Origin of the sequence: Synechococcus sp. CBW1002 (genome assembly GCF_015840915.1) — a bacterium.
Classification (GTDB): Bacteria; Cyanobacteriota; Cyanobacteriia; order PCC-6307; family Cyanobiaceae; genus CBW1002.
This window is the reverse complement of record NZ_CP060398.1, coordinates 1575861-1632533: the sequence shown is the minus strand read 5'-3', so window position 1 is coordinate 1632533 and position 56673 is coordinate 1575861. Positions and strand designations below refer to the sequence as shown.

Genomic DNA, 56673 nt, shown 5'->3' with positions numbered 1-56673 from the left:
TGCTCACCGGGCAGCGATCCGATCGCTTTTATCACGCCATCGCCTTCACCCGCGTGGAGATGGTGACCGCTCCCGCCACCTCGGTCCGCCAGGCCATTGAGCGCGATGCCAGCGTCGGGCTATTGCTGCTGCAGGGCTTGTCCTCCCGCATCCTGCAGACCGAAACCATGATCGAAACCCTCACCCACCGGGACATGTCCTCCCGGCTGGTGAGCTTTCTGCTTGTGCTCTGCCGCGATTTCGGTGTGCCCAGTCAGGAGGGGATCACGATCGACCTGCGCCTCTCCCACCAGGCGATCGCCGAGGCGATCGGCTCCACCCGGGTGACGATCACGAGGCTGCTGGGCGACCTGCGCAACGACGGGCTGGTGCAGGTGGATCGCAAGAAGATCACGGTCTTCGACCCGATCGCCCTGGCCAAACGCTTCAGCTGACCGCCTCCACTCCAACCAGGTCAGCTGAGCAGATTGCGGTAGCGATCCAGCCAGCCCTGCGGCACGGCACCGAAACGCTCTGCCAGACGCTCCACCATCGGTAGATAGTCGCGCGCCATCTCCCGCTGAAAGCCCAGGGGGGGTTCCCGGCCGCCGGCGGCCACGTTGACGGCCGGCGGCAGACGCAGTCGCTCGTTCAAAGGGGGCGCGGCCAGAAAGTCGAACAGGTCGTCGGCGAAGGCTGCAGGATCACTGATGAGCTGTTCGAAAAAGCAGCAGTGCAACTGAGCGGGCTGGAACACCGCCTCGACGGTCTCGATGGTGCGGAGGTAGTTGGAACGGCTCACGGCGCCGGGCATGCGGGCCTGCTCCAGCAGAGCGGCAATGTCGGCCTCACCGTCGAACTGGCCCTTGCGGACCCGGTTGCGGATCGCCGACCAGACCCTCAGCACGGGATCGCGCATCACGAACACCAGCCTCAGCTCCGGTGCCAGACGCTGCATCCGCTCCCACACCGGCCGCTCCAGGGTGGCGTAGGCGGGGGTGATCTCGCCGACCCGCTTGCCCTGGCGACGTCCCTGACCAAACAGGCGGCAATACCAGGCATCACTGCGCGGCAGGAACCAGTAGCGGCCGAACCAGCGGGGATCGCGGGCGAAACGCTTCAGGTCCCAGAACCTGGCGCGTCGCCGCTCATCGGCGTCGAACACGCCGAAGCGGATCTGGGGCTTGTCAAAGTAGTGGAGCTCCTTGACCGGCGTGAGCCACAGATCCGGATGCTGGCTGAGAACCCTGTGCAGCCAGGTGGTGCCGGAACGCTGGGCCCCGATCACCATGAAGTCCGGAACCATCGCGGTGCAAGCCGGGCGGGCCAGACATTAAACGACCCAGAAGCACCGACCGGACCACAGACACCGGAACAGGCCAAGGATCAGACCCGGCGGGACGCCTCCCCAGACTGTCCGCACCGTGTCGGACGACGGGGTCTGTGCTGCAGGATGCAGCCTTCGGATCCCCCGGATCCGAAGGCTGACAGCGGAACGACGGCGTGGTGAGGCAGCGATGACGGGTTGGTTGTTGATCCTGGTCCTGCTGGTGCTGGGCGGCGTGCTCTCCACCCTCGGTGATCGGCTCGGCAGCCGCGTGGGCAAGGCGCGCCTCAGCCTGTTCAACCTGCGACCGCGCCGCACCGCCGTGCTGATCACGGTGCTCACCGGATCGCTGATCAGTGCCATGTCCCTGGGCCTGATGCTTCTGGTGAGCCAAAGGTTGCGGGTGGGCCTGTTCGAACTGGACCAGCTGGAGCAGAGGCTGCAGCAGAGCCGCGACGATCTGGCACGCAGCCGCCGCGACCTGGTCGGTGCCCAGGCCGCCAGCGCCACCGCCCAGCAGGCCAGCCGCCGAGCCCAGGCGGCCACCAAGCGGGTGGAAGGGGAGCGAAAACGGGCCCAGGCCCAGCGGGATGAAGCGGAGAAGCGGCTGCAACAACTGCGGCGCGAACTGCTGCCCCTGCAGCAGCAGCGTGCCCGGCTGGAGGCCGAGCGCGATCGCCTCAGCCGCGATGTGGCTAACCGGGACCAGGAGATCCGCCGCACCGAAACCGAGTTGGCGGCGGTGCAGGAGCAGATCAAGGAAGGGGAGAAGGAACTCCAGGGCCTTGAAACCAAGATCATCGCCCTGCGCCGCGGCGATGTGGTGATCAGCAGCGGCCAGCCCCTGGCCACCGCCAAGGTGACTCTGGAGCGACCGGAACAGGCCCGGGACGTGATCAACACCTTGCTGCAGCAGGCCAACCGGCTCGCGTTCCAGCGGGTGCTGCCGGGGGAGCCGCCGGACCGCCAGATCCTTCTGGTGCCAAGGAACGACATCGCCAAACTGGAGACTCTGCTGGCCCGCCCCGGCTCCTGGGTGGTGAGCCTGCTCTCGGCCGCCAACGTGCTGCGCGGTGAGCAGCAGGTGCTGGCCTTTCCAGACCTGCGGCCGAACCGCCCCGTGGCGCGGGCGGGCGACGTGCTGGCCACCACCAGCCTCGAACCGGAGGTGCACAGCCCCCAGCAGGTCAACAGCCGGCTGAACCTGCTGCTCGCTGCCGCCTACGCCAAGGTGCAGCGCCAGGGTTCGATCACCGATGGCCTGCAGTTCGACGCGGCCCTGCTCAACCAGCTGGCCCGCTCCCTGAGCGAGCGACCGGAAGATCAGGCGGCCCAGCTGGAAGCCGTGGCCGTGCAGGATGCCGACACTCCCGATCCGATCGTGGTGGAGCTCCGCTGGATCCGGCCACGCAACGGACGCCCCTGAACGCCGTGCCATGGCCACCCACGCCTCACCCGAGCCGAGTGATCGAATCCCTCACGGCGATGCACCGCAGCAGCGAGCCGGACTGGCGGGGTTGGATCCGGGCCGCAGCAAGTGCGGCCTGGTGTGCACCGATGCCACGGGGCAGCGGATTGTGGCGGCGGCTGTGCTGACCCCGGAAGCGACCTGGCACCAACTGAACAGCTGGTGCGCCGAGGGGCTGGTGGCTGAGATCGTGCTGGGCAACGGCACCGGCTGCCGGCACTGGCAGACAAGACTCGCGACGATCGCTGCTGTGCATGTGGTGGAGGAGCATGGCAGCACCCTGGCGGCGCGGCAGCGTTTCTGGGAGCTGTTCCCGCCTCGGGGCTGGCGGCGCTGCCTGCCCCGAGGGCTGCGGCAGCCGCCCCGCGACTGGGATGATGTGGTGGCGCAGTTGCTGCTCGAACGGTTCCTGGGTCGAACCCTGCCGCGCTCCTGATCCAGAAGGGGAGGTCCGGCTCCGCGCTGAGCCCGGGATGCCCAGCCCGATTTCAGAGACTGGCGCGCACGGTGAAGGCGTAGTCGCCGCCGGCCTCGAGCTGGTAATCGGCCTGGAGCAGAAAGCGCAGCAGAGCGTCCTGGATCAGGGCGCGGCCCAGGGAGGGCTCCACGTTGAGTTCACCACGATCGAAGGCCCAGCAGAAGGTCCACTGGAACCCGCCGGCGGACACCTCACCCTCCAGCACCCGCTGGCTGAAACTCTGGCGCAGGACCCGCAGCTGGGCGGTGGTGGCGGGCAGGCGGCTCACGAGGGATACATCACGGCGAAGGGCTCACGACAGGCAGATCAAGGCTGACAAAAGCCCATGGCAGACATCAGGCTGCCGCAGCCTGAAGCGAAAAACTGTTCAGGCGGTTGCCGGCCCGCTCGATCCCGAGCCGGCGGATCAGGTCGATGCCGGCCACCACCTCATCGAGCACTGCGGCCAGGCCAGGCTGCTCGTCCGCCGAGAAGCGCCCCAGCACGTGGGACACCGTGCGGGCCCGGCGCTCGACGGGATGCTCCGCTGGAGCGCCGATGCCGATGCGCAGCCGCGGAAACTCCTGAGCGCCGAGGTGCTGGATCGTGCTGCGCAGGCCGTTGTGTCCACCGGCGCTTCCGCTGGCACGCAGGCGCAGACGACCGAAGGGCAGATCCATGTCGTCCACCACCACCAGCATCTGGGAGGGTTTCAGGTCGAACCAGTCGAGGGCTGCACGAATCGAGCGTCCACTGTCGTTCATGAAGGTCTGCGGCATCAGCAGCCGCAGGCGCCGATCGCCATGGCCCACCTCCGCCAGCAAGCCGTGAAGCTTGGCCTGCTGGCGAAACCCGACGCCCTCCTGGCGTGCCAGGCGTTCGAGGGCCATAAAGCCCACGTTGTGACGCGTGTCGACGTATTTGGAACCCGGATTTCCCAAGCCGACCAGCAGCCGCAGGTCCACTCCAGGCAGCGTGGTCTCGGTGGTCACCGGAGGCGTTGGACTCACGGATTGCAGGGAAACATCCCCCGAAAAGGTCTGCCCGAGGCTACGGCGCGGGGGATGGGCAACACCGCTCAGCCCCTCGAGAAGACAGCACAACCTTTCGAAAGGCTTGTGACAAGGAGTGGCAAGGCTTCAGGCCATTGGCGTGGCTGACTCCCCACTGGCCATGGCAGACCCAACCTCTCCACTGGCCGTTGCAGGCGCAGACCCCTCAGGAAGCGCCGGTGACGCCGGGGTCGCAGACGGCTCCGGCTCGGTGGTGATCGCGGAGCGGAACTCCTTCTCAAACTCCTGGGAGGCCGACTGAAAACCCTTGAGCGTCCGACCCAGGGTTTTGCCCAGTTCAGGCAGCCGCTTGGGCCCGAACACCAGCAGGCCAATAGCGGCGATCACCGCCAGTTCGGGCAAGCCGATACCGAAGAAATTCATGCAGGAAATGCGGCTGGGTCAGGAATCAGCCGACGCCGTTCCAGTTGACGGTGATGCCCTCGAGCAGGAGCGACTTGTTGTAGAGCTGCAGGATCACGAGGAGGAAGACCAGGAAGAGGAGCATGAACACCCCCATCACCGGGGTGGTGCCCCAGCCGGGAACGACCTTGCCGTATTCGGAATTCAGGGGTCGCAGCAGATTTCCGAGGGGGGTGCGTTGGGCCATGGAGCTCAGTCCTCTCGATCAAGGAATCGTGACGGGTACTCTAAAGGTCACACCAGGGCCGCCTGCGACAGCTTTCGAGACTCGTATGGAATCCACAGGTTCGCCCGCCCTCTCCATTGCCCTCACCGTGCTGGCAGTGTTACTGGCCCTCACAGGCTTCGGCGTCTACCAGGCCTTCGGGCCGCCCTCGAAGCAACTCACCGATCCCTTCGACGATCACGAGGACTGAACACCGGTTCCCGGAATCGTCACCGGTGTCGCCAGTGCAGTTCTCAGCTCAGCGCCAACCCTGACCTTCAGGCCCGCCGGCGGATTCGCCAGAAGCCGAACTCCCAGGGCCCCAGCACCGCTGCCTGCACCCAAGCTCCCGTTTCCTGCGGCAGCGGCTGAAACAGACCGTCGCCCCGCTCCAGCAGCTGCCAGTCGGGCCCGACATCGAGCCAGCGCCGGCAAGGGCCCAGGTTCTGCACTGTGAGGCGCACCACGCCGAGCTCCGGATCGGGCGCCAAGGCAATCATCTGCAGATCTTCGGCCAGGGCGGGAAAACCGGGTGGCGGATTGGGGGCTCCGGCCGTAGCCGTGGGGCGCCCCCAGAGGGGCTCGCGCAGCCGCAGGGCCTCCGCCGGCACTCCTCCGCGGCGCCAGCCTCCGGCGCAGGGCATCAGCGCCAGCTGCTGGCGTTGCCAGCCGTTGTCGGCGGATGGATCGGGCCATGTGGGGCCCCGCAGCAACGACACCCCCAGCGCCTGCTGGCTGGCCGATACCCCCTGAGGTCCATCGAGGAGCACCGCCATCCCAGGCTCGCCCCCCCCAGCAGCCGAGGCACCGATCGCCGCCAGCCAGCCGATCGCCGCCACTTCCCAGCGGCTGCGCTCGCGGTTGGTCTGGGGCTCGGCTGGACGCTCGATCACGCCGCCGCTGGTGTCGGTGGCCCAGCGAACGGCAGGCCAGGCCAGCGGCACCTCGAGTCGCAGCAGTTCATGGCGCTGGCGCCAGTTCACCGCGAGGCTGAGCTCCAGCCAGGGGCTGCCAGCGCGCAGGCGCCCATCGAGCCGCAGTGGGCTGGTACCGCAGCGGCCCCGCCAGCGGAACGCCGCGCAGAGGGGCCCCCGCTCCAGCCACTGCGGCGGCCCGTCCCAGATCCAGGGCAGGGGATGGTCGCGGTAGTCGGCCGCCAGATCCCAGGCATCCCAGAACTCACCGCGATCGGCATAGCGCCGCCAGGCCAGCGGCGCAGCGAGCTGGGCCGCGCCGCTGGCATCCCAGAGCTGCTCCACACCCGCGGGCCCGACCGCCACACTCAGGAGTCCATTGGAAAGCCGCCAGCGGTCGCTCCCCCGTTCCGGATCGGGCTCCAGCCGTACAGGATCCCGCAGGGCTAGCGCCTCGACACCGGAGGCGACAGGGCGCGGGGCGGGGTCCGGTCCGACCGTGCTTCGCCCCGGTGGCCTTCGCCACAGGGGCAGGGCCGTCACACCTGCCGGAACGGGCAGCTGCACCCACACCCCACCGGACGCGGCCGGCTGGCTGGTGATGGGCTGATCGCCTGCGGGCCCCGGCAGGCTCCACTGGCCCGCAGGCAACCGCACGGTGCAAGAGGCCGCAGCCAGGGGCTGGAGCTGGGCGATCCACCACCTCTGGTCATTCTTCTGTTCGGCCGTGTGGTCGGACGCCTGGTCGTCCCTCTGGCCGGCCGCCGCCGAATCTTGACTCGTTGCTCCAGTGGCCGAGCCAACCGACCCAGCCTCCCCCGCCACTGCAGCCCCCAGCCAGCGCCCCAGAGCCTGATCCCGCTGCCGGCGCGCCCTGCGGCGGGCGCGGCGCCACTGGGGCTCCGCCTGCTCGAACACCTCCGGGATCGAGCTGCCGGGAAGGATGTCGTGAAATTGCTGAAACAGCAGGTCGCGCCAGTCCGGCAGGTCCGTTTCGGCCCCCGCCAGCTGGCTTCGTTCGGTCTGAACTCCGTCTGCCTTGCCACCCTGCAGCAGCGCCTGGGCCAGCTCCGCCTCCCGCAGCAGGCGCTCCAGACTGCGGTTGTGGCGCTTCTGGTCTGGCCGGCTGGTGGGGCAGCCACGGTGCAGCTCCAGGTAGAGCTCGTCGCGCCACACCGGCAGCGTCGGCGCCAACGGCGCCAGATCCGCCAGGTACTGGCGCAGGCTGCCGTGGCGCTGGGGCGCCGCCTCGGGCTGGGCTTGCCAGAGGGCCAGCTGCTCGAGCATCTCGGCGGTGGGGCCGCCGCCGTGGTCACCCACCCCCGGCAGCCACAGGGCGGTCGCGTGGCCACTGGCCTGCTGCCACTCCAGCCGGTAGCGCTCCATCGCCTCCGGATCGCCATCGGTGCCGATCGGCGCCGTCATCAGCGCCAGGACCTCACCACTGCCGCGGCTGCGCCAGCGGAACAGTCGGTGGGGGAAGGGAGTGGAGGCATTCCAGGCGAGCTTGTGGGTGCAGAACCAGCGCACTCCGGTGGCGGCCGCCACCGCCGGCAGACCGGCCCCGAAGCCGAAGCTGTCCGGCAACCAGGAGAGGCTGTGCTCCCACTCGGGGAACGCGGCCTGGCTGTAGTGCTGCCCCTCCTGGAACTGGCGCAGCAGGGAGGCCGTGCTCACCAGCACGCAATCGGTCTCGACCCAGGGACCGTTGAGCGGCTCCCAGCGACCGGCCCGCATGGCGGCGCGGATGCGCTCGAACAGGGCCGGACGGTGCCGCTCCAACCAGGCGTAGAGCGCCGGGGTGGAATGGCCGAAATGCAGCTGCGGGAAGCGCTGCATCAGATCCAGGGCCGAGGCGAAGGTGCGCTCGGCCGCCTGCCAGGTGTCCGCCACGGGCCACAGCCAGGCCAGGTCGAGGTGGGCATGGCCGAGCACATGAAACCCCGGCTGGCCTGGCTCCAGGGAGACTGGGGCGGCAAGCGGCAGGGTCCGCCCCTGGCGCAGCTTCACCAGAGCGGCGGCCGTCTCGGCAAGCAGCCCCTGGGGATCGGCCGGGTCGGTCGGTTCGAGTTCAAGGCGGCTGTGCATCAGGGCGCCGTCGTCGTGGAGGGGGCTGCGCAGCCGCAACTCCAGCTCCAGCGGCTCGCCCTGCCACCAGGAGCGCGGCAGAAGCCAGCGACAGGCGGTGTCGAACAGATCACCGCGGTGCCGGCATGTGCCGTTCACCCACAGCTCGGCGCGATCGGCCCACCAGCGCAGCACCAGACGGGCCTCCGCCGCCCCAGCCAGGTCAACCCAGGCGGAAGGACAGCTCAGGCGCAGCCGCAGCCGCCACCACTGCTGGCCCCGCGGCCAGACGATCAGGCCGCGGGCTGTCCAGTCGGGCCGGGCCTGCGGCGCCCACGGGTGGGCCAGGGCCGGAGCTTCCGAGCCATCGGGCCAGGGGCAGAGCCAGAGGGGCTGAAGCTCCAGGCGCGAACATGACTGAAACGTTTCAATCCGGGGGGATTCCTGTTGCTCAGGGCCCTCGGGCATTTTGGATGGCCGGCCAGGACCCATAGGATGATGCGGCTGCCGCAGGGCCTGCGAGGCACCTCCCGGAGCCTGTCACTCCCTGTCACCCGTTGTCTCCCTCGCCCCTGCCCCAGCAGGTCAGACCATGCTCGCCCTCAAGATCTCGGTTTACTCCGTCGTTTTCTTCTTCATCGGGATCTTCGTGTTCGGTTTCCTGGCGAGCGATCCCAGCCGTACCCCCAGCCGCAAGGACCTCGAGGATTGACCCGAGCCCTGGGGCCGCTCCTCCTGCCGTGACACCAACCGGCCGCCGCGAAGCCTGAGCGGCCAGTCTCCCGTGTCAGGATCTGCCCCGTTTCGCATCACCCAGTGGCGCCCACCCCCCGGCCAGTGCAATGGGCCCGTGGCGCCAGCGGTGCGGTGGTTCTGTGGCTGAGTGCCGGCCTGCCCGCCGCCCTGGCCGCTGAACCAGCAGCGAGCCCGCGGCTGCCCGCCGAGCCTCTGGCACTTCCGGCCGCACCGGTTGGGCAGTCCTCCGAACCATCCACCACCGGCCTGCCTGGCGATCCCGAAGAGTCCTCTGCCGCACGGGATCCTGCCGCCTCCCTGGCTCCCGCCGCCCAGGCAATCGGTGCGCCTCCCGACGCGGCCGCCCCCAGACCCGCTCGCATCGACGGCCCCGCCGGTGCCGAACAGGAGCCTCCCCTCGAGCTGCAGGTAAGCGCCAATGAACAGGGTTACGACTCCCGTCTGAACCGCTTCGTGGCGATCGGCAACGCCAGCGCCCTGATCGCCGGAGGACGGGTGCTCGCCGATCGGATCGAATACGACATCGACGGCCGCACTCTCTACGCGATCGGCAGCGTTCGCTTCCAGCGAGGACAGCAGTATCTGCAGGCCAGCCGGCTGCGATACAACCTGCTGGAGCTGGTCGGCGATCTGGAGGACGTCTACGGCGTTCTCGATCTCGACAGCACCCAGCAGGATCTCGACCTGGAAACGGCGCCGGCTGCACCCTTGCCACCGCCGGAGCCGGTGAGCTGCACGCCCCAGATGCCGCCGCTGCCGGACTGGCATCCCTACCCCTGGGCCGTGACCGCCTGGGGCGGCCAGATGGTGGATGCCAACTTCGGCGACACCTTTGTCTTTCAGGGCAACTGGCGGCCCGAGTACCTGATGGGCCTGGGGCTGCAGCGGCGCCTCCTGGATGGCGGCCCGCTGGCCCTCGAGCTGGACACCAACCTGATGGGCCACCGCGCCGCCCAGCAGCCCGGCGGCGGCTTCAACCAGGCCGTGCCCTTCGCCGATACGCCCTCCCAGAGCTTCGGCGAGATCACAGCCGGCATCGGCCTGCGCTTCTGGCTGCGGCCCTGGCTGAACCTCTACTTCGTGGAAGGGGTGAGCTTCAACACCAGCGTCAGCAACTACGAGAAGACCTTCCGCGAGAACTTCGCCCAGTTCCTCAACTACCTCGCCTTCGAGGCAGAGGCCCTCGTCCATCCCCAATGGTCGGTGGTGGGGCGGATCCATCACCGCTCCGGCGCCTACGGCACCTACAGCGGCGTCAAGGAGGGCAGCAACGCCTACCTGCTGGGCTTCCGCTATCGCTTCGGCCAGCGGGATCCCTCCCGCCAGTTCGCCCGGCTGGATGTGCCGATGCCGCCCTCCCTGGGCTGCCCGGGCAGCGCTCCACCCACTGGCGATCAATCGCCCAGCCTGGCCGAAAGCCTGGAAGACGTGGCCATGGGCCCCACCCAGGTCAAGGATGTGGGCACCAGCGAGCCCGAAGGCCCTCCCTCCACGCCTGTGCGCCGAAAGGCGCCGGCCAATGTCTGGCAGGAGGCACGGCAACGGGAGGCAGAGCGGCGCCAGGTGATCGCCGGGATCGATCAGCGCGTCAGCGAGGTGCAGTTCCAGCAGAGCTTCACGGCGCAGCGGCGCCGCTCCTTCGGCGACACCGACAGCGAGGGCACGACCCAGCTGAGCAACGACTTCGGCGCCGTCCGTCCTCCGCAGCTTCAGGATCTCAACGCACGCAGCAACCGCCAGCTGGTGACCGGCACGATCACGCGCTGGCGCTTCCAGGCCAAGCAGGTGCGCCTGGCCCCCGGCGAACTGCGGGCCGACCGGGCCTCCTTCACCAACGACCCCTACACGCCGGCCCAGAACTGGCTGGATTCCGAGCAGGTGGTGGCCACGCTGCAGCCGAACGGCGACACCCTGATCCGCGCGGGCCGCAACCGGCTGATCCTGGAAGACCGGCTGCCGATCCCGGTGACCCGCGAGACCCGGATCCAGAAGCAGGAGGAGGTGCAGAACCGCTGGGTACTCGGCAACGACGGCGAGGATCGCGACGGCTTCTTCATCGGCTACAAGATCCGGCCGCTGGAGATCGGCACGGACACCACCCTGACACTTCAGCCCCAGTTCCTGGTGCAGCGGGCGATCGAAGGCCGCACCGACAGCTATCCCCTGCCCGGTGAGCCAGCCGGCGCCTCCCCCCAGGAGCAGGGGATCACCGGCGCCGACATGTTCGGCCTCGAGGCCCAGCTCGAAAGCAAGCTGCTCGGCTTCGGGGTGAACGCCAACCTCGACATGTCCACCTTCAACCCGGAGAACATCCCCGACGGCACCCGCAGCTGGGGGGACCTGAGCCGCAAGCTTGACCTGCCGCTGGTGGGGAAAGGAACCCTGCGGCTGTTCGGCGCCTACCGCTACCGCGTCTGGAACGGCTCCCTCGGCGAGCAGGACATCTACAGCGCCTACGGCATCTCCCTGGAGGACAAGGGCAAGCTGCCCGCCTGGGGACAGTTGAGCGGCAACTACTTCTGGCGCTTCGGCGTGGGCCGCTACCAGGCCAATGCCTTCCAGAGCAGCAACCTGCTGGATCTCTGGCGCGGCAACGCCATCGTGGCCATCAACGCCAGCCTGCCCCTCTGGACCGGCCAGGCCCTTCCGCCCGGCCCGCTGGAGGGTCAGGCCAACCCCTACTCCGCCACGCCCGTGGTGCCGGGCGTGCGGCTGAACGCCAACCTGACGGGCACGGTGGCCTACTTCGGCGACGGCACCAACCAGAACACCCTGTCCCTCTCCGGCGGCCCCACGTTCACCCTGGGGCACTTCAGCAAGCCCTTCCTCGATTACACCGTGTTCTCGATCACCGGCGGCGGCACCCTGCGGGAGGGGGTGAGCCCCCTGAGCTTCGATCGGGCCGTGGACCTGGGCACCCTGGGCGTGGGCCTCACCCAGCAGCTGGTGGGTCCGCTGGTGCTCAGTGGCGGCATCGGCCTCAACGTGGACCCAAACTCCGAGTTCTACGGCGATGTCACCGGTTCCTACGTGGAACTGCGCTGGCAGCGGCGGGCCTATGAGATCGGCGTGTTCTACAGCCCCTACGAACAGCTGGGCGGCATCCGGGTGAAGCTGAACGACTTCAATTTCAAGGGCCCCGGCACACCCTTCGTGCCCTTCCATCCAGCCCAGGCCATTCCGCGCAGACCCTTCTGAGCCCGTCCGCACTGCTCGAATCCCGTCTGCACCGCCCCCACGAACCCTGACCCATGGGCTTCGATCCACGCAGCTGGGCCCGCACACCATCTCCGGGCCGTCAGGTCACCTGCAATATCGACTCCCTGCTGGCCGAGAACGAGGCCCTGCGGCAGGAGGTGCTGCAGCTACGCCAGCAGCTCGCCCAGCTCCAGACCCGGGGATTCCGCTCCGGCGTGAAGCCATCCCGCCCGGAGGAGACCACCGGCCCATCACCCCGCATCACGGTGGAGCAGGTGCGGCGCTGGGGCGAGGCCATGGCAGACCATCCCCGCTGGAGCGCGCTGCGCGTCGGGACCTCTCTGCGCCAGCCCGACACCCTGGTGTTCAGCGGCCTGAGGGGCCTGATCGAGGAGCGTCGCCGCCACGGGCAGGCTCCCCGCGCCGATCTGGAGCAGGAGCTCAATCGCCGCTCGCCAGGGCTCGGCACCGAGCTGCGCCAGGCCCTGCGCGGGCCCCAGAGCAAGGCCCGACTGGCGGTGAAGGCTGCCTTCGCGCTTTACAGCGTGCGCGCGCCGGAGTGGCTCAACGAAGCCCCGATGCGGGTGGTGGACGACCTCCTGGATCGGATCACCAGATTGGAGGCCGCCGCGCGCACAGAGCAGCAAGCGCAGCAGCACACGCAGAGGCAGCGGCAGGAGGACAAACAGGAACAGACGCGAAGGCAGAAACAGAACGCGCGGCAGCAGCAAACGCAGACCAAGCAGAAGCAACAGCGGCACCAGGAAGAGCAGAGACAGACGCACAGGCCACCGGCGGAGAACCGGGTCGGCATGGATCGGCAGAGGGCTGAGGCCCTGGATCTGCTGGGGCTGAGGTGGGGTGCCAGCCGCGAAGCGGTGAAGCAGGCCCACCGCCGGCTCGTGAAGACCCATCACCCCGATCGGGGCGGCAACGCCGCGTCCTTCCAGCGGATTCATGCCGCCTATCAGCTGCTGATCGCCTGAGCTGCTGATCGCCTGAACACCACCGGCCCACTGAGCATCAACGGCTCGGGATGCAGAGACGTCTCGCGGAACCAGGGGCGGCTCAGGCCGCCGAGAAGGACGTGAGATAAGGGAGCCGGGCTGCGGTGGCCCGCAGCTGGTCATCGTGGGCGAGCAGCTGGGAGGTGGCATCCCACTGGCCGCTGAGCAGCATGCGGCGGGGTCCATCGGCCAGGGTGAGGGGCCAGGAAGCGCCTTCCGAGATCACCGCAGCGGAGTCGGCAGCTGCGTTCAGGCTGACCCTCAGGGTGTCGAGGTCCACCACGACGCTCGCGGCTGGATCGGCCTCGATCGCGGCCTGCAGAGCCAGGGCATCGGCGTGGCTGACGCTGAGGCAGGGAATCCCCAGGGCCAGGCAGTTGCCGTAGAAGATTTCGGCGAAGCTCTCACCGATCACGGCCCGGATCCCCCAGCGCATCAGCGACTGGGGAGCATGTTCACGGCTGGAGCCACAACCGAAGTTGCGGTTCACCACCAGCACCGTGGCCCCCTGGTGCTCGGGGCGATCGAAGGGATGGGCACCCTTGAGCTCGGCGCGGTCGTCCGCGAAGGCCTGCTCCCCCAGGCCCTCGAAGGTGACGCACTTGAGGAAGCGGGCCGGGATGATCCGGTCGGTGTCGATGTCGTCGCCGCGCACCGCCACGGCGGTGCCGACCACCGAGGCGATCGCTCCGAAGGGGAAGGGGGCACTGATGCTGGTCATGGCGGCAGGCGAAGCGAGCGAAAGCGGAACAGGACGGAACAAGGGTGCCCGCCAGAGGCCTGGGGACAGGGGAAGGCGGAACGGTGCGGCGCAGGGGCAGCGGCAGGGACAGGAGAACGGCCAGCGGCAGCAGGGGAGGCGGCTGGAGCGGGCCGGCGCGGCAGCACTCCGGCCGGATCACCTCAGCCCGCGGCCGCCGGAACCGGTGCCCGATCCGGCGCCTTGGTGCCGGCCGTGTCCAGCAGGGTGCGCACATCGCTCACCTGGCCGCTGATGGCGGCAGCGGCCACCATCGCCGGGCTCATCAGCAGGGTGCGCCCGGAGGCCGAGCCCTGGCGCCCCTTGAAGTTGCGGTTACTGGAGCTGGCGCTGATCTGGCGGCCCTCCAGCCGGTCGGGGTTCATGGCCAGGCACATCGAGCAGCCGGGCTCGCGCCACTCGAAGCCAGCCTCGCGGAACACCCGATCGAGGCCCTCGGCCTCGGCTGCGGCGGCCACCTGCTCGGAGCCGGGCACCACGAAGGCCTTGATGCCGGGGGCCACGTGGCGTCCCTTCGCCACCGCGGCGGCAGCCTGCAGATCACTGAGACGACCGTTGGTGCAGCTGCCGATGAAGCACACATCCACCGGCAGGCCCGCGATCGGGGCGCCGGGGGTAAGGTCCATGTAGCGATAGGCCTCCTGCGCCAGGGGGCGTTCGTCGGGTTCGGTCTGCTCCAGGGTGGGCACCGCTTCATCCACGCCGATGCCCTGGCCCGGCGTGATCCCCCAGGTGACCGTGGGGGCGATGCTGGTGGCATCGAAGCGCACCTCGTCGTCGAAGACGGCATCAGGGCCGCTGGCCAGGGAGCTCCACCAGGCCACGGCCCGATCCCAGGCCTCGCCGCTCGGGGCGCAGGGACGGCCCTGGAGGTAGGCGAAGGTGGTGGCGTCGGGGTTGACGTAGCCGCAGCGGGCACCGCCCTCGATCGCCATGTTGCAGAGGGTCATGCGCTCCTCCATCGAGAGCGCCGCGATCGCCGGACCGGCGAATTCATAGGCGTAGCCCACGCCGCCCTTGACGCCGAGGCTGCGGATGATGTGGAGCACCAGATCCTTGGCATACACACCGTTCTGCAGGGCTCCGTCCACCCAGATCCGGCGCACCTTGAGCTTGCCCATCGCCAGGCTCTGGCTGGCCAGCACATCGCGCACCTGGCTGGTGCCGATCCCGAAGGCGATCGCCCCGAAGGCGCCGTGGGTGGAGGTGTGGGAGTCGCCGCAGGCGACGGTCATGCCGGGCTGGGTGAGACCCAGCTCCGGAGCGATCACGTGCACGATCCCCTGGCGGCCGCTGCCGAGGCCGTGCAGGGTGATGCCGTGCTCGGCGCAGTTGCGCTCGAGCGTGGCGAGCATCTCCTCGGCCAGCGGATCGGCGAAGGGCCGCGCCTGGGAGGTGGTGGGCACGATGTGATCCACCGTGGCAACGGTGCGCTCCGGATGGCGCACGCCCAGACCGAGATCCCGCAAGGCGGCGAAGGCCTGCGGGCTGGTCACCTCATGAATCAGATGCAGACCGATGAACAGCTGGGTGGAACCACCGGGCAGCTCGGCGACCTGGTGCAGGGTCCAGACCTTGTCGTAGAGGGTGCCGGCGCTCAAGGGTGTGCCTGTTTCCATCGAAAGTCCAGCCTAAGACGGGCGGGTGCGAGATCAGCGGGCCGGCCCCAGGCGCCAGGAACGCCAGCCGAAGCGCACCACCAGCAACCGCAACAGGAACACCAGCCACCAGGTGCATCCCATCGCCGCGGTGATCGGCCAGGTGAGCGGCTCGAAGCGGCCGGCGAAGGACCAGAGCAGGATCAGCACAAGGCTGCCGAGGATCGCCAGCTCTTCGTAGGGCTCACCCTGGAAGCTGCGCGGTTCGCGGCCACTCACCACATCCATGATCACCCCGCCGCCAGAACAGGTGAGGGCCGCCGACAGGGGCAGCCACCACCAGTCGAGCTGGGCCAGCAATGCCACCCGGGTGCCGATCACGGCAAAGGTGGCCAGGCCGATGCTGTCGCACACCGTGAAGACCGCACCCCAGACCGGCGACGCCAGCCGGCTGGGGCTGATCAGGTTGGACAGAACGGTGCCCAGCAGCAGCACCATCAGCACGATCACGAGATAGACGGGCTCACGGAAGAGACCCAGCGGCAGGCGATCACCGCCGATCAGCAGATCCCGGATCACGCCACCGCCCACGGCCGGCAGGAGCGTGAGCACAAAGGTGCCCCAGAGGTCGTAGCGACGTTGCAGTGCCCGCAGAAAACCGGCGAGGGCAAAGGCAGCGGTGCCGATCAGATCGAAATGCCGGTAGCGGCGGACCTGGGCCAGCCGCTGGATGTGGCTGCGGCCCTCCGGCCCGAGCGGCACCTGGGCCTCACCCTGCAGCGTCAGCAGAATCAGCGCCACCAGCAGCAGCAACAGCAGCAGCAGGGCCCAGGGGGCCCATCCATGCCGCCAGCGGACCCAGCGCGGCGAAGGACTGTCCATCAACGCTCCAAGGGCTCGCAGAGCAGTTGCGGCCCAGTCTGTCGCGGTACGGTGCCGCCATTCAACTGGTCATCGGAGCCGCCTGCCGGTGCAGCCGCAGGACCCCATCACCACCGTGATCGCCCAGCGGGTGCGGCCCGGTCGGGAGAACGACTACGAGGCCTGGATCAGCGGGATCATCCGCGAGAGCAGCGCCTGGACTGGCCACATGGGAACCCACGTCATCCGGCCCCAGCCCGGGGTGCGGCCGGAGTACGTGGTGATCTTCCGCTTCGACACCGACGACCACTTCCGCGCCTGGATGACCTCCGAGGCGCGCCGGCGCTGGATCGAGCGGGCCGAGCCGCTGGTGGCGAGCGATCCCCAGGTCCGACACATCTCGGGGCTGGAGGCCTGGTTCTCGCTGCCGGGGGAGGTGCTGCCACCACCGTCGCGCCACAAGATGGCCCTGGTCACCTGGGTGGCCGTGTACACCTTGATCCGCCTGCTGAGCCAGGTGCTGGCCCCGCTGCTCCATCCCCTGCCGGCCTGGCTGGCCCTGCTGATCACCAGCGGCCTCACCGTGCTGCTGCTCACCTACGGCGTCATGCCCCGGCTCACGCGCCTGCTGAAGCGCTGGCTCTATCCCCGGGCAGCTCCAGCCGCAGCCGCAGACGATTCAGGGCCTCGCCGGCGGTGAGCGCCTGGATCCAGCCGCGGCCGCGGCTGGCGCCGAACCGCACCCCCTCGCTGCTGCTGCCATCCGGTCCGGCCACGGCGATGTGGACCAGGCCCACGGGCTTGTCGACGCTGCCGCCGCCCGGACCGGCGATGCCGCTCACGGCAATGGCCCAGGTGGCCCCGGTGATGCGGCGCACCCCCTCGGCCATGGCGATCGCCACCGGATCGCTCACCGCCCCATCACCCTCCAGCGTGGCGGCGGGCACCGTGAGCAGGTCCTGCTTGACGCGATTGGCGTAGGCGATCACCCCACCCAGGAAGGCCTCAGACGCCCCCGGCACCGCCGCCAGGGCCGCGCCGATCCCGCCGCCTGTACAGGATTCAGCCACGGCCAGGGTCTCGCCGCGGCTGCGGAGCAGAGCCAGCACCACCGAGGCGAGGCTGTCGCTGTCGGCGCCATAGCACAGGGTGCTGGTGCGTTGACGCAACTCCGCCTCCACCGGCGCCAGCAGGGCTTCGGCTTCGCTGGCCGTGGCAGCGCAGGCCGTGATCCGCAGCTTCACCTCACCGGTGCCGGCGTAGGGGGCCACCGTGGGGTTCTCCAGGGCCAGCAGGTCGTGCACCTGCTCGGCCAGCGTGGATTCACCGATCCCCCAGAAGCGCAGCAGCCGGCTGGCGAACACCCCGGCGGCCAGGCCCTCCTGCCGCAACCAGGGAACGGCGGTCTGCTGCCACATCGCGTGGAGCTCGCTTGGCACACCCGGGAAGGTGAGCAGCGTGAAACCCGGCTGTACGGGGAACGGCAGCCCGGCCGGATCGGGGGTCCAGATCATCCCCGGCGCAGTGCCGGTGGGATTGGGCAGCACAGCTGCCCCCTCGGGCAGCAGGGCCTGGCGTCGCAGGCTGTCCGACAGGGGCCGACCACGGGCGGCCACTTTGGCCTGGATGTCATCCCAGACCTCGGGATGCTCCATCAGCGGTGCTCCGAAGGCGGCGGCGATCGCGGCGGTGGTGAGGTCGTCGGGGGTGGGACCGAGACCTCCGGTGGTGATCAACAACCGGCAGCGACCCGCCGCCTCCTGCACGGCAGCGATCAGGCGCTCGCTGTTGTCACCCACCACCCCCTGGCGGAAGTGGGGGATTCCCAGGCCGGCCAGGGCTTCGGCCAGCCAGCGGGCATTGCCGTTGGTGATGTTGCCGAGCAGCAGCTCGGTCCCGACGCAGAGAACCTCAGCGCTGGCCATGGGAAGGACGTTCGGGGAGAGAGGAGGGCTCGCCCGGCTCCGCCCCATCCCACGGTTCCTCCTGCAGGCGGCGGCTGGCCACCACCACCCCGATCAGGATCGCGGTGGCCAGGGCCAGCCAGAGGAAGCGCAGTTCGGCATTGGCCAGCACCAGGGCCAGGGAAGCCAGCCACTGGGTGAACGCATAGATCAGCACCACGGTGCGGCGATGGCTGAAGCCGGCCCTGAGCAGGCGGTGGTGCAGATGGCGACGATCGGGATAGAAGGGCGAATGCCCCTCGCTCAGGCGTCCCATGATCACGGCCGACATGTCGGCCAGCGGCAGGGACAGGATCAGCAGAGGCAGCAGCAGGCTGACGCTGGTGAGGCCCTTGGCCGGGCCCACGATGCTGATCGCCGCCAGGGCGAAACCGAGGAAGTAGGAGCCGCCATCGCCCATGAAGATGCGGGCGGGGTTGAAGTTGTGGCGCAGAAAGCCCAGGCAGGCCCCCGCCAGGGCCGCAGCCAGCAGGCCCGCCGCCGGCTGATGCAGGCTGAAGCTGACCGAGAGCAGGCCCACGGCGGCGATGCCACTCACCCCGGCGGCCAGGCCGTCGAGGCCATCCAGCCAGTTGATCGCATTGGTGATCCCCACCAGCCAGATCACGGTGGCCAAAAGGCTCAGCGGTTCGGGCAGCACCAGCACCGGCGCCAGGGCATCGCCGAAGGAAAAGGGCAGCTCGATCGTGCCGATCCGCACCCCTTCACCCCAGACCACCGTGGCCACGGCCACCTGACCGACCAGACGCGGCAGGGGCGGCAGAGCGAAGAGATCGTCCGCCAGGCCGATCACGAAGAAGCAGAGCGAGCCGGCCAGGGTGGTCCAGATCGCCGTGTCCTTGCTGACGGGCAACTCGGCGAAGCCACCGAAGGCCCAGGTGAGCATGAGCCCGAGGCTGAAGCCAGCCACGATGCCGATGCCGCCGAGGCGCACCATCGGCGTGGTGTGCTGCTTGCGGGGATCAGGCTGATCGGTGAGCCCCCAGCGCAGACCCAGACGCCGCACCACCGGCACGATCAGAGCCGTGAGCACCGACGCGGCGAAGAAGGTGAGCAGGGCCGCCGCGTTGGGGCTGTAGGCGAGGGTCACAGCAACGGGGCCGGTGGGGGTGCCAGGAGCGGGCCTTCGCGGGCCACCTTATGGACTCAGAGCCTGCTCAGGCGTGCTGCAGCTGACGCTCGGAAGCGTAGAGGGGGAAGCGATCGCAGAGCGCGGCCACCCGGTCGCGGCAGCGCTGCTCGATGGCGCCATCCTCCGGACTGAGCAGACGATCAGCGATCACATCAGCCACCTCCCGGAAGGCCTCCTGATCGAAGCCTCGGGTGGTGCAGGCGGCGGTGCCGAGCCGCAGGCCACTGGTCACGAAGGGGGACTGGGGGTCGAAGGGCACGGTGTTCTTGTTGGCTGTGATGTGCACGTCACTGACCAGCAGATCGGCCACCTTGCCGGTCATGCCGATACTGCGCAGGTCCAGCAGGACCAGATGGTTGTCGGTGCCGCCGCTCACCACATCGATGCCACGTTCGAGGACGCGCTCCGCCAGGGCCTGGGCATTGGCGATCACCTGCTTGCTGTAGGCGGTGAACTCGGGCTGCAGCGCCTCACCGAAGGCCACCGCCTTGGCAGCGATCACATGCTCCAGCGGGCCGCCCTGGCTGCCGGGGAACACGGCCTTGTCGAACTGGCGGCCGAATTCGGCATCGCCCGTGAGGATCAGGCCGCCCCGCGGACCGCGCAGGGTCTTGTGGGTGGTGGTGGTGACCACATGGCAATGGGGCACCGGGCTGGGATGCACGCCGGCCGCCACCAGCCCGGCGATGTGGGCCATATCCGCCAGCAGCCAGGCACCCACCTCATCGGCGATGGCGCGGAAGGCGGCGAAGTCGATCGTGCGGGGGTAGGCGGAGTAGCCGCAGACGATCAGTTTCGGCCGGTGCTGCAGCGCCAGGGTGCGGATCGTGTCGTAGTTGAGCTGCTGGGTCTCGGGATCCACGCCGTAGTGCACCGCCTTGAACCATTTGCCACTCACATTCACCGGCGAGCCGTGGGTGAGGTGGCCGCCATGGCTCAGGTCCATACCCAGGATCGTGTCGCCGGGCTGGAGCAGGGCCAGGAAGACAGCGAAATTGGCCTGGGCGCCGCTGTGGGGCTGCACGTTGGCCCAGGCGGCACCGAACAGTTGCTTGGCCCGCTCGATCGCCAGCTCCTCGATCGCGTCGACGTGCTCGCAGCCGCCGTAGTAGCGCTTATGGGGCAGCCCCTCGGCGTACTTGTTGGTGAGCACCGAGCCCTGGGCCTCCATCACAGCGCGGGAGGCGAAGTTCTCCGAAGCGATCAGCTCCAGATGGGTCTGCTGGCGCTGGAGCTCCTTGCCGATCAGGGCCGCCACGGCCGGATCCCCGGCGACCAGGGGCTGGTTGAGCGCTGCCGAGGTGTCCGCCATGGGCCGGATGCGGGGGTTGCTCATCGTAATGAAACGGAGGGGTTCGTCTGCCGTCACAAACCTGCAGCGGCAGTCCTGGCGCGACAGACCCTCACCAAGCCAGGCGCGGAGGCCGGCCAAAAAAAAACCGCCCTTTTGGGACGGTGAAGAAGCGCGCCTGGAGAGATTCGAACTCCCGACCCTCTGATCCGTAGTCAGATGCTCTAATCCGCTGAGCTACAAGCGCGTGTGCAGGCATTTTGACCGCACGGGGGGCCCCTCCGTCAACCAACCGCCTTCAACCAACCGCCTTCAACCAACCGCCTCCAACCAACCGCCTCCAGCAGCCGCCCCCAACCTGGGCCCCGCCGCGGCGCCGGAGCGGAGTGCAAGGGCGCCCCCCCAGAATCGGGCCATCCCGTTCCGACCCGCCGCGGCGGAACCTCGCCCTCCCCCAGACCCATGCCGATCCGCTGGTACGGCCCCGCCGACCCGGGTGACCCCACCTACCGCCATTTCGAGCGGATCGTGAATCTCACCCTGCACGGCGCCGTGTTCGCGGCGGTGAACAGCGGCCTCTGGTTCCTGCAGGAGCTGCGCCATCCCTTCAGCCACCTCGACCTGGTGACCCTCACCTGGGGAGCCATGCTGCTGGTGCACGGCGGCGTGGTGATCGCCCTGCGCCCGCCCCGCCAGGATCCGGCCTGAGCGGACCCGGCTGCTGCTCCACCTGCTTCAGATCCCCCCACCGATTCCGGACACCGCCATGGGCATGGACGCCGCCACGATCCGACAGCTGACTGAGGCCCTGGCCGATCGGCTCTACCTGCAGGTGGCCGGCTGGCACCTCTATCTGGGCGATGCGGGCCTGGCCGAGACCCTGGCGATCGAATGCGTGGCCCGGCTGGAGCAGGGACCCGGCGTCTGTGCCCGTCAGGCCCTGGAGGCCGTGCAGGTACCGATCGGCGGCGGCAGCACCCGCCTGCCCCTGGCCCGCCTGATCCCCCCCGGCCAGCTGCGCGACCTGGAAGACGTGCTGCAGGAGTTTGGCTGATCCAGCCGAGGCCGATAGGGTTGCCGCTCCTGCGGACGGGACGTGCTGGTCATTGAGGTCACCAACGCCCGCGACGTGGTGCGGCAGCGCATCGGCCGCCTCGGAAGCCGCCTGATCGGCAAGGTGGTGGATGCCGAGGCCCAGGTGGAGAAGGTGCTGATCCAGGAACTGGAGAGCGCCTTCAAGGAATTCGGCATCGAGGCGCGCATCTTCTCGATCGACGGGCCCCAGATGGTGGGGCGCTCCCGCCTCGAGATCCCCCTGCACGTACGCGAGGAGCGGCAGGTGCGACTGCCGGATCCAGAATGAGGGCCAAGCGTTTACGCAAGAGGCGTTGTGCGGCAAGCGTGATCACACTGCTCGTGCGGTGATCAGCCCCAGGGATCCTTGGGACGTCCGGACCAACACCCTGCCAACAGCCCTACAAACAGGCCGCCTCTCCCAGCTGAAACCGCCCTCATGCACCACCGAAGCCGGGGAACTGGAGACCCCCTCAGAAACCGCCAGGCTCACGGGCCGGCTTGTCCCAGTACACATTGATCACGTAGCCAGGGCGCTTGAAGGAGGGACCTGCACCCTCACGGTTGGTGCGTTCATAGGTCTTGCCCTGCTCAGCGGCAGGAAAGGCAAAGGCATAATGATTGAAATCGTTGATGTAGACATTGCCCTGCATCTGAGACCAGATACAGCGTCCTTTGAGCATCTCGCCGTTGTCGCGAACCATCTCGCAATACGCCACTGTCGAGTCGGCCAAGGCCGGGGTGGTGCTGACGACGACGGCCAGCGCGGCGAGTGCGGAGCGGATCATGCGGTATGTGGGCCAGGAGCTTCAGTCAGTGTCACACGATCCGACTGGCCTGCAGCATCAGACCGATCGCGATCGCAAGGGTCGATTGCAGCATCGGCACCAGGATGATCGTCATCCGCTGCACCTGCCTGTGCTCGGGCACCGTGTGGAAGCGATAGCTGTCCAGTCCCAGAAGACCCATTCCACCCAGCGAGAGAAGAAGCACTGCGCGGAACAGCAGATCCGAAAGGCGGCGGCGCTCACGCTCGCAATGTGCGCAGGAGCGCCCAGGCCGAGAGGATCATCAACGCGGGCCAGATCAGCAGGAGATCGACCCTGATGTTCGCCTCCGGCGTTCTCAGTTGCACCAGCCATTCCCAGCCGGCATAAACCCCCCAGGCGATGGCCCCGATCCGCAGCGCGCCAGGATGGCGGGCAAGACCGGGCCAGCGGAACCGCAGGGCAAGATCAACCGCGATGAAGACCACGGCCACCAGCAGAATGGTCTGGGGCTTGCCGACGAACAGCGGCACGAGCAGATCCATGGCGTCGGGATCTTGAAGGCTGTTGCCGGAGCCGTGGCTGCCGACTGACAGCAGTAGCCATAGCAGACTAACAATTCGGTCCGTCAGAATGGCAATCGTGCCCGCGGCGCTCAACGCCTCCGGTCACAACATTGTGTCGCGCAACGCGCAGAAGCTCCGAATGAACCGCACAAACCATTGTGTCGCCTGCAGCGTCGCCGCCATAGCCGTTCTGCTTCCGCTTGCCTCCCATGCGATGGACCCGGCCTATGCGAAGAAGCTCGAACAATCAGGCTGCACCCAGGTCACAGAAATGCAGGGTTGCGACATCAACAAGACCAAGGCCGAAAACGCCAAAGCGGGCTTCGGAACGGCACCGGCTGCCACAGCATCGACCTACGCCGGTCGCTGGGTCGCCAAGAACAGCGGAACTGGACAGACTGTCGCCGCCATCCAAATCGACAACAAGAATCAGGTGGTTGTCAACGGCAAGCCTGTGGCCAGCAAGCTCACTGATGGGGCCCTGGTGTTCAAAACCGGCTTCATCACCTTCACGATTCAAGGCGATCCAAAGATCAGGAATGAGAGCCGTTGGCTTGATTCCGACGCCCAGACTTCCGGCCCGATTCGTCGCAAGTAATCCCTGACCAGAGTCAGGCGCGGAGCTGGCGTTTTTTTTTCAGCGAACGCTTAACGGCCCCCGCCGGGCAGGCGTGCCAGCAATTGCCGCTGCATCTGGCGCGCCTCCGGCACCCCGGCGGCACTGGCAGCGAGTCCATAGATCGCCAGCCCCAGGCCGGCGCTGAGGCTGGTCTGGAGGAGGCGCCCCAGCAGGCCCGCCGGCCAGGCCACCCACACCGACAGGGCCCAGGCCACCAGTGCAGCAGCCAGGGCCGCCAGCAGCAGCAGCAGGGTGTCGCGGCCCCAGAGGCGCAGCGGCATTGCCCCCAGCCGCGCCTGCAGGGCCAGCAACAGGCCGGCACAGGTGATCAGATTCACCGCCACTGTGGCAAGCACCAGGCCCGGCGCACCGAAGTTCAAGGCCGGCAGCTGCAGCCCCCAGGGGCTGGGCCCGCCCACCAGCAACCAGTCGAACGCCACATTCAGACCGATGCCAGCCATCGAGAAGCGGAACGGCGTGGTGCCGTCGCCCAGGGCATAGAACACCCGCACCAGCACATCGCGGGCCAGATAGGCCGGCATGCCCACGCCGTAGGCCATCAGGAGTCCACCCACCAGGGCGGCGGCGCCGGCATCGAAGGCGCCACGCTCGTAGATCAACGCCACGATCGGCCCGGCCAGGGCCACCATCAGCGCCCCCATCGGCAGCATGCTGGCGTTGGAGAGCATCAGCCCCTGGCGGATGCGGGCGATCAGCTCAGGCCGATCAGCGGGAGCGGTGAGCCGGGCGAACACCGGCAGCAGCGGCACCAGCAGGGCGTTGGAGAGCAGGCCTAGGGGCGTCTGCACCAGCAGGTTGGCGTACCCCAGACCCGCTGCAGCCCCCACGATCCCGGAGGCGAAGAACAGATCGGTGAACACATTGATCTGCAGCATTCCCGAGGAGAGCGTCGCCGGCCCCATCACCTGCAGCACCTCGCGGACGCCCGGATCGCGCCAGTCCCACACCAGGCGGAAATGGCCCAGGCCCTGGCGGGCCAGGGCAGGCAGCTGAATCAGCCACTGCAACACCGCCCCCAGCGTGGTGCTGCCCGCCAGCACGATGCCGCCGATCAGGGCCGTGGCCGGCAGGGTGATCGCCGCCCCCAGCTGCCACCAGAGCAGGCCGATGCCACCGATCACGGCCACGCTGGAGAGCAGCGGACTCACCGCCGGCAGCCAGAATTCATCGGCGGCGTTCAGGGCGCCGAAGCCAAGGCCGATCAGACCGGCGAACAGGGCCATCGGCGCCATCCAGCGCAGCTGCTGCACGGCGATGTCGTGGCGGGTGGCCTCCAGGCCCGGCCCGACGAGGTCGATCAAAGGATTGGCCGCGATCACCAGAATCAGGGTCACCCCCAGCAGTCCGACGCCCACCAGGGTGTTCATCGCCGCCAGCACGTGGGCGCCCTCCTGGCGGGGCCGACGCGCCAGCACGCTCACCATGGCGCTGTGAAAAGGCCCGTTGATGCCCCCCAGCAGGATCAGCAGGAAGCCGGGCAACACATAGGCGTAGTTGTAGGCGTCGTAGGCGGCCCCCACGCCGAAGGCTGCGGCGATGACCTGCTGCCTCACCAGCCCCGCCACTTTGCTCAGGCCTGTGGCCACGGCCACGATCAGGGCGATGCGGCGCAGGGATTTCGCCATCCGGTTCGATCCAGGGCCAGAACTGCGGGGGATTCTCCACCGCTGTCCTGTGCCGCCCCCCCTGACCGCGCCGGCGACGGGGCCGGCACAGAATCCCGGTAGTGGCGGCGCAACCCTTGGCTTCGAAGCAATCGGTGTCACAGGCCACGCCGCCTGGCCTGTCGCCCGCCTTGCCAACACGGGGCCTGGATCAACTGGTGCTGCCCTTCGAGGGCCTGCGGCAGGGGGTGCTGCTCAAGCGCTACAAGCGCTTCCTGGCGGACGTGCAGCTCGACGACGGCACCGTGGTCACGGCCCACTGCGCCAACACCGGCCCGATGACCGGCGTGATCCATCCCGGTGGCCGGGTGCGGCTGCGCTACGCCCCTTCCCCCAGCCGCAAGCTCGCCTGGACCTGGGAGCAGGCCGAGGTGCCGGGGGCCGAGGGGACGCCGCTCTGGGTGGGCATCAACACGGCCCTGCCCAACCGCCTGGTGCGGGCCACGATCGAAGCGGGCCTGCTGGAGCCCTGGCTGGGGCCGATCGCATCGGTACGGGCCGAGGTTCCCTATGGCCAGGGGCGGCGCAGCCGCATCGACCTGCTGCTCACCCCGACCGAGGGCAGCGCCGATCCCCGCCCGATCTACCTGGAAGTGAAGAACACCACCTGGACCCGCGGCGATCTGGCCCTCTTCCCCGACACCGTGACCGAGCGGGGTCAGAAGCACCTCGAGGAACTGATCGGGGTGCTGCCCGAGGCGCGGGCCGTGCTGCTGCCCTGCCTGAGCCGCTCCGACGTGCGTCGCTTCGCGCCGGGTGATTCAGCCGATCCCCGCTACGGCGAGCTGTTCCGCCAGGCCCTGGCGGCGGGAGTGGAGGTGCTGCCCTGCATCTACGACGTGCAGGCCGATGGGGTGCGCTGGCGCGGCCTGGCCAAGGTGCAGCCCAGCAGTGAAGACGGGGAGTAACGCCCCGCTGCCGGGCCCACCGCGCCGCGGCACCCCCCATAGAGTTGCCCAACCCGTGCCAGGCCGCTGTGGATACCCGCGCCTTCAAACGCTCGCTACATCACTCGGAGCGTTACAACCGCCGCGGCTTCGGCCTCGGCGAGGAGGTGGCCGGCAGCCTGCAGACGGCTTACCAGAGCGATCTGATCGCCACCCTGCGCGAGAACGGCCACACCCTGCAACGCGGCCGCCTGACGGTGCGGCTGGCCGAAGCCTTCGGCTTCTGCTGGGGGGTGGAGCGGGCCGTGGCCATGGCCTACGAGACCCGGCGCCATTACCCAAGCGAACGGATCTGGATCACCAACGAGATCATCCACAACCCCTCGGTGAACGATCACCTGCGGCAGATGAACGTGCTGTTCATCCCGGTCGAGGGTGGCGTCAAGGACTTCTCCGACGTGGCCCGTGGCGACGTGGTGATCCTGCCCGCCTTCGGCGCCACCGTGCAGGAGATGCAGCTGCTCAACGAGCGCGGCTGCCACATCGTGGACACCACCTGTCCCTGGGTCTCGAAGGTGTGGAACACGGTGGAGAAGCACAAGAAGCACGCCTTCACCTCGATCATCCACGGCAAGGTGAAACACGAGGAGACCCTCGCCACCAGCTCCTTTGCGGGCACCTACCTGGTGGTGCTCGACCTGGCCGAGGCCCAGATGGTCTGCGATTACATCCTCGGCCGCGGCACCGCCGACCGCGACGCCTTCATGGCCCGCTTCGCCAAGGCCTGTTCCCCCGGCTTCGATCCCGACCGTGACCTGTTCCGGGTGGGCGTGGCCAACCAGACCACCATGCTCAAGAGCGAAACCGAGGAGATCGGCCGCCTGGTGGAGCGCACCATGCTGGAGCACTTCGGTCCGGTGGAACTGAACGAGCATTTTCTGGCCTTCAACACCATCTGTGACGCCACCCAGGAACGGCAGGACGCGATGTTCTCCCTGGTGGATGAGCCCCTCGATCTGATGGTGGTGATCGGCGGCTACAACTCCTCCAACACCACCCACCTGCAGGAGATCGCGGTCAGCCGCGGCATCCGCTCCTTCCACATCGACACCCCCGAGCGGATCGGACCGGGCAACCGGATCGAGCACATGCCCCTCGGCGCCGAGCTGGCGGTGGAAGATCCCTTCCTGCCGGACGGGCCGATCCGGGTGGGCATCACCTCAGGCGCCTCCACGCCGGACCGGGTGGTGGAAGACGTGATCGAGCGGCTGATCGGCCTGACCTGCGGACCACCCACAGGCCTGATCTCCTGAATCACCCGATGACCGTGCTGCCTCTGCAGCGGCAGCAGCCTCTGAAATCGGGGAACCACCGCAGAAGGGCCTCGATGGCAAGGATTCCTTTACATTGTTTGAAGGCTTGGCCGGTGGGGCTGCCGCTTCGTCCGTTGCCTGTCCCGCTTTGACGACGACCGCCCTGAGCGATCTCCACTCCAACCCCATGAGCGACGCCGCTGCCGCCGAGGGTTTCGAGCCGATGGCCCCAGAGGTGAGCTTGCGGGATGGCGACGATGATCGGGTGCGGCGCTATGCCTCCACCTTCGCCGACCTGATGGAAATGCGGGCTCCTGCCGAGCAGGTGGGCCAGTACCTGGATCGCCACGAAGGCTGGTTCCGGCGCTGCGCCGCCCCGATGACCGTTCAGCCCCATGGCAGCAACGGCTATGTGCTCACCCTGGGGCGTTTCGGCAATTTCGGCTTTGAGGTGGAGCCCACGATCGGCCTGGAACTGCTCCCCCAGGCTGAAGGCGTCTACCGGATCGTGACCTTGCCACCGCAGGTGATGGCCGGAACAGGGCTGGAGGGCCTCTACGACGTCGACTTCAACGCCGCCCTGCGGCTTGATGAAACCACGCCAGAGAACGAGGAAGACGGTCCACTCACCCTGGTGCGCTGGGAGCTGGATCTGAGCGTCTGGATCCGCTTGCCCAAGGTGATCACCCTGCTGCCGGACTCCCTGGTGCAGAGCAGCGGTGACCATCTGCTCCGCCAGATCGTGCGGCAGATCTCACGTCGCCTCACCTGGAAGGTGCAGGAGGATTTCCACGCCACCCACGGGCTCGCCTGTCCGCCGCGGCGCCGCGCCCAGTTCTGAGGCGGCACCACACCGGCTCAGAATCGGGCTGGGCCTGCAGGATCTGGATCCGTCTCAGCGGCTGGTCCAGATCTTGTTGACGATCTGCATGCCGCTCAACGCCTGCCAGAGGAACAGGGTCATCACGCTCATGTTCAGACCCACGTGCACCTTGCGGGCGATCAGATTGCCCTGCTGCATCAGCGGCGAGAGCGCCGAAGCCAGGGCGATCAGCGAGGTCATGGCGATGCCCACCAGCAGGTGCGGCCCCACGAACAGCTTGCCGTTGTTGACGTAGGTGACGGCCATGCCGCCGAAGGTGCCCAGCACCATCACCGCCAGCACGACGCTGCCGAGCTGGTAGTGGCGCCGGGCGAACTGCCCCTTGATCAGCTCCTTGCGATCTTCGGCCGCGGCGGTGCGGGTCTTCTTGGCCTTGATGCCGAGCAGCATGGCGTAGCCCGAGAGGGCCAGCAGCCCCCACATCATCAGGGGATGCAGGAAGTTGAGGCCGAAGGCCAGGGAGCTGGGAAGGGCGATGGGCATGGCGGGATTCGGCCGCTCAGGGGCGGCTCGGGGGATGGCAGCGAAGCTACAACTCACCGCCAACTCAGTGCAGGAAGTGGCGCCGGCCGGTGCAGACCATCGCCAGGCCGAGGTCATCGCAGGCGCTGATCGAGTCGCCATCCCGCACGCTGCCGCCCGGCTGGATCACGGCGCTGATGCCGTGGGCCGCGGCCAGCCGCACCGTGTCGTCGAAGGGGAAGAAGCCATCACTGGCGAGCACCGCACCCTGGGCCCGTTCGCCGGCCGCCTCCAGGGCCAGCCGCGCCGATCCCACCCGGTTCATCTGACCGGCACCGATGCCGAGGCTCTGGCCGCCACGGGCGACGCTGATGGCATTGGAGCGCACATGGCGCACCACCCGCCAGGCGAAGCGCAGGTCGACAAGCTCCGCCTCCGTGGGCTGGCGGCGGCTCACCACCTGCCAGGCGTCCTCCTCCACGGGCTGATCATCGAACGCCTGGACCAGCACGCCACCGAGCACGCTGCGCAACTGCTGGTGCGGCGCAGCGGCGATGGCGGCTGGGCTGAGCTCCAGCAGGCGCAGGTTGGCCTTGGCCGCCAGGGCGGCGCGGGCGTCGGCGTCGTAGGCCGGTGCCACCACGCACTCCAGGAACAGGCCGGTGAGATGGGCCGCGGCCGCGCCATCCACCGGGCCGTTCAGCGCCACGATGCCGCCGAAGGCCGACACCCGATCCGCATCCAGGGCACGCAGCAGGGCCTCGGCGCTGCTGCTGCCGGTGGCGACGCCGCAGGGATTGGTGTGCTTCACCACCACCGCCGCCGGCTGCTGGCGCTGCTCGCCGTAGCCGAACTCCCGCACGGTGGCCAGAGCGGCCTCCAGGTCGATGAGGTTGTTGTAACTGAGTTCCTTGCCCTGCAGCTGGCTTGCTGCGCCCCAGCCGGCGGCAGGCGCGCTGTACCAGGTGGCACGTTGGTGAGGATTCTCGCCGTAACGGAGGCTCTGGCGCGCTGGCAGGTCCAGTCGCAGGGGCGCGGCCACCGCAGACTCGCCCGTGCCGGAGGTCGCTGCCGCAGGCTCCTCAGCCGCCAGACGCTCCGCCAGCCAGGTGCTGATGGCGGCGTCGTAGGCAGCGGTGTGGCGGTAGGCCGCCAGGGCCAGCTGCCGGCGCAGGCTCCGGTCCACCCGGCCGGCCGCCAGGGCTTCCAGGAAGCTGGGGTACTGGTCCGGATCGGTCAGCACCGCCACGTCGTCGTGGTTCTTGGCAGCGGCGCGCACCATCGCCGGCCCGCCGATGTCGATGTTCTCGATCGCCGTCTCAAAGGCCACCGCCGGATCGGCCACGGTTTCGCGGAAGGGATAGAGGTTCACCACCACCACATCGATGGCCTCGATCTCCTGGGCGGCCAGGTCGGCAAGATGCGAGGCCTCGGAGCGGCGGGCCAGGATGCCGCCATGGATGCGGGGGTGCAGCGTCTTGACCCGCCCGCCGAGGATCTCGGGAGCGCCGGTGTGCTCAGCCACCTTGGTGACGCTCAGGCCAGCGGCGGCCAGGGCCGCGGCGGTGCCGCCACTGGAGATCAGCCGGTAGCCGGCCTGCAGCAGGCCCTGAGCCAGGGGCACCAGATCCCGCTTGTCGGACACACTCAGGAGGGCCGTGGGCGCCATGGCGGCAGATGAGGGGGCGTAAGGCCCAACCTACGCAGCAGACCCTGGGCTGCTCCACCGGTGCCACGGCCCCGCTATCGCTTGGTCCAGTCCTGCGGCCCCTGCATGGTGCAGACAGCCATGCAGGGCCTCTCCGCATGATTGGAACGCTCCTGCCGTCGACGCCATGACCAGCCCCTTCTCCCCGGACCCTGAGCAGATCCGCCTCGGCCCGGACCAGGCGGCCACGCGGCTGGTACTGCTGCATGGCTGGGGGGCCGATGCCGACGACCTGCTCGATCTGGGCGCGTTGCTGGTGGGCCCGGAGGTGAGCGTGGTGGCACTGCGGGCGCCCGATCCCCATCCCGCCGGCCAGGGGCGGCAGTGGTACGACCTGCAGCAGCCGGAATGGCCGCAGTTGCCCCAGGCCCGCCGGGATCTGCGCCAGCGGCTCGAGCAACTGGCGACCAGTGTTCCCCTGGCGAACACGGCGCTGCTGGGCTTCTCCCAGGGAGCCGCCATGGCGATCGATGTGGGCACCAGCGCTGACAGCGAGGGGCTGCCACTGGCGGCGCTGGTGAGCTGCAGCGGCTACCCCCATCCCGGCTGGCAGCCAGGCCCTCTGCACATGGCTGTGCTGCTCACCCATGGCGAACAGGACCCGGTGGTGCCCTTCGCGGCCAGCCTCGAGCTGGAGCGCCAGCTCACCGGCGTTGCACAGGCACAACATCCGGTGCAACGCCTGGCTTTCGCCGGCGGCCACACGATCGATGAAGACCTGCTGCCGCGGATCCGAGCCTTTCTGGCCCAGCACCTGCAAGCCTCGACAGCTGGCTGATGAGGCATGCCTGATCTTGGGTGACCTTCAGCCGCCCCTGAGATTCAGAACGCGATGCAGGACTTGATGCGCGCCAGGGATCGTGATGCAGGAGCCAGCGAGTCCAGCGACCCGTGAGGTGCCGTGGCCGCTGGCTCCGCTCCGCTGCCGCCCTCAAACGAAGGCGTACTCGTATTCCTCCATTTCCTCCCAGTCGTCCGAGGCCATGGCTTCCAGACCTTCGAACAGCACCTCCTCGCCGATCTGATCGACAATCAGACGCAGGGAGGGGAAGAGGAAGTGGTTCTCTTCGGCGTACTGAGCGCTGAACAGGCCCTTCTCACCCCAGAAGAAGCGGTCCGTGGTGTGCTCGTTGCGACGCACGTTGAGGATGGCCGGAGCTTCCAGTCCCACTTCGGCGATGTAGCGACGCGCCGCGGTGACCGGCTTGTGGGAGCCGGTTTCGAGGTTGTGGGTGGAGACATGGGCCAGAACACGCTGGCCGGCGAGGCGGCGACGGCTGATCCGCTTGCGCTTTTTCGACATGACACGGCTCCCGCGGGCGGGAGGCTGAGAGAGGAGGGAAGGAGGGACGACAGATTCAGCCGGCAAGCCGAGCTGAACCGTGTCATCCGCGGCTCCAGCAAAGAAGCCACGGAAGACGCCCAAACGTCTGTCGTCCGGAACGGATCACCGCAGACGTTTTCGGAAAACGCCCGCGGTGGCCGCGTCATCAACAACGTCTGAACCCGCGGCGGCGGAGCTCAGACCAGGAGAGGGAGGCGAACCTGGCTCTGCTGTAGCCTCATTTGCGGAGAAGCGCAACATGTTGGCCGTGACGACTGCGACTTACCGTCCGCTCGCGGACTGGGAAGTATTGGTCGATACCAGGATCTTAAGACTTTTTCTGGGATTTTCAACGCCCTCCCCGGACTTCTTCCGCGAATCCCCTCGCCGTCTCTGCTGATGCAGGTCTCCGAGCGGTTTCTGGCCCTGCTGACCAGCCAGCTGGCCCAGTTCGCCGACCGCGAAGACCTGAAGTCTGTGGTGGTGTATCTGGCCCTGCCTGGGCCAGACGGACGCCTCAGCCTGATGCCGGTGGGCCAATGGCCCCGTGATGGCAGGGCCCTGCCGGCGGTGGCCTCGGATCGCACCCTGCAGATGCCCGCCGAAGGCCGCCGCTGGTTGCCCCTGCGCCACGACCGGGCCCTGCTGGGGGCCCTGCAGGTGGAGAGTCGCAGCCTCAGCTGGCCGATGCCGCTGGTGGAGCGGCTCGAGGCGGTGGCCCACTGCCTCACCGAGGCCCTGCGGATCGATCTGGAACGGCAACATCTCCTGCAGCGCCAGCAGCGCCAGGACGAACAGCTGCGACTGCTGATCCATCAGCTGCGCAATCCCCTCGCCGCCCTGCGCACCTTCGCCCAGCTGCTGCGGCGCCGGCTTGAGCAGGACAGCAGCAGCCGTCCCCTGGTGGACGGACTGCTGGCGGAGGAACGCCAGCTGAACCGCTATGTGGAAGCCATCAGTGCCCTGGCGCCGCCGGAGGCCCTGACGGGCAGCAGCGGCACCACGCCCCTGCTGCTGCCGCCGGTGCTCGCCGGACCGGAAGGCCAGCCCCTGGAGGAGGTCCTGGAGCCGCTTCTGCAGCGGGCCGCCGCCACTGCGGCACTGCAGAAGCGGCCCTGGCAGGGCCCGTCGTCGCTGCCGAGCTGGCGTGGCGACAGCGGTGCGGTGGCCGAAATCCTCGCCAACCTTCTGGAGAACGCCTTCCGCTACAGCCCCGCCGGAGCGGCCGTGGGCCTGCTGGTCGGCCGCAGCGACGGGCGGCTCAGCCTCACCGTGTGGGACGCCGGGCCCGCGATTCCAGAGCCGGAGCGGCAGGCGATCTTCGGGCGCGGCGTGCGGGGCACGGCCGGTCAGCAACTCGCCGGCACCGGGCTCGGCCTGGCCCTGGGCCGGGACCTGGCCCGCCAGATCGGCGGCGACCTGGAGCTGCTGATCCCGCCATCCCGTATCGATCCAGCCCTGCCGCCGCAGGGCAACGGCTTCCGGCTCAGCCTGCCTGCAGCGGCAGAAGCGCCACCAGCGCAGCCGTGAGCAGCAGGCTGAGGGCCTCCACCCACTCCACGCAGGCTCCGTAGCTGTCGCCGCTGTGGCTGCCGAGCCGCCGGCCCAGCCACAGGGGCACCAGCACCGCCGGCAGCACCCCCACCGCTCCGGCCAGCAGGGGCAGCCAGAGGTGCGGGGCCGCGCCGGGGCTGAATCCCGCCGCCCCAGTGGCCGGCACCAGCAGCACAACCCCGGCCAGCACCAGCAGCGATGGACGCAGTTCCAGCGCCAGGCCGCGCCAGTGATGGCGGTGGAACGCACCCGTGCCGCGGGCGCTGCGGTAGGGGAAGCGGTCCATGGCGATCAGGGGGGACAGCCGCCCCCAGAAGGCGGCCCACACCAGGGCAGCCGGCGCGGCTGCCGCGGCGGCGGCGGCCAGCCAGACCAGGGCGGCGAGCCGCACCAGCAGCAGCTGGGCGAAGGCCTGCACACCACTGGCCCCCACCCGGCTGTCGGCCATGGCCTCGTGGCAGCGATCGCCGGCGGCCAGCCCATCGGCGGTATCCATGGCGCCATCGCTGTGCAGGCCGCCGCTGAGCGCCAGGCCCAGCACGATCACCAGGGCCGCCTGGGTGAGGGCCGGCGCCCGCCCCACCAGCAGCAGCCAGGCCAGGGCCTGCAGTCCGCCCAGCACCAGGCCGATCCAGGGCGCGAAGCGGGCGATCCGGCCGAAGCGGGGCCGCGGCCACGGCCAGGCCGGCAGCACCGAATAGAAGATCCAGGCGCCGGCCAGATCCGCCAGCCAGCCGTCTCGTCCGTCGGGGTTCGGGGCGAGGGGGTGGGCCGGTGATGGGCCCGGAGGGGGCAGAGGGCCACCGGATGGTGAAGAACGCGGCACGTAGCGTCGGCGAAGCACCACCACGGCGCCATCGAGCCCCCATTCTCCTTCGCGATCACCGCCCGCTGCCCGTGCACCCGGGCCCGCTGCGGCCGCTTCCACACCCCCCACGGCGTCGTGGAGACTCCCCGGTTCATGCCGGTGGGCACCGCCGCCAGCATCAAGGGAGTCACCACACCCCAGCTGGCCGAAACCGGCAGCCAGATGGTGCTGGCCAACACGTATCACCTGCACCTGCAACCGGGCGAGCAGGTGGTGGCCGACGCCGGTGGGCTGCACCGCTTCATGGCCTGGGACGGGCCGCTGCTCACCGATTCCGGTGGCTTTCAGGTGTTCAGCCTCGGGGCGATCAACAAGATCGATGACAGCGGCGTGGTGTTCCGCTCCCCCCGCGACGGCGCCCGCATCCAGCTCACCCCCGAGCGGGCGATCGAGATCCAGATGGCCCTGGGCGCCGACGTGGCCATGGCCTTCGACCAGTGCCCTCCCTATCCGGCCAGTGAAACCGAGGTGGCCGCGGCCTGCCGCCGCACCCACCACTGGCTGGAGCGCTGCCTGAGCACCCACAACCGAGCCGATCAGGCCCTGTTCGGCATCGCCCAGGGGGGCTGCTACTCGCACCTGCGCCAGGACTCCACCCGGGTGGTGGCGGCGATGGACCTGCCCGGCATCGCCGTGGGCGGGGTGAGCGTGGGCGAGCCGGCCGAGGAGATGCACCGGATCGTGCGGCTGGTGGCGCCGCTGCTGCCGGAAGCCAAGCCCCACTACCTGATGGGCGTGGGCAGCCTGCGGGAAATGGCGATCGCGGTGGCCCACGGCTTCGATCTGTTCGACTGCGTGCTGCCCACCCGGCTGGGGCGGCACGGCACCGCCCTGGTGGGGGGCGAGCGCTGGAATCTGCGCAATGCCCGCTTCCGCCACGACCACACCCCCCTCGATCCGAGCTGCAGCTGCCTGGCCTGCCGCCAGCACAGCCGCGCCTATCTGCACCACCTGATCCGCAGCGGCGAGATGCTGGGCCGCACGCTGCTCAGCCTGCACAACATCACCACCTTGATCCGCTTCACCTCCGCCATGGCACAGGCGATCCAGGACGGTTGTTTTTCAGAGGATTTCGCTCCGTGGGAGCCGAATTCTCCGGCCGCACACACGTGGTAGGTTCCGACCACCACACTGTTTCAGGGATGGCTCTCTCCTCGCTGCTGGCCGGCTCCGCCCTCCACACCATGGCCCAGCTGCCCGAGGCCTACCAGGCGTTCGGTCCCCTGGTGGACATCCTGCCGATCATCCCCCTGTTCTTCCTGCTGCTCGCCTTTGTGTGGCAAGCCTCGGTGGGTTTCCGCTGAATCCTGTGGATTTCGGCTGATCGGCTGGGTTTGGGCTGACCCGCTGGGTTTCCGCTGATCCGGAGGCTCGCCGCCCCTCTGGCACCTGTCCTTTCGCCCCGGCGGTCGTGATCCCAACATCTCCCGGGACCTCCGGTGGCGTTCAGCACTGAGGCGGTCGCTTCACTCCATGGCGCAGCACGGCCCAGGCGAAGGCCGGCAGTGCCAGCATCCGCCTCCAGCGGCTTGGTTCCTGAATCAGCCGGTAGAGCCATTCGATGTGAAGCGCTCCCATCCAGCGAGGTGCGCGTGTCTTGACCCCGGCCCAGACATCAAAACTGCCGCCGACGCCCATCCACAGCCCACCGTTGCGGCATGGAAAGTGCTGGATCCAGGTTTCCTGGCGCGGTACCCCCAGGGCCACCAGCACCAGATCCGGCCTGGCATCAAGCAGCTGCTGCTGCAGGCCCGGCCATGCTTCGGCGCTCTGAAACCCATGGGCCGAAAAGGCCAGCTGCAGAGTCGGGAGTTCGCGGCTGAGCCGCTCACCCAGCCGCTCCATCACCTCCGGGCTGGCGCCCACCAGGGCCACCCGCCAGCCGTGGCTGGAGGCGTGAACGAGCAGGCGGTGGGCCAGCTCGATACCCGGGGCGCGGCGCACCCGCAAGCCCTGGCGCCCCAGCGCCCAGACCACGCCGGCGCCATCGGGGATCACCAGCGCCGCCGACTCGATCGCCGCCCCCAGCTGCGGATCCGCCAGGGCGGCCATCGTCATCTCGGCGTTGAGGGTGACGATCTGGCCGCCGCCCCGCGGCAGCAGCGCCAGGGCCGCCTCAAACACATCCGGGCAGACATCCACGGGCACATCCAGCACCCGGGTACGGCGGGGATCGGTCGCCTTCGCTGCCATGGGTCGGGTTCGCTGCGCGAGAGAATCTATGGCTCACGCCTGAACACCCCTTGCGGGGATTCAGAGGCGGCACCCGCTGAAGACCCAGCATGACGATCTCCAGTGCCTCCTCCGACCGACTCCTGATCCCGCCCCCCCTATCGCCGGACGCCAACGGCCAGGAGTCCAGCCTCGAGGCCCTGGCCTTCCTCGAGGAACTGGACCAGCAGATCGAACAGGTGGTGCTGCGGCGGCAGCATCCGATCACCGGACTGCTGCCGGCCAGCACCGCCAACACCGTGCACGGCAACTACGGCGATGCCTGGGTGCGGGATTGCGTCTACTCGATCCAGTGCGTCTGGGGACTGGCCCTGGCCCGCCAGCGCCTGCACGGCAGCACCCGCCGCGGCCACGAACTCCAGCAGCGGGTGCTGCAGCTGATGCGCGGCCTCCTGAACGCGATGCTGCGACAGGCGGACAAGGTGGAGCGCTTCAAGACCAGCCTCGACCGGCTCGACGCCATCCACGCCAAGTTCGACACCGGCAGCGGCGAGCCTGTGGTGCCGGACGAGGGCTGGGGCCATCTGCAGCTCGACGCCACCGCCCTGTTCCTGCTGCAGCTGGCCCAGCTGACCCGCTCCGGCCTGGTGATCGTTCAGACCAGCCACGAGCGCGACTTCATCCAGAACCTGGTGTATTACGTGGCGCGGGCCTACCGCGTGGCCGACTACGGCATCTGGGAGCGGGGTGACAAGGGCAATCACGGCCAGCCGGAACGGAACGCCAGCTCGATCGGCCTGGTCAAGGCGGCCCTCGAAGCGCTGGAGGATCTCGATCTGTACGGACCCCACGGCGACGGCAGCTGCTGCCTCACCATTCCCCAGGATGCGATCGTGCGCCTGCGCCAGGCGCTGCTCAACCTGCTGCCGCGCGAATCCGCCAGCAAGGAGGCCGACAGCGCCTGCCTGGCGGTGATCGGCTATCCCGCCTGGGCGGTGGAGGATCCCGACCTGGTGGAACGGACCCGCCACCGGATCCGCCGCGACCTGGGTGGCGCCTACGGCTACAAGCGCTTCCGCCGCGACGGCCATCAGACGGTGGTGGAAGACGTGACCCGCCTGCACTACGAACGGGAGGAGCTGGCCCAGTTCGAGCACATCGAATCCGAGTGGCCCCTGTTCCTCGCCTACGAGCTGGTCACGGCCTGCTGCGAAGGCCGCTGGGAGGAGGCCCGCAGCTGGCGTGAGCGCCTGCGGGCCGTGAGCGTGGAGGTGGACGGGGTGCTGCTGCTGCCGGAGCTGTACCTGGTGCCGGAGGAGGCGATCGAGGCCGAACGGGCCATTCCCGGCAGCCAGGAGCGCGAACCGAACGAGAACGTGCCCCTGCTCTGGACCCAGAGCCTCACCTGGCTGGGGGACCTGCTGCTGCACGGGCTGATCACCCCCGCCGACCTCGACCCCAGCGGCCGCCGCCAACCCCAGGCGCTTGGCGCCGAGCGGGTGCTGGTCAGCCTGGTGCCGGCCGACGCCACGATCGCCACCGCGCTCGAGCAGGCCGGCCTGCCGATCACCCGCAGCAACGAGAGCGTGCAGGTGGGCGGCTCGCGGGAGCTGGGCCGCCAGCTGGCGGCGGTGGGTGCCAACCCCCAGCTGGGGCTGAGCGGCCATCCGCCGGTGCGGATCGAGACCATGGCCACGGCCCGGCTCTACCGCCAGGCCGGCGCCCTGCACGCCTACCTGCCGGCCGTGCTGGAGGAGGGCACCTTCTACCTGGCCGATGATCCCGAGCAGCTGGCCGATGCGGTGTGCAGCGAGCTGCGGCTGCTGCAGCGCAACTGGCGCAGCCAGACGTTGCCGCTGCTGCTGGTGCCCGTCGCTGCCGGCCCCTTCCATCGCGACCCGGAGGCCTTCCTGCGGCTGGGACGCGCCCTCCAGTCCGGTGAGATCGAGGGGGTTCCGGTGCAGCTGGCTCCCCTGGAGACCGTGCTGGACCAGCTCAACCTGGTGGAGCTCCCCGCCGATCTCCCCGCCCCCCTGGCACCGGCGCCCCCGAGCCAGCTGCCGCTGCGGGCCAGCACCAGCCAGAAGCCGCTCACCGCCCAGCAGGAGCAGGAGCTGGAACTGCAGCAGACGCCGATCTCCAGCCTGGCGGAGCGTCTCTGGGCCAGCACCTCCCTGGAGGAGCAGAGTGAGGTGCTGGAGCAGCTGGTACGGCGGCTCGGCAATCACGCGGTGCTGCAGGGGCCTGGCCGCGGCGCCCCCCTGCGGCTGCCCCTGCTGGTGGATGAGGTGTACCGACGGGCCCTGGCCGAGGGCAACTGGAATGTGGTGCGCCGATGCGCCGGCGTGATGGGGCTGGTGCACCCTCAGCTCGAAGATGCCCTCACCGACCTGCTGGTGCGGCAGAAGCAACTGGTGGTGGGGCGCAACTACACCCACGACTCCCTGATCACCGAACCAGCCAGCAGCCTGGTGATCGGCGAGCGGATCCGCCGCTACAGCGGCGACGACGGCCGCGAATGGATGCTGCAGCAGGAACTGCTGCTCGCCCTCGACGGGCTGGCACGGCTGGAGCCGACCCTGCTGAGCGGCAGCCTCACCCTGCAGCTGGGCCAGCTGCTGCTGCTGCTCACCGGCGAGCTGGCCACGGAACACGAGCTCAGCCAGAGCGATGCCTTCGAGGCGCTCTGCAGCCTGCCGCCCCACGGCCTGCGTCGCCGCCTGCGGGACCTGCTGGCCGATGTGGAGCACGCCCGCGCCTCCCTGCAACGCAAGGAACACCTGCATGTTCGGGGCCGGGTGCGCTGGGAAGTGCCCGATCCGCTCGAGGAGCTGCCCAAGGGCGGAAGCTGGTTGCAGCACCGCCAGCGGATGGGCACCCTGCAGCGGGTGCCGCGCGATTTCTATGCCGGCATCTGGGATCTGCTGCACCACTGCGACGGCCTGGTGATCGGCGACAAGCTGGAGCGCCGCAACCGGCTGGAAAGCGCCCCGCTGCTGAGTGAAAAGACCCCCGGCGAACGCAACTTCGCCACCCTGGTCGAACACCTGCTCAGCAAGATCGAGGCCTCCGAGTACCGGCGCCTCTGCATCGAGACCCTGATCACCCTGATGGCCTTTGTGGGGGCCAACCCCCAGGTTCACTTCGACGACGACCTCGCCCTCGACGTGGTGATCGGCCACGCGGTGCGCGTCGGCTGGCAGCAGAACCATCCCGATGTGCCGGCCACGGACTACGGCCTGCACAAGGCTGATGCCTGGGATCGCTTCTACAACGCCTCGCCGGCCGCCTGCCGGCGCTGGCAACTGCAGGCCCTGCGGGAGCTCACCGAAGCGGAGCAGCCGGCTGAAGCCAGACAGCCGGCCTGAGGATCAGATCGGTGCATCCAGCGCCATGCAGAGGTTGGGCTGCTCAACGCACTGCTCGATCAGGTCGGCGAGCTGCAGGGCACGGGAAGCCTGAAGGCCATCGACTGCTGGGATTTCCACGCCTCGCACGCATTGGAGAAAGTGCTCGAGTTCGGCGTAGAGCGGTTCAATCGAGGTGGTGCTCACCTCCTCGATGAAGCCATCGTTCCGATACACCAGCTCGCCGTGGTCGGCGCTCACCGAGCCGTGGGACCGGCGATAGATGCGCAGGTTGTGGTTGAGGAAGTCGGTCTCCATCAGGCTGCAGCGGCAGTGAGCGCTGAGGCTGCGGATCTTGCGATGGGCCATCTTGCTGGCGGTGAGGCTGGCCACCACGCCATTGGCGAAGCCGAGGGTGGCGTTGACGTAGTCGATCGGGCCATCGGCGCTGCGCCCCCCGGCAGCCGCCAGACGCACCACGGGAGCCCCGGCCAGTTCCAGCACCAGGTCGATGTCGTGGATCATCAGATCCAGCACCACCGACACATCATTGGCCCGATCGGCGTTGGGACTGTGGCGGCGGGCCTCCAGCACCACCACCTCCTCGTCGGCCACCACCTTGAGCAATTCGCGGAAGGCGGGGTTGAAGCGCTCGATGTGCCCCACCTGCAGCAGGCGGGTCGTGGCGGAGGCTGCCTGGATCAGATCAGCCGCCTCCTCCTGGCTGGCCGCGATCGGCTTCTCGATCAGCACGTGCAGCCCCGCCTCCAGGCAGGTGAGACCGACCCGGTGGTGCAGCAGGGTGGGAACGGCGATGCACACCGCCTCCACGTGCTCGAGCATGTCGGCGTAGTCCGCGAACCAGCGGCAACCGAACTGCTCCACGGCGAGCTGCCCACGGGCCTCATCGAGATCGGCCACCCCCACCAGCTCGGCGTCGCGCAGCAGGCTGAGCACGCGGGCGTGATGCCAGCCCATGTTGCCGATGCCGATCACACCAACCTTGACGGGCTTCATGTCGGCAGGCCTCACCACAGCGGGATCATCGCAGCGCGACCGGGCCCCCGGGCCCCGGGAGAGCAGACGGTGCGCGATCTGCAGGGATTCACGAGGATCTGACAGGCATCGAGTCCTCAGCCGGGGCGCTGGTTGATCCGCACCCGATCGATGCGCGGGCCATCCATGGTGACCACGGTGAACTGGTAGCCCTTCCAACCCAGACCTTCCCCGGGGGATGGAATGTGCTGGAGCCGCTCCAGCAGGAAGCCCGCCAGGGTGTGATGCCCCTCCGCCTCGGGCAGTCGCAGCCCCAGCTGGCGATTGAGCTCGAAGATCTCCAGGTCTCCCGCCACCGACCAGGAGTCGTCCTGGAGCTGCATCAGGTCGTTGGCATCGGCCTGGGATCCGTCCTCCTCTCCCACGATCTCGCCGGTGAGATCGGCGACGGTGACCAGCCCCTCGGTGCCGCCGTGCTCATCCACCACCACCAGCAGCGGATGGCCGCTGCGGATCAGCGGCAGCAAGTCAGCCAGGGAGGCACTTTCCTGGACCAGCTGCACGGGCACCACGAAGGGATCCAGCCGCGAATCGGGCTGCAGCAGCCCTCGGGCGATCGGTTCAGCGAGGCGCCGCAGATCGAGCATTCCATGGACGTCGTCGAGCGACTGGCCGATCACCGGGAAGCGGGCGTGGTGGGTGGCATGCACCGCGTCCATCATCTCGGCGAAGGTGACGCCCACCGGCAGGGTCTCCATGCCGGAGCGGGGCACCATCACCTCCCGCACCAGCGTGTCCCGCAGGGAGAACACACCCTCGAGGATGTTGCGCTCATCGGGCTGCAGACCGGTGACGCTGCCGCTCTCGATCAGGGTCTCGAGCTCCCCTGCCGACAGCACCGGCACCAGCTCATCCCAGTTGCGGGGCAGGCCGAACAGGCGCAGCAGCAGGCCTCCCAGGCGCTCGATCAGGAGCAGCAGCGGCCCCAGGGTGCGGTTCACCGATTCGAGCAACGGCGCCAGGCGCAGGGCGGAAAGCTCGGGCTGATGCAGCACCCAGGCCTTCGGCACCAGGCCGCCCAGAAGGGTGGCCAGCAGCACCAGCACCAGAAACACCAAGGCCAGAAGCCAGGGCCGCAGCTCCGGAGCGGCGGCGGCGAAGGGCCGCATCCCATCCACGAGATCGCGGCCGGTCCAGCCCAGGGCCACCAGGGCCAGAGCCGTGCCGAGCTGGGTGGCGACCAGCGCCCGGCGCAACCGGTGCTGCAGACGCGCCACGGCAGCGGCGCCCGGTTCACCGGCCTCCACCAGCTGCTGCACCCGGCTGGGCCGCAGACGGATCAGGGCCAGCTCCCCGGCAGCAAAAAAGGCCAGCAATGCCAGGAGGATGGCCAGGGCCAGAAACCGCATGGAAGGGGCGTTTAGGTGGAGGCTAGGTCCGTCGGTGCAACCTGATCGATGGGAGCGGCCCCGGATCGGGGGGTGGCTTCGGATTCCGCCATGCGCTTGAGGGCGAGGCGATCCACCTTGCCGGTGGCGTTGAGCGGCAGGTCATCGAGCACCACGATCTGCTCAGGGGCTTTGTAGCCGATGCGATCTCGGGCAAAGCCGATCAGCTCCCGCTCCAGGGCCTGCCGATCCGCAACGGGGCCGCGCAGGCAGATGTAGGCGCGCACGTCTTCGCCGTGCACCAGATCGTGGATCCCCACCACGCCCGCGCCAGCCACGGCGGGGTGCTCGAGCAGCACGTCCTCCACGTCCTGGGGGCAGATGTTGGAGCTGTCGTGCACGATGATCTGCTTGCGGCGGCCGTCGAACCAGAGGTAGCCGTCGGCGTCGGCCTGCATCACGTCGCCGCTGGCCAGCCAGCCGTCGACCAGCACGGCGGCGGTGGCCTCGGGATTGTTCCAGTAGCCGCTCATGCAGCCGTCGGTGCGGATCCAGAGGTCGCCGGCTTCTCCCGGGGCGCAGGAGCTGCCATCGGGCCGGCGCAGGTCCATCGCCACCCCGGGACCGGGCCTGCCCAGGGAGCCCGGCCGCAGGGCCTGACCGGGTGGATTGAGGATGACCATGCCCACCTCGCTCATGCCGTAGAGCTCGTTCACCGGGAAGCCGGCCACGGCGCGGAACTCCGTCTGCAGCTCCGACGGGATGTGATCCCCGCCGGACACGCACAACCGCAGGCTGGCGAAATCGGCGGGCCGGATCGCCGGATCGCGCACCAGGGCGAACAGGGCCGCCGGCAGCAGCTTCAGCACCGTGGGGTTGGTCTGCTCGAGCAGCCAGCGGATCTCTTCGCTGTCGCTGCTGCGGGCGAGCACCACGGTGCTGCCCGCCAGCAGGGCGGCCAGGGCACTGGTGGAGCCACCGATGTGGGCCATGGAGGTGCCGGCCAGGTAGTTGTCGTCTGGCGTGAAGCCCAGCCCCTGGGCGGTGCTGGAGAGCACGGCGGCGAGGCTGCGGCGGCTGTGGGTGACGCCCTTGGGCCGGGCCGTGCTGCCAGAGGTGAAATAGAGGATGGCCGGGTCGTCGTCGTGGTGCTCCGTGGGATCCGCCAGGCCTGCCCCAGCAACCTCCGGCGGCAGGCCAGCCGGCGAAGGGAGCAGCAGATCCTCGAAGCAACGGGGCGGCCGACTCAGGCCTTCCACCACCAGCGGCTCGCCACCGCAACCTCGACCGCCAACGAGTCCAGCCGACTCAGCGCCATAGATCAGGGTGCCCAGGGGCAGGGCAGCGGCCTGGACACTGGCGGCCACATCGGCGAGCCGCTCGGCATGGAACAGCAGCAGCCGGGCGCCGCTGAGCTCGAGGGCGTAATCGAGCTCCGCCGGCGTGTAGCGGTAGTTCAGAGGGGTGGCCACCAGGCCGGCCCGCAGACAGGCCAGCAGATGCAGCATCACCGCCAGCCGGTTCGGCAGCAGCGACGCGACCCGGTCGCCGCGCTGCAGGCCGAGGCGGAGGTAGTGGCCGGCCAGTCGGGCGATGTGGCGATCCAGCTCCTGCCAGCCGATCACCCCCCGCCGGCTGATCAGGGCCGGCCGCCTGGGATCAGGGTGCTGGAGCCCGCGTTGCAGCAACTGCTCCAACGGGGTGTGGCAGGCCAGGGGAGGACCCTGCAGAACGGAGGAGGAGGTCACGGCGGCTGGGACGGCGCTTCAGGGATCCTGGCGCCGCAGGGTCCCCTGACCCTGGAGGTTGAGGTTGTCGATCCGCACGCTGGTGGCACGGCCGCCGGGTCCGGGCGCAAAGACCACGGCGCTGGCCCCGTCGGCGTTCTCACCGGTGGGCTGATAACGGAAGGTGTCGCCGCTGACGTGCTCCAGGGCAAAGGGCCGGCGGGCAGGGCCGAGCTCCAGCACCAGGTTGCTGCCTGCGCCAGCAGCACCACCAGGCGCCACACCGCTGCCCGCCAGGCGCACCACCGCGGTGCCCACGTAATCGTTGGCGTAGCTGCCGGTGTACGCCGCAGGCGGCCGCGCCGGTTGCGGGCTCTGGGGGATCACCACCGCTGGATAGGGCTGGGCCATCATCGCGGCGAAGGCCTTGCCGAACTCCGGCAGGTAGTCGCGCCGAATCGTGCCCGTCCGCACCAGATCCACGAAGCTGCGCGCCAACGCTTCCACCGCCCCCACCGGCTGGCCGTTGCTGAGCACCACGATGCCGATCTTCTGGGCCGGCAGCAGCACCACCGTGGTGGCGGCCCCAAGGAAGAAGGCACCGGAGTGGCTGAGCTGCACCTGGCCCTGGTCGTCGTAGCCCACACCCCAGCCAAGGCCGTAGAGGCCGGCATGGTCGCGGGCGGGATCGGCCGGCGCCTTGCTCACCATCTGGGGCCGATGGGTTTCAGCCAGCGCCTCGGCCGCCACCACCTGCTGGCCCGCGAAGCGTCCATCGGCCAGCTGCAGCGTCATCCAACGGGCCAGATCCCGCACCGAAGCACTCGCCCCACCGGCCGGCGACTGCACATCCGCATCCCGGTCGAACAGGGCCTGCCACCGCTCCCCCTGCTGCCTATGCAGCACGGCACGGTTGGGCTGGGCCAGCCAGTCGGCATGGCGGGAGCTGGTGCGGTCCATGCCGAGGGGCCGATAGAGCCGCTCGGCGGAGATCTCCTCCCAGGAGCGGCCGGTGCTGCGGGCCGCGGCCTCCGCCGCTGCGGTGAAGCCGAGGTTGGTGTAGGCGTAGCTGGCGCGGAAGCGGTTGTCCAGGGGCAGGAACCGCAGGCGCTCGATCACGGCGATCCGGCCGAAGCCGATGTCTTCGAGGTCGTCGCCGGCATGGTCGGGCAGGCCGCTGCGATGGCTGAACAGATCCCGCAGGGTCACCGCATCGGCGATGGCCGGCGGGCCGAGCCGCAGCTCCGGCACATAGCGCCGCACGGGCGTATCCCAGGCGAGCGGCCCGTCTCCCACGAGGGCGGCCACCACGGTGGTGACCAACGGCTTGGAGAGGGAGGCGAGCTGGAACACGGTGTCGGCATCCACCGGATCGGGCCGGTCCACCTGGCGCCGCCCGAAGCCCTGGGCGAACACCACCTCGCCATCAGCCACCACGGCGATCGCCAGGCCCGGCACGCCGGTGCGCCGCAGCGTGTCGGCCGCGAGGGTGTCGAGGCGGGCCAAGGCGGCCACCAGGCGCGCCTGCACCTGCGCCTGCACCTGCGCCTGCGCCTGCGCTTGCACCTGCGCTTCCGCTGCGGGCGCTGCGGCCAGCGGCCCCACCAGGACGACCAGCCCCAGCAAACCCCCCAGCCGCCGCAGCGCAGCCAGGCCACCGTCCAACGCCTCAGACCACCTGGCGATCGGAGCGACGGCCCCTGAGACCGCAGCTGACGCGCCGTGGAGCCGCCAAGCGGGACGAGGGAGTGCGGGCATGGAACGCTCCTGCAACCTGGGGCCTTCCCGGCAAGCTAGGCAGGGCAACAACCCGGCGCCCATGGCCTCCGATCCAGCACAACTGATTCGCCAGCTGGAGCTGCAACCCCATCCGGAGGGGGGCTGGTACCGGGAACTGCACCGCTCCGCCGTGGGGGTGGTGCGGCAGGACGACGGCCAGCCGCGGGCCGGCCTCACCCTGATCGCCTTCCTGCTGCAGGCGGGCGAATCGAGCCGCTGGCACCGGGTCCGCCAGGCCGATGAGCTCTGGTATCACGGCGGCGGCGCACCGCTCGACCTGCTGCGCCTGCCACCCCAGGGCGGCGGCACCGAGCACCTGCGGCTCGGCCCCCTCGATCCAGCAGACCCCCAGCAGCAGCCTGTGCAGCTGATCCCGGCCGACTGGTGGCAGGCGGCGCGCAGCCTGGGGGCCTGGAGCCTCAGTTACTGCAGCGTGGGACCGGGATTCGACTTCGCCGACTTCGACCTCCTGGCTGATCTGCCGCTGGCCGAGCGCCCCGATGGCGCCGATCCGGCCCTGATCTGAGTGACGGCAACAACTCCAAGCCAGCCTCGGAAACCCTGCATAAGCTTCTTGCAGGGATCGGATGCAGTCGTTGGGATCAAAGCAGAGATCTGAACCCAAGGAGCACCCAACTTCGTCCGAGCAGCCAGCCGATCCAACCTCGCCCGAGCAGCCAGCCGAGCCAACCGCGTCCCAACAGCCAGCCAACCCACCTGATCGGCCGGGCTCGTCGCCCACACCTGGCGCTTCAGAGACCGCTGACCCGCCAGAAGCAGCTGGATCCCCAGGCGCCACCGACGCCACAGAGCCCCAACCCGCGCCAGCCGACGACGAGATTGCCTATGTGGTGGGCCTGGGCGCCTCCGCCGGCGGCCTCGAAGCGCTGCAGGAGCTGGTGAGACACCTGCTGGTGGGCGGGGGCGTGAGCTACGTGGTGGCCCAGCACCTCGCCCCCGACCACCGCAGCCTGCTGGTGGATCTGGTGTCTCATACCACCAGCCTCAAGGTGGTCGCGGCCGTGGACGGCATGCCGCTGCAGGCCGGAACGATGGCCATCTGCCCCCCGAACCACGACGTGGCGGTGGAGAAGAATCGGTTGGTTGTCACCGAGCCGCTGCCGCGCTTCGGTCCCAGCCCCAGCGTGGACCTGCTCTTCGAATCCCTGGCCGAGCACTGGGGGGAGCGGGCCGTGGGGGTGGTGCTCTCCGGCACCGGCTCCGATGGCGCCCGCGGGCTGCGGGCGGTGCGGGCCGCCGGCGGGCTCACCCTGGTGCAGACCCTGGACAACGCCCGCTTCGACGGCATGCCGCGGGCCGCCATCTCCCTCGGTGGCGCCGAGCTGGTGCTCAGCGCCACCGAGATCGGCCAGCGCCTCGCCGCCCTGGTGAGCAGCGGCGCCGACTGGATCGGCCGCGCCCTGCCGGAGCCGGAGCCTGTGATGCTCTCCACCATCAGCCGGCAGCTGAAGCACGCCATCGGCATCGACTTCTCCCTCTACAAGGAATCGACCCTGCGCCGGCAGGTCCGGCGGCGCATGGCGATCCGGCAGGTGAGCTCGATCGAGGATTACCTCCCTCTGCTGGGCTCCGATCCTGTTGAGGCGCACGCCCTGGCGGAAAACCTCCTGGTCACGGTGACGGCGTTTTTCCGGGACCCCGCCGCCTTCACCGAGCTCGGCCGTCAGCTGCGGCAGTACCTCGCCAAGCAGGTGGACAACTATCCACTGCGCGTCTGGGTGCCGGGCTGCGCCACCGGGGAAGAGGTGTATTCCATCGCCATGGTGGTGAGCCAGGTGCTGGATCATCCCGCCGATCTGTCACGCCATCTGAAGATCTTCGGTACGGATCTCGACGAGGCGAGCCTCTCGATCGCCCGCCGGGCCACCTATCCGGTCTCGGCCGCCAAGGCGATCCCGGAGGACCTCTGCCAGCGGTTCGTGACCCTCGCCAACGGCGAGATGGGGCTGAGCGAAACGCTGCGCGAATGCGCCGTGTTCGCCCGTCACAACGTGGGGGAAGATCCGCCCTTCCCGCGGCTGGACCTGATCTCCTGCCGCAACACGCTGATCTATTTCACGACCCCCCTGCGGGATCGGGTGCTGAGCCTGTTTCGCTACGGCCTGCTGCCCGACGGCCTGCTGTTTCTGGGGGGCTCCGAATCGCTCAGCAGCCGCACGCCGGGATTTGGGGTGGCCAGCGCTGAACAGCACCTCTATGTCCGCACCCTGGAAGGAGAAAGCCCGACGCGGCTGCTGCCGCCGTTAGCCAGCAGAGCCCAGCCTCGGGTATTGACGGCGTTCAGCGGGGCGGCGGGCAACCGGGTCGCGATCATGCGCGAGAACGTGCCGGAGCAGCACGTCACCCTGCTGGAGGCCCTGATCCGCCAGCTGTGCCACCCCTGCCTCATCCTCGACGAACACCACGACCTGGTGGAGGTGCAGGGGAACGTGACCCCCTACTGCCGTCTGCCAGAGGGCCAGGTCACCTCCGCCGCCAGCTCCTACCTGAGGCCGGAGCTGCAGGCCGAAGCGCGGGCCCTGTTCCTGATCGTCCGCGCCGACGGCATGCCGGTGATGGGCCAGCCGCTGCAGCTGGAGGGACTGGAGGGCAAGGTGCGCCTTGAAGCCCGGCCCCTGACGGCGGGTGATCGCAACCTCACGATTCTGAGCTTCATCGCGGTCAATCCCAGCGACAGCAACACCGCCAGCACCACGGCTCCGCTGCCGAGCCGCCTGATCGAACGGGATACCAGCTTCGATCAGGAGGTGGAGCGGCTGGAGAAGGAGCTGCTCAGCAGCCAGGACTCGCTGCGCCGCTCCCTGTCCGAACTGGAAAGCGCCAACGAGGAGCTGGAGGCCTCCTCCGAGGAGCTGCAGGCGTCGTCGGAGGAGCTGCAATCCTCCAATGAGGAGCTGGAGGCCTCCAACGAGGAACTGCAGGCCACCAATGAGGCCCTGGGGATCCTCAACCAGCAGCTGCGATCCCGCACCGAGGAACTGCAGGCGCTGAACGGCGACATGGAGAACATCCAGGCGTCATTGAGCCAGGGGATGGTGATCGTGGACGAGAATCTGCGCGTCACCCGCTTCACCCCGCTGGCGGTGCGGGTGTTCGCCCTGGTAGACAGCGATATCGGCCAGATGCTGCCTGGCGTTCCCACGACGGTGCCCCTGCCGAACCTGCGGGAGGCCCTGGAGCGGGTGATCCGGGGAGGCGTCAGGGAGGCGATTGAGGCCCGAGGCGACGGCATCGCCTACCTGGCCCAGATCCTCCCCTATCAGGACCACCGCGGCGGCCGCCATGGCGCCATCGTGACGCTCACCGATGTCACGGAGCTGGTGAGTCTGCGCCAGAACGCCGAATCAGCGCTGCAGGACTTCACCCAGCTCGCCGATGCCCTGCAGGAGGCGGTGTGGAAGAGAGCCCGCAATATGAAGGAGATTGTCTATGTCAGCCAGCGCATGCAGAGCCTCAGCGGCTGGAGCATGGCGGAACTCCTCGACCACCCTGAACAGCTGGATGAGGCGATCGATCCAGCCGACCGCGACCGCGTCAACCAGGCCAGGCAAGCGGCCGATGCGTGGAACGTTCGCTATCAGCTGATCCGTCGCGATGGCCAGCCCATCTGGGTGCTGGAGACGGCCAAGGTGATCAGCGACACCTTCGTGGTGGGCACCCTGGCCGACATCAGCGAACAGCACGCCACCGAAGAACGGGCCCATGACATGTCCGCGATCTTCGAAGCGGTGTTCCAGACCCAGGCCTTCGGTGTGGCCATCCTCGATGACCAGTATCGGGTGGTGATGGGCAACGAGGCACTCTGCAATCTGGTGAACCTGGATTCCACCTTGATCCAGGGCATTCCGATCGGCCTGATCGCCGCGGCGGGGTTCGAGCAGGAGATCGTCTCCGCCGCAGCAGACGTGCTCAGTGGCAACGACCGTGCCGCCACCCGGACCCTGCAACTCAAGGGCAAGGATGGCCACACCCCCTGGGTGACGGCCGAGGTGCGGCGGCTGCCGCGACCGATCGCCAAGGCCGTGGTTCTGGTGATCCTGCAGGATGTGACCAGCCTGCGGGAATCGACCCTGCAGCTGGAGCAGATGGCCCGCTTTGATGGCGCGACCGGACTGCTCAACCGACTCAGCTTCTCGGAGGCCCTCGATCGCGAGATCGCCAGGGCCTCCCGGGAGACTCTGCCCCTGGCCCTGGCCTGGGTGGATCTGGATCACTTCAAGGACATCAACGACCAATACGGCCATGCCGCTGGCGATGAGGTGCTGTGCGCGATCGGCAAGCGCCTGCAGAAAGAAATCCGCGGCGGCAGGGATTACGTGGGCCGGCTGGGCGGCGATGAATTTGGCGTGATCATCGCCGGCTACAGCGACCATCACGAACTCGATGCCATCCTGGAACGGCTGATGCTGGAATTGAGGCATCCGATTCAGGCGGCGGATGTGGAACTCAAGGTGGGCACCAGTGTGGGGGTGGCGATCTACGGCAAAGACGCCACCACGGTGGACGACTTTCTGCGTGCCGCCGATGCGGCGATGTATGGAATCAAGAGCCAGGGCGGCAACACCTTTCAATACTTCACCGATTCAATGAATGCCGCCGCCGAGCAGCGGCGCCTGCTGCGGCGCGCGCTGGCGGAGGCAATCGCCGCAGAGTCGTTTGAGCTGTATTTCCAGCCGATCGTGGCGGCCAAAGAGGGAACGCTCTGGGGGGTGGAAGCGCTGATTCGCTGGCACCGCGACGGGCAGGTGGTGCATGCGGACGACTTCATCGCGTTCGCCGAGCAGAGCGGTCTGATCCGCGAGCTCGGGCCCCTCACCCTGCGCCTGCTGCGGGCCGATCTGGAGCGCCTCAGCGCCACCGGCCGCAGCGATCTGTCGGTGAGCCTGAACATGTCGGTGAAGCAGCTGGAAGATCCCCAGCTCGCCTCCCTGCTGCAGAGCTGGCCCGCGGTCCACGGCCTCCAGGGCCTTGTGGTGGAAGTGGTGGAATCCATCCTGCTGCCCGACAACAGCGCGGCCCTGAAGGTGGTGCATGGCCTGATCGATCACGGCGCCGCCATTTCGATCGACGACTACGGCACCGGCTATTCCAACCTCAGGCTGCTGAAGACACTGGAGCCCGCCTTCATCAAGCTGGATCGCTCCCTGCTGCTGCTCAGCCTCGAGGATGATCGCGGCAGGCAATTGATGCGATCCGCCATCGAAATGGCCCATGGCCTCGGGGCCGCCGTGGTGGTGGAAGGCATCAGTGACACAAGCATGGCCACCTTCTGCCAGGAGCTGGGGGCGGATTACCTGCAGGGCTTCGCGATCGCCAGACCCATGCCCCTGCCGGAACTGCTGGGCTGGCTGGAGTCAGCCACTGGGCCGTCGGCCTAGACCCAGCCGCCCCATCGGGATCAGCTGCGCCGGGCGGCACAGGCATCCTTCACCAGCTGTCTTTCGAAATCAACCTGAGGAGCCTGCCAGCCCCTCCAGACGCCATTGGCGCCGGCCACGTTGATCTTGCCCACCGAGCAGTTCACCGACAGATGGATGGTCTGCCCCTTGGAATTGATGGTGGGCGCCACCACACTGCCCCCCATCGAGGTCCAGCTGGACCAGTCGACCCGCAGGGGGCCGTAGAGGCGCCACTCCGGTTGACGGGCACCCAGGCCCGGCAGCTCCGCCTTGGACGCGGTGGGGGGCTGGGTCTTCGCCCGGGAGCCGGCTGGCTGCACCACCAGCGGCACTGGCACCGGGCGGGCCTTGGCTGCCGCAACGGTCTCGGCTGCGGAGACGGCCGCCAGGGCCAGGCTGAGTGCCGAGACCCTGATCCCACACCGGATCCCGCGCCTGATCCAGACGTTAAGGCCGGTCTGGAGGGTCGGGAGTTGCGGCGGCATCACGGACGAATTGCAGGCGGCGCCATCAACGCCAGGGTGAGTCCCGCAGGCCGCCGCGTCAATCGGCAAGGGGCAGCAGCACCGACCAAGGCCGAATCCTGAGGGACGAACCCGCTCAGCGGGAGCCTTCGTCGAGCAGGCGTTCGATCTGATCGAGGGCTGCATCGAGGGGCCTGAGGGCCTCGGCCATCGCCGCATCGGTGGCCTGGCTGGAGGGCCATTGGCGATCCACCTGGCGGCGCAGATGCCGCAGGCCGCCATCGATCTGCTCAAGGCGGGTGGAGAGGGCGACCAACCGGGCTTCGCGCTCGTCCATCCCCTGTTCGGCCGCCTCCAGGTTGCGGCGCAACTGCTCCACCAGCCGTTGGCGCTCCAGCCGCAGGGGGCCGGCCTCCTCGCGGCGCAGGGCTGTCTCCTCCTGCCTGAGGCGCCGCTGCAGGTCTTCGGCGCTGAGCAGCACGCCGCCACCGGATTCGAGCAGGGGACGGCGCTGCTCGATCCGCTCCGGCAGGCTCTGCAGCCGCTCGCAGCAGAGCTGGACCAGGCCCAGGGCCTCCAGGTGAGCCGCATCCTGAAAGCGCGCCATCGCCTCGCCACCCACCAGCGCCGCCTGCCCCGCCAGCTCCCGGCAGCGCGCCAGCGCTGCATCGATCCGCAGCCGCAGGCGGGCATCCAGCAGGCGGCTGCCGCGATGGCGCCGCCGATGCCGCAGGGTGGCCAGGCCCCAGCCGAACAGCGCCGCCACCGCCAGGGCCGGTGCCAGGGGCAGCAGACCGAGCCGCACCAGCAGCACCAGTGCCACTGAGGCGATGGCCACGGCCGCGGGATCGTCGAGGGGATTGGGCAGAAGGGCAGAGCGGGTCACGGGGGCATCCAGGCTCAGAAGGCCATCTGCAGATCCTCCATCCGGCGCAGGATGCTCTCGGGATTGCCCTGGGTGAACTCGCCGCCGTTGCTCTCAGCGATCTGGCGCAGCACGTCAGCGTCGAAATCACCGGGGTTGCCGTAGCCGATCGTGAACACACCGATGCGCTCGTCGCCGCCGAAACCGCTGCGCTTCAGCTCGGCCTTGAGGGCGTCGAGGCCGAGGCGCGAGCCCTGGTCACGCCCATCGGTGAGCACCACCACCGCCAGGATCTCGCCGGGCTTGTGGCTGCGGCGCAGCCAGTCGCGGGCACCGGACACGGCATCGTGCAGGCGGGTGCCGCCATCGGCCACCAGCCCGGCCACAAAGGCCTGGCCCTTGGCGGCATCAGCCGGACCGCCACGGATCACCACCGGCTCCGGCAGGCGATTGTCGAAGTCGAACAGACCCACGGTGTCGCGCGGGCCGATGGCGGCCAGGTAGGCCTGCAGGCTGCGCTGGGCGGAGGGCAGTTTCTCGCCGCTCATCGAGCCGGAGCTGTCCACCACCAGGGCCACCCGCGAGGGTTTCTTGACCAGATCCCGCCAGGTGCGGATCATCGCCTCCACCACCGCCGGGCGCGGCGCCCGCAGGGAGTCGTAGACCGCCCGCGGATCGGCGCCATAGGCCGCCACCACCCGGGAGGCCGGCACGGCCGGATTGGCGGGACGCAACCCCTGATCCGCCGCCAGCTTCTGGATCTCCGGGCTCTGGAGCCGCTCGATCAGCAGCTCTGCCGCCGCCTTCTCCTGGGGCGACACCCAGGGCGCGTTCGGCAGGATCGCCCGCATGGTGCTGGCGTAGGTGGCGGCCGGGTACACGGCCTGCAGCACCTCCTCGCTGCCGCTGCGTCGGCTGTTCACCCCCACCACCGACGACTCATAGACCGAGGCCACCGACGCCCAGAAGGGGCCGTTGCGCTGCATCGCCCGGGCCAGTTCATCGGTGGAGCTGCCGTAGCGGGTGATGTGCCGCTGGATCGCCGCCACACCGGCGGCATGGCGGCTCACGTCCGCCAGGGTGAGTGCTTCAGGGGGCTTGCCGGCCACCTCCGCGAACATCGCCACCAGGGTCTGCAGGCCGGAATTGGAGCGGGTCGGCGCCGTGTGCACGAAGCGGATCAGCTGCGACGGCCCCGCCGGATCCAGCTGGCGGTGGTCGGTGCTGCGGGCCAGGGCCTGGTAGGGATCGGAGCGCTGCAGTCCCTTCGCCAGGGCCGGGGTGGTCATGAACACCATCGGACTGCTGGCCAGGGCCGGGGCATCGGCCGGAGCCGGAATCAGATCGCGGCTGGGGGCCAGCTGCTGCAGCCGGTAGCGCAGCAGCTCCTGGTAGATCTCGCCATCCACCGAGAGCAGCACCGGGATCGACGGGTCATCGGCCGGAGCACCGCCCTGCAGCACGGCCCGGGCGTGGCGCTCGATCTCGCTCACCACATCACCGCTGCCGGCGGCGCGGCAGCGCAACTGCACCCGGGTGCCGTCGTCGAGCCGGGGCGGCTGGCGGGCGATGGCGGCGGCGGCCTGCTCGCAGAAGCCGCCCAGGGCGCTGCCCACCAGCATCGGGATGGCGATCTCCTGCCCCGGCCCGCTGCCGCAGCCCGCCAGGGGAGCCAGCAGCAGCAGAGCGGCGGCGGTACAACGGTGGCGGTGGCGGTGGCGGTGGCGGTGGCGGTGGCAGTAGGGGCGGCGGCGGACCACACCGCAGGGCACCAGGCTGGAGAAGCGCATCGAATCCCGGCCCGTTGCCCCCCATTCTGCTGCGGAATTCTGCTGCAGACTGACCGGGCATCTCCGGATCAGCCGGTGAGTCGTCTGAGCCGACGCCGCTTCCTCTCCCTGGGCATCGGCGCTGTGGCGGTGCTGCTGGCTGCCGCCCCGGTACCGGGTCTGCGGCGTCCCTTGCTGGTGGTGGTGGGATCGGAGCTGGAGGCCTCGCTGCGGCAGATCGAACCGCTGTTCGAGACGCGCCATGGCGACATCGACCTGCGCTGGCGGGTGCTGGGTGCCCAGGACATGATCAACGCCAGCATCGATGGCGGCCCGGAGCGCCCGCGGGTGCTGATCCCCTCGAACCGCGACCAGCTCGAGAGCTACGCCGGGGCGGTGCAGGCCCGGGGCGAAGGACCGGCCTTCCGCGGCAGCCCGCAGCCGATCGCCCGCACGCTGCTGGTGGCGGTGGCCTGGCCGGAACGGGCCAAGCGGCTGTTCCCCGATGGCCGGTTCTCCTGGGAGCGGCTGCGGGCTGCCGCGCGGGCCGGTCGCTGGCAGGCGATCGGCGGTCCGCCCGCCTGGGGCAGCATCGATCTGCGCATGACCGATCCGCTCCGCTCCAACTCGGGCCAGCTCACCCTGGCGCTCTGGGCCCGCGACCAACCGGGCAGCGAGGCGGTGGCGCTGCTGAAGCGGGCCATCTACCGGCCGGCGCGCTCCACCGACATCCTGCTGAGCGAGTTCGTCAGTGGCGGACCCAACCAGGGGGATCTCGCCTTTGTGTACGAGGCCCCGGCCCTGCAGCGCCAGGGCGAAGCCGAGGGGCGCTGGCCGGGGGGCTACCGGATGCTGTTTCCCGATCCCACCATGGAGACGGTGCTGGCCGCAGGCGTGCGCCGGGGCGAAGGCCAGGGGCGGGAAGCCGACGGCAGCCGCTTCGTGGCGTTTCTTCTGGGCGCCGAGGGTCGTGCCGTGCTGAACCGCCATGGCTTCCGGGATGCGGCCGGTCAGGGCGGCAGCCCCGCCGGCGATCGGGTGCGCCGCCTGCCGCCCCCCTCCCCCGGAGCCCTCGAAGACCTGCTGCGCCAGTGGCAGAGCGTTCCATGACCAGCCTCCCCTCCGGCACCAGCACCCCTGCCGCCCCCACCCTGCGGATCGCCTTCTTCGGGCTGGGGGCGGTGGGCTCCTCCCTGCTGATCTGCCTGGCGGAGCTGGCCGAGCGGGATGGCGTGGAGCTGGAGTTCCTGGTGGTGGTGCTGAACACGGAGCTGGCCCGCGATGCGCTGTTCCACGCCGAGCGCCTGTTCGATCGGATCGACTTCCTGGAGGTGAGCGATTTCGCGCCGGTCTTTGCCCTGGCAGGCGATCACGCCGCCCGCTTCGCCGGCATCGACCTGCTGGTCAATGCCGCCAACCCGATCTTCAACCTGCCGATGCTGGAGCTGGGCCTGCGGCTGGGCGCCCACACCGTGGATCTGGCCTCGGACATGTACGACGCCGAGACCGAGCGCAGCCTCACCTTTGCGCAATACGGGCTGGATCACGCCTTCCGCGCCGCCAACCGGGCCGCCCTGATCAATCTGGGCATCTCGCCGGGGGTGACCAATTTCCTGGTCGGTCTGCGTCTGCACGAGCTGCGCTCCGCCCGGCGCCGGGATCTGCGGATCGAGAGCGTGGATCTCTATCTGCTCGAAGACATCGACGCCGACGAGATCGTCTTCTCCTGGTCGCCGCTGGTGGCCCTGGAGGAACTGGCGGCGCGGCCTCGCCTGCTGCGGGATGGGCGCCTGCAGGTGCTGGAGCCGTTCAGCGCCGCGCGCGAGCACAGCTTTCCCCATGAGGTGACAGCCACCCGGCAGTACCCGCTCTATCAGGAGGAACTGCTGTCGCTGCATCGCTCCTTCCCCGAGATCGACTCGATCGGCATCTACACCGGTGGGTCGGAAGTGGAGCTGGTCAAGGCCCTGTTCAAGCTGAATCTGCTGTCGAAACGCACCCTGCCGCAGCAGAGCGAACTCACCGTGGAAGCGATGGTGCGCGCCATCCTGCCGGGCATGAACAAACCGCGGCGGATCGAGGATTATCTGCGCGAGGGGGTGATTCGCCGGGCCCACTTCGCCGCTTCCGCCGAAATCCGCTACACCGAAAATGTGCGCAACGATCGCCAGAGCACGATCGAAACTGTTGGGGTGAGCTATCTCCGCTACCGCGGTTTACTCAACAGCCCCTATGCCGGTGCCACCTACATCTCCTATCCCACCGCCGTGGGGGCCGCGATCCTCACCTGGCATGCCCTGGCCTTCCTGCGGGAAGACGGCGGCGAGCTCCGCGGTGTGATCACCGGCGAAGACCTGGCCGAGCGGTTGCCCCGCCCCCGCGCCGATGCGATCCGCCGCGATCTGGTGGCCTGGGACATCGACCTGTTCGAAAGTGTGCGCGACGCCACACCGGTCTGAGCCAATTCTCACCCCACTGACGCGACCCTGGAATCCTGCCTAGGCTGATGGATCGGACTTTTCGGTAAGAACCCTTGACCCATGGCCCCGCGACGGCTCCAGTTCTGAGCTCCCCCCT

General features: G+C 69.1%; 53 protein-coding genes and 1 tRNA gene (2 of these 54 running past the window's edge). 25 read left to right on the top strand and 29 right to left on the bottom strand.

All coding sequences use genetic code 11. The features are described 5' to 3' along the window. On the top strand, positions 1-434 hold the 3' portion of the coding sequence (ntcA, locus tag H8F24_RS07745) for a global nitrogen regulator NtcA (RefSeq protein WP_197157314.1). Its footprint begins 301 nt before the window's first position; 434 of the gene's 735 nt are visible here — the last part of the coding sequence; the start codon falls outside the window, past its left edge; it ends in the stop codon at positions 432-434. Positions 435-454: 20 nt separating this feature from the next. Here ntcA and H8F24_RS07740 read toward each other — a convergent pair whose 3' ends face one another. After that, positions 455-1285, bottom strand: coding sequence for a sulfotransferase (locus H8F24_RS07740; protein WP_197171644.1), 831 nt, complete (start codon positions 1283-1285; stop codon positions 455-457). Positions 1286-1496: 211 nt separating this feature from the next. Between H8F24_RS07740 and H8F24_RS07735 the strand changes: the two genes are divergently transcribed. Together H8F24_RS07735 and H8F24_RS07730 are read left to right on the top strand one after the other, a co-directional pair. Continuing rightward, on the top strand, positions 1497-2732 hold the full coding sequence (locus H8F24_RS07735; RefSeq protein ID WP_197157318.1) for a DUF3084 domain-containing protein: 1236 nt from the start codon (positions 1497-1499) through the stop codon (positions 2730-2732). A gap of 10 nt (positions 2733-2742) precedes the next feature. Further along, positions 2743-3210, top strand: coding sequence for a resolvase (locus H8F24_RS07730; RefSeq protein WP_231598177.1), 468 nt, complete (start codon positions 2743-2745; stop codon positions 3208-3210). 52 nt (positions 3211-3262) lie between these two features. On the opposite strand, the gene H8F24_RS07725 is transcribed toward H8F24_RS07730, so the two are convergent. From H8F24_RS07725 to psbH, 4 genes are all read right to left on the bottom strand, one after another. Beyond that, positions 3263-3520, bottom strand: coding sequence for a DUF3146 family protein (locus H8F24_RS07725; RefSeq protein WP_197157320.1), 258 nt, complete (start codon positions 3518-3520; stop codon positions 3263-3265). Between the two features lie 67 nt (positions 3521-3587). Then, on the bottom strand, positions 3588-4250 hold the full coding sequence (gene pth, locus H8F24_RS07720) for an aminoacyl-tRNA hydrolase (RefSeq protein ID WP_370594817.1): 663 nt from the start codon (positions 4248-4250) through the stop codon (positions 3588-3590). 120 nt (positions 4251-4370) lie between these two features. Continuing rightward, entirely contained in the window at positions 4371-4667 is a 297-nt protein-coding gene (locus tag H8F24_RS07715) for a TatA/E family twin arginine-targeting protein translocase (RefSeq protein WP_197157322.1), read from the bottom strand. A 25-nt stretch (positions 4668-4692) separates the two neighbouring features. After that, entirely contained in the window at positions 4693-4893 is a 201-nt protein-coding gene (psbH, locus tag H8F24_RS07710) for a photosystem II reaction center phosphoprotein PsbH (protein WP_197157324.1), read from the bottom strand. 85 nt (positions 4894-4978) lie between these two features. On the opposite strand from psbH, the gene psbN reads away from it, so the two are divergent. Continuing rightward, the gene (gene psbN, locus H8F24_RS07705) at positions 4979-5122 is read left to right on the top strand and encodes a photosystem II reaction center protein PsbN (protein ID WP_197157326.1); all 144 of its coding nucleotides are present in this window, start codon (positions 4979-4981) and stop codon (positions 5120-5122) included. A 67-nt stretch (positions 5123-5189) separates the two neighbouring features. On the opposite strand, the gene H8F24_RS07700 is transcribed toward psbN, so the two are convergent. Further along, on the bottom strand, positions 5190-8360 hold the full coding sequence (locus tag H8F24_RS07700) for an alpha-mannosidase (protein WP_197171642.1): 3171 nt from the start codon (positions 8358-8360) through the stop codon (positions 5190-5192). Positions 8361-8484: 124 nt separating this feature from the next. Between H8F24_RS07700 and H8F24_RS07695 the strand changes: the two genes are divergently transcribed. From H8F24_RS07695 to H8F24_RS07685, 3 genes are all read left to right on the top strand, one after another. After that, entirely contained in the window at positions 8485-8604 is a 120-nt protein-coding gene (locus H8F24_RS07695) for a photosystem II reaction center protein I (RefSeq protein WP_006172424.1), read from the top strand. A gap of 104 nt (positions 8605-8708) precedes the next feature. Beyond that, entirely contained in the window at positions 8709-11846 is a 3138-nt protein-coding gene (locus H8F24_RS07690) for a DUF3769 domain-containing protein (RefSeq protein WP_231598176.1), read from the top strand. A gap of 53 nt (positions 11847-11899) precedes the next feature. Continuing rightward, complete coding sequence (locus H8F24_RS07685; RefSeq protein ID WP_197157330.1) at positions 11900-12832, top strand: J domain-containing protein; 933 nt, start codon at positions 11900-11902, stop codon at positions 12830-12832. Positions 12833-12914: 82 nt separating this feature from the next. Here H8F24_RS07685 and H8F24_RS07680 read toward each other — a convergent pair whose 3' ends face one another. From H8F24_RS07680 to H8F24_RS07670, 3 genes are all read right to left on the bottom strand, one after another. Next, on the bottom strand, positions 12915-13574 hold the full coding sequence (locus H8F24_RS07680; RefSeq protein WP_197171640.1) for a 3-isopropylmalate dehydratase small subunit 2: 660 nt from the start codon (positions 13572-13574) through the stop codon (positions 12915-12917). A gap of 182 nt (positions 13575-13756) precedes the next feature. Beyond that, positions 13757-15214: a 3-isopropylmalate dehydratase large subunit gene (gene leuC / locus H8F24_RS07675; protein WP_197157334.1), complete on the bottom strand. Its 1458-nt coding sequence runs from the start codon at positions 15212-15214 to the stop codon at positions 13757-13759. A 51-nt stretch (positions 15215-15265) separates the two neighbouring features. Beyond that, entirely contained in the window at positions 15266-16093 is an 828-nt protein-coding gene (locus H8F24_RS07670; protein WP_197157336.1) for a trimeric intracellular cation channel family protein, read from the bottom strand. Positions 16094-16181: 88 nt separating this feature from the next. Here H8F24_RS07670 and H8F24_RS07665 point away from each other — a divergent pair, with 88 nt between their 5' ends. Continuing rightward, the gene (locus tag H8F24_RS07665) at positions 16182-16772 is read left to right on the top strand and encodes an antibiotic biosynthesis monooxygenase (RefSeq protein ID WP_197157338.1); all 591 of its coding nucleotides are present in this window, start codon (positions 16182-16184) and stop codon (positions 16770-16772) included. Here the strand turns inward: H8F24_RS07665 and H8F24_RS07660 are convergent. The 4 genes from H8F24_RS07660 to H8F24_RS07645 form a co-directional block, all read right to left on the bottom strand. Beyond that, a complete protein-coding gene (locus tag H8F24_RS07660) occupies positions 16690-17997 on the bottom strand; it encodes a competence/damage-inducible protein A (RefSeq protein WP_197171638.1) in 1308 nt (435 codons plus the stop codon). The genes H8F24_RS07665 and H8F24_RS07660 overlap by 83 nt on opposite strands. After that, positions 17984-19126 (bottom strand): MraY family glycosyltransferase, encoded by a 1143-nt coding sequence (locus H8F24_RS07655; protein ID WP_197157342.1) that lies wholly within the window; start codon positions 19124-19126, stop codon positions 17984-17986. The genes H8F24_RS07660 and H8F24_RS07655 overlap by 14 nt, the downstream gene beginning before the upstream one ends. A gap of 67 nt (positions 19127-19193) precedes the next feature. Beyond that, the gene (gene glyA, locus H8F24_RS07650) at positions 19194-20480 is read right to left on the bottom strand and encodes a serine hydroxymethyltransferase (RefSeq protein WP_197158934.1); all 1287 of its coding nucleotides are present in this window, start codon (positions 20478-20480) and stop codon (positions 19194-19196) included. Between the two features lie 152 nt (positions 20481-20632). Further along, positions 20633-20706: transfer RNA gene (locus tag H8F24_RS07645), tRNA-Arg, on the bottom strand. 215 nt (positions 20707-20921) lie between these two features. Between H8F24_RS07645 and H8F24_RS07640 the strand changes: the two genes are divergently transcribed. From H8F24_RS07640 to H8F24_RS07630, 3 genes are read left to right on the top strand one after another with little or no spacing between them, the layout of a single operon-like run. Beyond that, entirely contained in the window at positions 20922-21167 is a 246-nt protein-coding gene (locus H8F24_RS07640; protein WP_197157344.1) for a hypothetical protein, read from the top strand. Positions 21168-21225: 58 nt separating this feature from the next. Then, on the top strand, positions 21226-21513 hold the full coding sequence (locus H8F24_RS07635) for a DUF3181 family protein (RefSeq protein WP_197157346.1): 288 nt from the start codon (positions 21226-21228) through the stop codon (positions 21511-21513). A 42-nt stretch (positions 21514-21555) separates the two neighbouring features. Beyond that, positions 21556-21822, top strand: coding sequence for a cytochrome-c oxidase (locus H8F24_RS07630; protein ID WP_197157348.1), 267 nt, complete (start codon positions 21556-21558; stop codon positions 21820-21822). 184 nt (positions 21823-22006) lie between these two features. Here H8F24_RS07630 and H8F24_RS07625 read toward each other — a convergent pair whose 3' ends face one another. Genes H8F24_RS07625 through H8F24_RS07615 form a run of 3 tightly spaced genes read right to left on the bottom strand, consistent with a single transcriptional unit; the run spans position 22007 to position 22959 of the window. Continuing rightward, on the bottom strand, positions 22007-22321 hold the full coding sequence (locus H8F24_RS07625) for a hypothetical protein (RefSeq protein WP_197171637.1): 315 nt from the start codon (positions 22319-22321) through the stop codon (positions 22007-22009). Positions 22322-22352: 31 nt separating this feature from the next. Next, on the bottom strand, positions 22353-22502 hold the full coding sequence (locus tag H8F24_RS07620; RefSeq protein WP_197171635.1) for a hypothetical protein: 150 nt from the start codon (positions 22500-22502) through the stop codon (positions 22353-22355). Between the two features lie 58 nt (positions 22503-22560). Then, positions 22561-22959: a hypothetical protein gene (locus H8F24_RS07615; RefSeq protein ID WP_197171633.1), complete on the bottom strand. Its 399-nt coding sequence runs from the start codon at positions 22957-22959 to the stop codon at positions 22561-22563. Between H8F24_RS07615 and H8F24_RS07610 the strand changes: the two genes are divergently transcribed. Then, a complete protein-coding gene (locus H8F24_RS07610) occupies positions 22943-23464 on the top strand; it encodes a hypothetical protein (RefSeq protein WP_197171631.1) in 522 nt (173 codons plus the stop codon). The genes H8F24_RS07615 and H8F24_RS07610 overlap by 17 nt on opposite strands. Positions 23465-23514: 50 nt before the next feature. Here the strand turns inward: H8F24_RS07610 and murJ are convergent, their stop codons facing one another. Then, on the bottom strand, positions 23515-25131 hold the full coding sequence (gene murJ, locus H8F24_RS07605; protein WP_197171629.1) for a murein biosynthesis integral membrane protein MurJ: 1617 nt from the start codon (positions 25129-25131) through the stop codon (positions 23515-23517). A gap of 170 nt (positions 25132-25301) precedes the next feature. Between murJ and sfsA the strand changes: the two genes are divergently transcribed. The 3 genes from sfsA to H8F24_RS07590 all read left to right on the top strand — a co-directional run bounded on the left by sfsA (position 25302) and on the right by H8F24_RS07590 (position 28211). Next, positions 25302-26078 carry a DNA/RNA nuclease SfsA gene (sfsA, locus tag H8F24_RS07600; RefSeq protein WP_197172106.1) on the top strand — a complete coding sequence of 259 codons (777 nt, stop codon included), beginning with the start codon at positions 25302-25304 and terminating at the stop codon, positions 26076-26078. A 68-nt stretch (positions 26079-26146) separates the two neighbouring features. Next, complete coding sequence (locus tag H8F24_RS07595) at positions 26147-27370, top strand: 4-hydroxy-3-methylbut-2-enyl diphosphate reductase (protein WP_197171627.1); 1224 nt, start codon at positions 26147-26149, stop codon at positions 27368-27370. A gap of 187 nt (positions 27371-27557) precedes the next feature. Beyond that, positions 27558-28211 (top strand): DUF1997 domain-containing protein, encoded by a 654-nt coding sequence (locus H8F24_RS07590; RefSeq protein ID WP_197158937.1) that lies wholly within the window; start codon positions 27558-27560, stop codon positions 28209-28211. Positions 28212-28265: 54 nt separating this feature from the next. On the opposite strand, the gene H8F24_RS07585 is transcribed toward H8F24_RS07590, so the two are convergent. Continuing rightward, positions 28266-28736 (bottom strand): DUF4079 domain-containing protein, encoded by a 471-nt coding sequence (locus tag H8F24_RS07585; RefSeq protein ID WP_197171626.1) that lies wholly within the window; start codon positions 28734-28736, stop codon positions 28266-28268. Positions 28737-28800: 64 nt separating this feature from the next. Then, a complete protein-coding gene (gene purH / locus H8F24_RS07580) occupies positions 28801-30384 on the bottom strand; it encodes a bifunctional phosphoribosylaminoimidazolecarboxamide formyltransferase/IMP cyclohydrolase (protein ID WP_197171624.1) in 1584 nt (527 codons plus the stop codon). A 166-nt stretch (positions 30385-30550) separates the two neighbouring features. On the opposite strand from purH, the gene H8F24_RS07575 reads away from it, so the two are divergent. Beyond that, positions 30551-31201, top strand: a complete 651-nt coding sequence (locus tag H8F24_RS07575; RefSeq protein ID WP_197171622.1) for an alpha/beta hydrolase — start codon at positions 30551-30553, stop codon at positions 31199-31201. A 153-nt stretch (positions 31202-31354) separates the two neighbouring features. On the opposite strand, the gene H8F24_RS07570 is transcribed toward H8F24_RS07575, so the two are convergent. After that, positions 31355-31726, bottom strand: coding sequence for a DUF3155 domain-containing protein (locus H8F24_RS07570; protein WP_197157360.1), 372 nt, complete (start codon positions 31724-31726; stop codon positions 31355-31357). 420 nt (positions 31727-32146) lie between these two features. Here H8F24_RS07570 and H8F24_RS07565 point away from each other — a divergent pair, with 420 nt between their 5' ends. Further along, positions 32147-33277, top strand: a complete 1131-nt coding sequence (locus tag H8F24_RS07565; RefSeq protein ID WP_197171620.1) for a sensor histidine kinase KdpD — start codon at positions 32147-32149, stop codon at positions 33275-33277. Here the strand turns inward: H8F24_RS07565 and H8F24_RS07560 are convergent. Beyond that, positions 33234-34031, bottom strand: coding sequence for an adenosylcobinamide-GDP ribazoletransferase (locus H8F24_RS07560; protein ID WP_231598253.1), 798 nt, complete (start codon positions 34029-34031; stop codon positions 33234-33236). The genes H8F24_RS07565 and H8F24_RS07560 overlap by 44 nt on opposite strands. Before the next feature lie 126 nt (positions 34032-34157). Between H8F24_RS07560 and tgt the strand changes: the two genes are divergently transcribed. Then, the gene (tgt, locus tag H8F24_RS07555; protein WP_370594816.1) at positions 34158-35285 is read left to right on the top strand and encodes a tRNA guanosine(34) transglycosylase Tgt; all 1128 of its coding nucleotides are present in this window, start codon (positions 34158-34160) and stop codon (positions 35283-35285) included. A gap of 26 nt (positions 35286-35311) precedes the next feature. Beyond that, entirely contained in the window at positions 35312-35473 is a 162-nt protein-coding gene (locus H8F24_RS07550; RefSeq protein ID WP_370594667.1) for a photosystem II reaction center protein K, read from the top strand. 142 nt (positions 35474-35615) lie between these two features. Here H8F24_RS07550 and H8F24_RS07545 read toward each other — a convergent pair whose 3' ends face one another. Further along, positions 35616-36362 carry a WecB/TagA/CpsF family glycosyltransferase gene (locus tag H8F24_RS07545; protein WP_197171618.1) on the bottom strand — a complete coding sequence of 249 codons (747 nt, stop codon included), beginning with the start codon at positions 36360-36362 and terminating at the stop codon, positions 35616-35618. A gap of 89 nt (positions 36363-36451) precedes the next feature. On the opposite strand from H8F24_RS07545, the gene H8F24_RS07540 reads away from it, so the two are divergent. Then, the gene (locus H8F24_RS07540; protein WP_197171616.1) at positions 36452-39709 is read left to right on the top strand and encodes a glycoside hydrolase family 15 protein; all 3258 of its coding nucleotides are present in this window, start codon (positions 36452-36454) and stop codon (positions 39707-39709) included. A gap of 3 nt (positions 39710-39712) precedes the next feature. Here H8F24_RS07540 and H8F24_RS07535 read toward each other — a convergent pair whose 3' ends face one another. From H8F24_RS07535 to H8F24_RS07520, 4 genes are all read right to left on the bottom strand, one after another. Further along, the gene (locus H8F24_RS07535; protein WP_197171614.1) at positions 39713-40705 is read right to left on the bottom strand and encodes a Gfo/Idh/MocA family protein; all 993 of its coding nucleotides are present in this window, start codon (positions 40703-40705) and stop codon (positions 39713-39715) included. A 116-nt stretch (positions 40706-40821) separates the two neighbouring features. After that, positions 40822-42093: a hemolysin family protein gene (locus tag H8F24_RS07530; RefSeq protein WP_197157365.1), complete on the bottom strand. Its 1272-nt coding sequence runs from the start codon at positions 42091-42093 to the stop codon at positions 40822-40824. 11 nt (positions 42094-42104) lie between these two features. After that, complete coding sequence (locus tag H8F24_RS07525) at positions 42105-43820, bottom strand: class I adenylate-forming enzyme family protein (RefSeq protein ID WP_231598175.1); 1716 nt, start codon at positions 43818-43820, stop codon at positions 42105-42107. A gap of 18 nt (positions 43821-43838) precedes the next feature. Next, positions 43839-45464, bottom strand: a complete 1626-nt coding sequence (locus H8F24_RS07520) for a serine hydrolase (protein WP_231598174.1) — start codon at positions 45462-45464, stop codon at positions 43839-43841. Between the two features lie 154 nt (positions 45465-45618). On the opposite strand from H8F24_RS07520, the gene H8F24_RS07515 reads away from it, so the two are divergent. Further along, positions 45619-46104 carry a cupin domain-containing protein gene (locus tag H8F24_RS07515; RefSeq protein WP_197157369.1) on the top strand — a complete coding sequence of 162 codons (486 nt, stop codon included), beginning with the start codon at positions 45619-45621 and terminating at the stop codon, positions 46102-46104. Positions 46105-46429: 325 nt separating this feature from the next. Continuing rightward, complete coding sequence (locus H8F24_RS07510; RefSeq protein WP_231598173.1) at positions 46430-50977, top strand: EAL domain-containing protein; 4548 nt, start codon at positions 46430-46432, stop codon at positions 50975-50977. Between the two features lie 20 nt (positions 50978-50997). On the opposite strand, the gene H8F24_RS07505 is transcribed toward H8F24_RS07510, so the two are convergent. The 3 genes from H8F24_RS07505 to H8F24_RS07495 all read right to left on the bottom strand — a co-directional run bounded on the left by H8F24_RS07505 (position 50998) and on the right by H8F24_RS07495 (position 54117). Next, entirely contained in the window at positions 50998-51483 is a 486-nt protein-coding gene (locus H8F24_RS07505) for a hypothetical protein (RefSeq protein WP_197157373.1), read from the bottom strand. A gap of 115 nt (positions 51484-51598) precedes the next feature. Beyond that, on the bottom strand, positions 51599-52348 hold the full coding sequence (locus H8F24_RS07500) for a hypothetical protein (RefSeq protein ID WP_197157375.1): 750 nt from the start codon (positions 52346-52348) through the stop codon (positions 51599-51601). Positions 52349-52362: 14 nt separating this feature from the next. Beyond that, a complete protein-coding gene (locus H8F24_RS07495) occupies positions 52363-54117 on the bottom strand; it encodes a VWA domain-containing protein (RefSeq protein ID WP_231598172.1) in 1755 nt (584 codons plus the stop codon). A gap of 75 nt (positions 54118-54192) precedes the next feature. On the opposite strand from H8F24_RS07495, the gene H8F24_RS07490 reads away from it, so the two are divergent. From H8F24_RS07490 to H8F24_RS07480, 3 genes are all read left to right on the top strand, one after another. Further along, on the top strand, positions 54193-55206 hold the full coding sequence (locus tag H8F24_RS07490; RefSeq protein WP_197157380.1) for a substrate-binding domain-containing protein: 1014 nt from the start codon (positions 54193-54195) through the stop codon (positions 55204-55206). Then, positions 55203-56555, top strand: a complete 1353-nt coding sequence (locus H8F24_RS07485; protein WP_197157381.1) for a hypothetical protein — start codon at positions 55203-55205, stop codon at positions 56553-56555. The genes H8F24_RS07490 and H8F24_RS07485 overlap by 4 nt, the downstream gene beginning before the upstream one ends. A gap of 74 nt (positions 56556-56629) precedes the next feature. Continuing rightward, a protein-coding gene (locus tag H8F24_RS07480; protein ID WP_231598171.1) for a fatty acid desaturase crosses the window boundary here: on the top strand, positions 56630-56673 show its 5' end (the start). 1063 nt of this gene lie beyond the right edge of the window; 44 of the gene's 1107 nt are visible here — the first part of the coding sequence; the start codon lies at positions 56630-56632; its stop codon lies beyond the right edge, outside the window.

Bases quoted from the DNA above. Each gene is read 5' to 3' on its own strand.
- H8F24_RS07740 (WP_197171644.1), bottom strand. From the start codon at position 1,285: ATGGTTCCGGACTTCATGGTGATCGGGGCCCAGCGTTCCGGCACCACC.
- H8F24_RS07735 (WP_197157318.1), top strand. From the start codon at position 1,497: ATGACGGGTTGGTTGTTGATCCTGGTCCTGCTGGTGCTGGGCGGCGTG.
- H8F24_RS07730 (WP_231598177.1), top strand. From the start codon at position 2,743: ATGGCCACCCACGCCTCACCCGAGCCGAGTGATCGAATCCCTCACGGC.
- H8F24_RS07715 (WP_197157322.1), bottom strand. From the start codon at position 4,667: ATGAATTTCTTCGGTATCGGCTTGCCCGAACTGGCGGTGATCGCCGCT.
- psbH (WP_197157324.1), bottom strand. From the start codon at position 4,893: ATGGCCCAACGCACCCCCCTCGGAAATCTGCTGCGACCCCTGAATTCC.
- psbN (WP_197157326.1), top strand. From the start codon at position 4,979: ATGGAATCCACAGGTTCGCCCGCCCTCTCCATTGCCCTCACCGTGCTG.
- H8F24_RS07700 (WP_197171642.1), bottom strand. From the start codon at position 8,360: ATGCCCGAGGGCCCTGAGCAACAGGAATCCCCCCGGATTGAAACGTTT.
- H8F24_RS07695 (WP_006172424.1), top strand. From the start codon at position 8,485: ATGCTCGCCCTCAAGATCTCGGTTTACTCCGTCGTTTTCTTCTTCATC.
- H8F24_RS07685 (WP_197157330.1), top strand. From the start codon at position 11,900: ATGGGCTTCGATCCACGCAGCTGGGCCCGCACACCATCTCCGGGCCGT.
- H8F24_RS07680 (WP_197171640.1), bottom strand. From the start codon at position 13,574: ATGACCAGCATCAGTGCCCCCTTCCCCTTCGGAGCGATCGCCTCGGTG.
- H8F24_RS07670 (WP_197157336.1), bottom strand. From the start codon at position 16,093: ATGGACAGTCCTTCGCCGCGCTGGGTCCGCTGGCGGCATGGATGGGCC.
- H8F24_RS07660 (WP_197171638.1), bottom strand. From the start codon at position 17,997: ATGGCCAGCGCTGAGGTTCTCTGCGTCGGGACCGAGCTGCTGCTCGGC.
- glyA (WP_197158934.1), bottom strand. From the start codon at position 20,480: ATGGCGGACACCTCGGCAGCGCTCAACCAGCCCCTGGTCGCCGGGGAT.
- H8F24_RS07640 (WP_197157344.1), top strand. From the start codon at position 20,922: ATGCCGATCCGCTGGTACGGCCCCGCCGACCCGGGTGACCCCACCTAC.
- H8F24_RS07635 (WP_197157346.1), top strand. From the start codon at position 21,226: ATGGGCATGGACGCCGCCACGATCCGACAGCTGACTGAGGCCCTGGCC.
- H8F24_RS07625 (WP_197171637.1), bottom strand. From the start codon at position 22,321: ATGATCCGCTCCGCACTCGCCGCGCTGGCCGTCGTCGTCAGCACCACC.
- H8F24_RS07620 (WP_197171635.1), bottom strand. From the start codon at position 22,502: ATGGGTCTTCTGGGACTGGACAGCTATCGCTTCCACACGGTGCCCGAG.
- murJ (WP_197171629.1), bottom strand. From the start codon at position 25,131: ATGGCGAAATCCCTGCGCCGCATCGCCCTGATCGTGGCCGTGGCCACA.
- H8F24_RS07590 (WP_197158937.1), top strand. From the start codon at position 27,558: ATGAGCGACGCCGCTGCCGCCGAGGGTTTCGAGCCGATGGCCCCAGAG.
- H8F24_RS07585 (WP_197171626.1), bottom strand. From the start codon at position 28,736: ATGCCCATCGCCCTTCCCAGCTCCCTGGCCTTCGGCCTCAACTTCCTG.
- purH (WP_197171624.1), bottom strand. From the start codon at position 30,384: ATGGCGCCCACGGCCCTCCTGAGTGTGTCCGACAAGCGGGATCTGGTG.
- H8F24_RS07575 (WP_197171622.1), top strand. From the start codon at position 30,551: ATGACCAGCCCCTTCTCCCCGGACCCTGAGCAGATCCGCCTCGGCCCG.
- H8F24_RS07570 (WP_197157360.1), bottom strand. From the start codon at position 31,726: ATGTCGAAAAAGCGCAAGCGGATCAGCCGTCGCCGCCTCGCCGGCCAG.
- H8F24_RS07565 (WP_197171620.1), top strand. From the start codon at position 32,147: ATGCAGGTCTCCGAGCGGTTTCTGGCCCTGCTGACCAGCCAGCTGGCC.
- H8F24_RS07550 (WP_370594667.1), top strand. From the start codon at position 35,312: ATGGCTCTCTCCTCGCTGCTGGCCGGCTCCGCCCTCCACACCATGGCC.
- H8F24_RS07545 (WP_197171618.1), bottom strand. From the start codon at position 36,362: ATGGCAGCGAAGGCGACCGATCCCCGCCGTACCCGGGTGCTGGATGTG.
- H8F24_RS07540 (WP_197171616.1), top strand. From the start codon at position 36,452: ATGACGATCTCCAGTGCCTCCTCCGACCGACTCCTGATCCCGCCCCCC.
- H8F24_RS07535 (WP_197171614.1), bottom strand. From the start codon at position 40,705: ATGAAGCCCGTCAAGGTTGGTGTGATCGGCATCGGCAACATGGGCTGG.
- H8F24_RS07530 (WP_197157365.1), bottom strand. From the start codon at position 42,093: ATGCGGTTTCTGGCCCTGGCCATCCTCCTGGCATTGCTGGCCTTTTTT.
- H8F24_RS07515 (WP_197157369.1), top strand. From the start codon at position 45,619: ATGGCCTCCGATCCAGCACAACTGATTCGCCAGCTGGAGCTGCAACCC.
- H8F24_RS07505 (WP_197157373.1), bottom strand. From the start codon at position 51,483: ATGCCGCCGCAACTCCCGACCCTCCAGACCGGCCTTAACGTCTGGATC.
- H8F24_RS07495 (WP_231598172.1), bottom strand. From the start codon at position 54,117: ATGCGCTTCTCCAGCCTGGTGCCCTGCGGTGTGGTCCGCCGCCGCCCC.
- H8F24_RS07485 (WP_197157381.1), top strand. From the start codon at position 55,203: ATGACCAGCCTCCCCTCCGGCACCAGCACCCCTGCCGCCCCCACCCTG.